The following is a 55,599-nucleotide window of genomic DNA, read 5'->3' on the forward strand; positions in this document are numbered from 1 at the left end:
GCGGCCACCTTCGCCGCCGAGTCCCCCGCGCTGGTCGCCGCCCGCCACCGGGCCGCCGCCGCGGTCGGCGCGCTGGGCACGGTGCCCCCCGTCGAGCCCGCCGTGGGCGCCACGCTGGCCGTGCTCGCCGCCACCGCGGGTGCCCGCTCGGTGGTCACCATCGGCGGCGGGGGCGGGGTCGCCGCGCTCTGGCTGCTGCAGGGCATGCGACCCGACGGCGTCCTCACCGCGTTGGACGCCGACCCCACCGAGCTGCGCGCGGCCCGCCGGACCTTCGCCGACGCGGGCATCGCCAACGGACGGACCCGGCTGATCTTCGGCACCGTCGGCGAGGTGCTCCCCCGGCTGTCGACCGAGGCCTACGACATCGTCACCTGCGCCGGCCCGCCGGCGGAGTACTCCAAGCAGCTGCCGGCGCTGCTGGGCCTGGTGCGCCCGGGCGGCTCGCTGGTGCTGCACGGGATCTCCGAGTCCCACGTCGGGGACCGCAAGCAGCGCGACCCGCAGACGGTCGCCTGGCGGGAGATGGTGCGCGGCGTGAAGGACGACGAGGCGCTGGTGTGTGCCGTCGTCCCGGTCGGCGCGGGCCTGCTCGTGGCCACCAAGCGCGCGGACTAGAAGGCGAAGCGCTCCACCGGCTCCCACGGGCCGCCCAGGTAGCGCCAGAGCCCCAACCCGACCGCGGGCACCCGCTCGGGGGCGAACGAGGCGGCCAGGTCGTCGTACAGGGCCTTCGCCTGCTCGGGTCGCACCTTGTTCTGCACCGTGACGTGCGCGTGCTTCCACGAGGCGTCCTGGCGGGTGAGCCACGGCGCCCAGGACCGGGCCAGGTCCGCCCGCAGCGCGGTCAGCTCGGGGGCGGCGAGGTCGTAGGCGACGCCGCGACCGAGCAGCCGCAACCCGGTGACCTCGACGTCGAACGGTGCCCGGTCGGCCGTCGTCCCGAGGTCGGCGGTGACCCGGTCCAGGTGCTCACCGGGCACCGCGTGGAACAGCGTGACGTGGGCGGCCAGGTGGTTCCGGTCGGCCGGGAAGTGCTGCTCGCGCAGCCGGTCGAAGCGGCCCTGCGCCTCCTCGGCGAGGAGCAGGGTGACCACCAGGGGCGCGCTCACACGATCGCGCGGGCGCCCTTGCCCAGGACGGTGACCCCGCCCGCGCTGACGTGGTACCGGGTGCGGTCCTCCTCGAGGTCCACCCCGATCCGGGCCCACGGCGGGACGACGACGTTCTTGTCCAGGATCGCCCGCCGGACGACCGCGCCCTCACCGATGTGCACGCCGTCCATCAGCACGCTGTCCTCGACGGTGCTGGCCCGGTCCACGCGCACGCCGGGGCTGAGCACCGAGCCACGCACGGACCCGCCGCCGACGATGACCCCGGCGCTGACCATGGAGTCCTCGGCGCGGCCGCCCAGGACGAACTTGGCCGGCGGGAGCTGCGGGGGCAGCGTGTAGATCGGCCACCGGTCGTTGTAGAGGTTGAAGACCGGGGTGACCGAACGCAGGTCCATGTGCGCGTCGTAGTAGGAGTCCATCGTCCCCACGTCGCGCCAGTAGCCGTGGTCGCGGTCGGTGGCGCCGGGGACGACGTTGGTGGAGAAGTCGTAGACCCAGGCCTCGCCCTTGTCGGCCAGCATCGGCATGATCGACCCGCCCATGTCGTGCACCGAGGACTCGTCCTCGGCGTCGGCCCGCAGGGCCTCGAGCAGCGCGTCGGTGGTGAAGACGTAGTTGCCCATCGAGGCGAAGCTCTCCTCGGGGCTGTCGGGCAGGCCGGGCGGGTCGGCCGGCTTCTCCAGGAAGCTCTTCACCTTGCCCTCGGCGGTGGCGTCGATGACGCCGAACTCGGTGGCCTCGTGGCGCGGCACGCGCAGCCCGGCGACGGTGACGCCGGCCCCGGTCTGCAGGTGCTGGTCGATCATCTGCGAGGGGTCCATGCGGTAGACGTGGTCGGCACCGAAGACGACGACGATCTCCGGGCGGGCGTCGTAGATGAGGTTCAGCGACTGGAAGATCGCGTCGGCACTGCCGGTGAACCAGCGCGGGCCCAGGCGCTGCTGGGCGGGCACCGGGGTGACGTAGTTGCCCAGCAGGCTGCTCATCCGCCACGTGGTGGTGATGTGCCGGTCCAGTGAGTGGCTCTTGTACTGGGTGAGCACGGCGATCTGCCGGATCTCGGCGTTCACCAGGTTGGACAGCACGAAGTCGATCAACCGGTAGTTGCCGCCGAACGGGACGGCGGGCTTGGCCCGGTCCTGGGTCAGCGGGGAGAGTCGTTTGCCCTCTCCACCGGCGAGGACGATGCCGAGGACCCGCGGGCTGCCACGCATGTGATCAACCTAATGCCCGGGACGCACCCGTGCGCACCCGGTCGTCGCACCGACCGCGCTGCGCGTCCGTCCACCCCCGCTCTAGGGTCTGCCGCATGCGCGTGGGAGTCGTCACCCGGGAATGGCCGCCGGACGTCTACGGGGGTGCCGGCGTCCACGTCGAGCACCTCGTGGCCGCGATGCGGGAGCTGCCCGACGGACCGGAACTGGACGTGCACTGCTTCGGCGGTCCCCGCTCCGACGCCACCGCGCACGCCGTCCCGGCCGGGCTGGCCGACGCCAACGGCGCGCTGCAGGCGGTCGGGGTGGACGTCGAGATCGCCGCGGCGCTGGCCGGGGCCGACCTCGTGCACTCCCACACCTGGTACGCCAACCACGCCGGGCAGCTGGCCTCGCTCGTGCACGGCATCCCGCACGTGGTCACCGCGCACTCCCTCGAGCCGCGCCGGCCGTGGAAGGCCGAGCAGCTGGGCGGGGGCTACCGGCTCTCCAGCTGGGTCGAGCGCACCGCCTACCTCGCCGCCGACGCCGTGGTCGCGGTCAGCAACGGGATGCGCACCGACGTGCTGGACGCCTACCCCGACCTCGACCCGGCGAAGGTCCTCGTGGTGGGCAACGGCGTCGACGCCCAGGCCTACCGGCCCACGCCGGACGACGACGTCGTCCGCTCGGTGGGCGTGGACCCGGCCCGGCCCTACGCGCTGTTCGTCGGCCGGATCACCCGCCAGAAGGGCCTGGTGCACCTGCTGGCCGCCGCCGAGCAGCTGCCCGAGGACGCCGGCCTGGTGCTGTGCGCCGGCGCCGCGGACACCCCGGCCGAGCGCCAGCAGGTCGCCGACGCGGTCGCCGAGCTGCAGGCCCGGCGCACCGGGGTGGTCTGGATCGAGGAGATGCTGCCGCGGGAGAAGCTCGTCCCGCTGATCACCGGGGCGACGGTGTTCGTCGTCCCCTCGGTGTACGAGCCGCTCGGGATCGTGAACCTGGAGGCTGCGGCCTGCGGCACCGCCGTGGTGGCGTCGGCCGTCGGGGGCATCCCCGAGGTCGTCGACGACGGCCGGACCGGGCTGCTGGTGCCCTACGACGAGGCCGACCCGGTCGCGTTCGCCGCCGGCCTGGCCGCCCGGATGGCCGAGCTGCTCGCCGACCCCGACCGGGCCGCCCGGATGGGTGCCGCCGGCCGCGAGCGCGTGCTGGCCGAGTTCGGCTGGCCGGCGATCGCCCGGCAGACCGTCGACGTCTACGCCCGGGTGCTGGCCGCGCGCGGTTAGACCAGTGCCGTGCCGATGAGGCCCTTGCGGGTGACCAGCCCGGCGAGGGCCTCCTCGGTGAGGTCCGCGGTGCCCTCGGGCCGGCGGGGCAGCACCAGGTAGCGCGACTCCGCGGAGGCGTCCCAGACCGAGATGCGGGTGTCGGCGGGCAGCTCGACGCCGAACTCCGCCAGCACCGACCGCGGGTCGCGGACGACCCGGGAGCGGTAGGCCTCGGACTTGTACCAGGACGGCGAGGGCCCCAGCAGGGCGATCGGGTAGCAGCTGCAGAGGGTGCAGACCAGCACGTGGTGCTCGTCGGCGCTGTTGGCGACCACCTTCAGCCGCTGCTCCTGCAGTCCCCCGGCCATCGACAGGCCGACCTCGAGCAACGCGGCGTTGGCGTCGGCGAGCAGCCGGGCGCGGAAGCCGTCGTCGGTCCAGGCACGGGCGACGACCCGGGCGCCGTTGGCCGGGGTGCCGCCGGCGGCGAACTCGTCGATCCGGGTGTCGATCTCCCCGGGGTCGAGCAGACCGCGGGCCTCCAGCAGCGCCTCGAGGTGCCGGACCTCCGCGGAGATCGTGGAGCTGGCGTGGTCGGCGCTCATCCGGGCCCCTCCAGGTGGTCGTGCCACAGCTCGACGACGACCGAGTGGTCGCCCTCGCCGAACAGCTCCCGGGCGGCGAACCGCACGTGGTAGACCGGCTGGGCCGGCACGTCCAGGCCGCGGGCCCGGTCGTCGGCCAGCGGGTGCGCCCCGGCGACCTCGACGACCACCCCGCGGGCGCCGCGGGCGTAGCCGGGCAGCCGGGTGTGCCAGGCGACGTCGACGGTCCGGGCCCGCACGGTGTCCCCGGGGGCGAAGGTCACGGCGCCAGCTCCCCGGGCGAGCAGACGCCCTTCTCGACCAGCAGCGTGTTGATCGCGGCGAACCAGCGCTCGTAGTAGCCCGAGCTGCGGAACTGCTCGACCGGCAGCCGCTCCTGGGCGTCCCGGAACTCGTCCAGGTTGTAGACGCCGCGGCGGATGAGCGCCCCGTTCAGCGCGACCACGTGGGCCTCCCAGTCGTGGTGGAAGCGCGGTTCGTCCGGTTCCTCCACGACCGCCGGGAACCCGATCGCACCGCCCACGTCGTTGACTCGGCTCACCCGTCCTTCCTACCGCGTCCGGGACTCCCCGGGGGGCCGACCGGCGTTGCACCCGCCATGGACGTCGCGCTCTCCCTGCTGGACCGCACCCGCACCCGGGTGGGCGCGAGCGACGCGACCGCCATCGGGCACACCCTGGAGCGGGCGGTGCGCGCCGAGCAGCTGGGCTACGACCGGTTCTGGGTGGCCGAGCACCACGGCGTCCCCGGGGTGGCCGGGTCGGCGCCGGCGGTGCTGCTGGCCGTGCTCGCCGGCCGGACGACGACGATCCGGCTGGGCTCGGCCGGCGTCATGCTGCCGCACCACCAGCCGCTGGTCGTCGCCGAGCAGTTCGCCACCCTGGCCGCGGTCGCCCCGGGCCGGGTCGACCTGGGGGTGGGCCGCTCCCCCGGGTTCACCGCCCCGGTCCGCCGCGCGCTGCGGCAGGCCGACACCGACTTCGCCACCGACCTGGCCGAGCTGCGCGCCCACCTGGAGGGCACGGCCGAGATCACCGCGCACCCCCGCCCGGCCGCCGCCGTCCCGCTCTTCGTGCTGGCCACCGGGCACGGTCTGGACGTCGCCGCCGCGCTCGGGCTGCCCGTCGTCGTCGGCGGGCCGCTGCTGCGCGCGCCGGAGGAGCCGCTGGACCGCTACCGGCAGGCGTTCCGGCCCTCCGCGCAGGCAGCGGAGCCCTGGGTGGCGGTGAGCCTGGACGTGCTGGTCGCCGACTCCGACGCGCAGGCCCGCGAGCTGCTGCTGCCCGAGGCCTGGGCGATGGCCCGGGCCCGCACCACCGGGGTCTTCCCGGCCCTGGAGCCGGTGGCCGCGATCGGGCCGATGACGCCCACGCAGCAGCGGTACGTGGAGCAGACCGTGGCCGGCGCGGTCGCCGGCACCCCGGCCGTCGTCGCCGAGCAGCTGGCCGAGCTGGTGGCCCGCACCGGGGCAGCCGAGCTGGTCGCCTCCTCCAGCACCCACGACCGGGGCGCCCTGGCCGAGTCCGACGCCGCCCTGGCCGAGCTGGTCAGCGCTGCAGCGTCGCCCGTCCGCGGCTGAGCCCGGCACCGTCCGCGGCCCGCACCACCGGCGTCGTCCCCACCCGGCCGACCACCGGCCCGCCGACGCCGACGTCGCGCAGCAGGATCTCGGTGACCCGGTCGGGGTGGGCCCGGGCGAACTCCTCGTAGAGCGCCGGGTCGTGCTCGCCGGTGTCCCCGACCAGGGTCCAGTCGACCCCGGGCATGTCCTCGGCCAGCCGGAGCAGCGAGCCGCGCTTGTGCGCCTGCCCGTCCCGGAACCACCGGTCGGGCTGCAGCCCCCAGTCGGTGAGCAGCAGCGGGCCGGGCGGGAAGCCGTTGCGCTCGAGGAACGCCGACAGCGGCCCGATCAGGTTCCACGGGCCGTTGGACAGGTACAGCACCGGCACGTGCTCGCGGCCCTGGGTCAGCTCCTGCAGCAGGTCGGCCATCCCGGGCACGGCCCGGCGGTTGCGGCTGCGCTGCACGAACGTGCGGTAGGCCGCCCGCAGCGGGTGCGCGATCTCGGTGATGATCACCGTGTCGTCGATGTCGCAGACCACCCCGCGGTGGGCGTCCCGGGAGGACAGGTGCGTCGGCGCGGTGGCCGACCGGGCGCCGGTGCGCATCCGGACGGGCACCGTGGGGCGGCCGTCCAGGGTGCGGGCGACGTCGAGCACGGTGTCGACCAGGCCGTCGGCGTCGCTGACCACGTGCGACCGGACGCCGGCGACCTCGACGTCCACCCCGGTGCGCGGGGCCTCCAGGGTGAGGAAGCGCTGCCAGCCCGGGATGCGCAGCCGGGACTCCGGGTGCGTGCCGGCCGGGGCCAGCAGCACCCGGCCCAGCACCCGCACCCGCCCGCCGCTGCCGTAGCCGGGGAAGGGGATGGCCACCGGCACCCACCCGCGACCCCGGGCGATCCGGGCGGCCAGGTCACGCAGTCCGGTCTCGACGCGGTAGGCCACGCCCAGCAGCGTGGTCACCGGCAGAAGTCCGTGACGGCGGCGGCGAACGCCTCGGGGCGGGAGAAGTTCAGCCCGTGCGCGGCGCCGGGGAGCACCTGCAGCCGGCCCTGCGGCAGCACCGCGGCCAGGTCCTCGCACCACTGCTGCCCGGCGACCGGGTCCCGGCTGCCGCGCAGCACCAGGGTGGGGACGTCGACGTCGCTCATCGCGCGCTCCTCGGGTCGGCGCAGCGCGTGCCGTAGCACCGCCACCATCGTCAGCGGGCCCGCCCGCAGGTAGTCCACGGTCGCCACGAGCAGCAGCCCGGGCCGCTCCCGCGGTGCGTCCAGGGCCAGTCGACCGGCCTGCTGCCACCACCGCGGGGCGCTGGGGTCGCGGGTGGGGCCGACCAGCACCAGGTGCCGCACCAGGTCCGGACGCCGGCGGGCCACGTCGGCCACCACCTGGGCGCCCAGGGAGTGCCCGACCAGGTCGATCCCGCCCTCGACGTCGTCCAGCCCGGTGGCGTCCAGCCAGCCGACCAGCGCGTCGGCCAGCCCGGCGATGCCCAGCGTGCGGCCACCGCCGCGGGTGCGGCCGTAGCCGGGCAGGTCCGGGGCCAGCGTCCGCCCACCGCGTGCCAGGACCTGCAGCGCCGGCTTCATCGACCGCCCGGACATCCCGAGCCCGTGGACGAGGACCAGGGGCCGACCGCCGTGGCCGGCCTCCCGGTGGTGCATGCGCGTCGTCGTGCCACGCCGCAGCCCGACGGGGGTCCACACGTCGCTGGGCATCCGTGCAGCCTAGTGAGCGCGCCCCTCCTACCGTGGGGGGCGTGGCTCGTGTGGTGGTGGTGGGAGCCGGGCTCGGTGGGCTGGCCGCGGCGGCGCGGCTGGCCGCCGGCGGGCACCGGGTGACGGTGCTGGAGCAGGCCCCCGAGGTGGGCGGGAAGCTGGGCTGGTTCGCCCGCGACGGGCACGGCTTCGACACCGGCCCCTCCCTGGTCACGCTCCCGCAGGTGTTCCGCGACCTGTTCGCGGCCACCGGGGCCCCGCTGGACGACGTCCTGGACCTGGTCCGGCTCGACCCCGCGGTGTCCTACCGGTTCGCCGACGGCACCCGGCTCGCCGTCCCCGGGGACCTCGAGCGGGTGCGCGCGGCGCTGGGTCCGGAGTGGGCGGCGTTCCTCGACCGGGCGGCGGAGATGTGGCGGGTCACCGAGCAGCCGTTCCTGCGCTCACCGCTGGAGGGCGCCCGCACCCTGGCCCGGCTGGCCCGCTCGACCGCCGACGTCGGCACCGTCGCGCCGTGGTCCTCGCTGCGCGGGCTGGGCACCCGCTACCTGACCGACCCCCGGCTGCGGGTGCTGCTGGACCGCTACGCCACCTACTCCGGCTCCGACCCCCGCCGCGCGCCGGCCGCGCTGGCCACCGTCCCGTACGTCGAGCAGGCCTTCGGCTCCTGGTACGTCCGCGGCGGGCTGCGCCGGCTGGCCCTCGCCGTGGCCGACCGCGCGGTCGAGCGGGGTGCGGAGGTCCGCACGTCCACCGCGGTCACCCGGGTGCTCGTCGAGGGCGGCCGGACGACGGGGGTGCAGCTGGCCGACGGGTCCCGGCTGCCCGCCGACGTGGTGGTGGCCAACGCCGACGCCACCGCGCTCTACGACCGCCTGCTCCCCCGCGACGCCCCCGTCCGCCGGGCCCGGGCAGCCCTGTCGCGGGCGACGCCGTCGTCCTCGGGGTTCGTGCTGCTGCTCGCGCTGCGCGGGCGGACACCGGACGCAGCCCACCACACGGTGCTCTTCCCGGCCGACTACGACGCCGAGTTCGACGGGCTGTTCACCCACCCCCGCCCCCTGGCCGACCCGACGGTCTACGTGAGCTCCCCCGACGACCCGGCCACCCGCCCCGACGCCGACAGCGAGTCCTGGTTCGTGCTGGTCAACGCCCCGCGGCACGAGCCCGGCCGCGGGGTGGACTGGGACGCCCCCGGGCTGGCCGACTCCTACGCCGACCGGGTGCTGCAGGTGCTCGCCGACCGCGGGCTGGACGTGCGCGACCGGGTGCGCTGGCGCGAGGTGCGCACCCCGGCCGACCTGGGCCGGGCCACCGGCAGCGTGGGCGGCTCGATCTACGGGACGTCGTCCAACGGCGCGCGGGCGGCGTTCCTGCGCCCGGCGAACGCCTCGCCGCTGCCGGGGCTGTTCCTGGTCGGCGGTTCGGCGCACCCCGGGGGCGGGCTGCCGCTGGTGGCGCTGTCCGCCGAGATCGTCGCCGGGCTGGTGGGCCCGGCCTGACCGGTCAGGGACCGGCGACCGCCATCTGGTCGCGGCCGGACCGCTTCGCCCGGTAGAGGGCCCCGTCGGCCGCGGCGTACAGCGGGCGCAGGTCCGCGGCGTCGCGCGGGGCGTGCGCGACCCCGACGCTGACCGTCAGGGGCAGCAGCGTCCCGTCGGGCAGCGGCAGGGGCGTTGCCCGGACGGCGGCGACCAGGTCGGCGGCCCGCCGTTCGGCCACGTCGGGGGTGCAGCCGGGCAGCAGCACGGCCAGCTCGTCGCCGCCCATCCGGCTGACCACGGCGTCCCCGTGACGGACCGCGTCGCGCAGCACGAGGGCCAGGTGGCGCAGGGCGTCGTCCCCCACCGGGTGGCCGTGCACGTCGTTGACCGACTTGAAGGAGTCCACGTCGACCAGCACGAGCGCGGTGCCGGTGCCCACGGAGGTCGCGGTCAGCGCGGCGGCCATCGCCTCGTCGAGCACGCGGCGCGTCACGAGCCCGGTGAGCGGGTCGATCGCCGCCTGGTCACGGAGTGCGGCCAGCAGCCGCTCGGTCCGGTCCCCGGCGTGCGAGAGCAGCAGGGTGCTGACCGTCAGGACGCACCCCACGAAGACGGCGTCGGTGACCGCCGGGCCGGGGTCCTCCAGGCGGAACACGACGCCGGCGTTGCAGCCGATCGCCACCGCGGCCACGGTCCAGGCACCGGCGGTGCGCAGCTGGACGGCGGCCCACAGCGTGGGGAGCACCAGGAAGGACTGCGCGGCGGCCGAGGTGTCCGCGGTGAGCAGGTTCAGCCCGGACACCGCCAGGACGCCGAGTGCCGGGACGACCAGCAGCACCCCGGCCCGGTCGAGCCGGTGCGGGTCGGTGGACCGGCACGCGGCCACCCCGACCGCGAGCAGGACGACGACCACCCACGACCCGACCTGCTGGGTCGGGGTCACGGTCAGCGGGTCGAAGAGCGCGAACCCGGCCACGACGAGGGCGGCAGCCGACATCACCCAGGACGCGGTGCGCGCAGCGGCGACGGCGTCCCGGGAGCGCAGCCGGGCGGGCACGGACGGGTTCACGTCCGGTCCATCGGCGGGTGCGGGCCCCGGGTGCAGCAGGCGAGCGGGCGCGTCACCCCCTGGGGTGGGCCGCCGGGTCAGCCCCGCGCACCGCCGAGCCCCAGCACCGCGGCCAGGCCCAGCGCGCTGCGCGGGGCCCAGGCGGTCCGCCACAGCCCGCCGTGTGCGGCGCCGGACGCCTCGTCCTGCCACGGCTCGTCGTGGGTGGGCCCGCCGGCGGTGTGCAGGTCGTGCACGAGCAGGGCGGCCATCAGCACGTTCGAGGTCGCCGGTTCGAACACCTCGACGCCGAACCGGTGCGCCCCGGCGTAGGCCGCGGCCAGCGCGCGGTTCTTCAGCACCGACCGGGTGCGGGTGGGCGGCGCGACGTTCATCGAGACGGTGGCCCCGGCGGCCCGGGCGGTGGTGGCCCGCCAGCGCTGCAGCCGCTTGGCCAGGGCGTAGTTCGGACCCTGCTGGGGCACCAGGCTGTCGGCGATGCCCGGGTCGGTGCCGGGCAGGTAGGCCCGCTGGAGCAGACGGCCCCCCGACAGGGTGCGCAGCGGCCGGCCCAGCAGCTTGGCCGCCCGGGAGCGGTCGGCGTAGGCGGCGACCGAGGCCGCCACCGCCTCCCCGGGGACGGCGAACACGTCGGTGGGGGTGGCCAGGAACCCCAGCGCCAGGTCCGGGCGCAGCGCCTGCAGCCGCAGGGTGAGCACGTCGACGGCGACCGAGACCCGCACGTTGGTCGCGCCGTCGGCGTAGACGTAGTTGCCCAGCACGGGGACGCCGTCCAGCCCGCCGAGCCAGTCGGCGACCGCGGGGACCTCGCCGATGAGGTCGGCACCCACCCCGCCGTCCCCGGTCGGGAGAAGGAGCGTCCCGGCGCTGCGGCCGGCGGTCTCCCGGACGCGGCTCCAGATCGCCGGGCGGGGCAGGTCGACCGCCGCCACGGTGGCCCCCCAGCGCAGCAGCGCGGTCAGCGGCCCCATCTCGGCACCGGCGCCGAGCACCGCCACGGTGCGGCCGGGCAGGGCCAGCCACTCCGGGTGGGCCTGCACCGTGCGCACGGCCTCGGCGCAGCTGGGCTCGACCACCCCGGCGGCGACCCAGTCGTCCATCCGCCGGGTCAGCTCCTCCCCGCGCAGCCGGCCACCCCGGAAGGGCAGGGAGAGCTCGCGTTCGGGCTCGGACGTCCCGGTGACCGTCTCGGTGTGCAGCTCGCGGCCGGCCGGGGCGGTGCCCAGCTCGCGGAGGTCGGCCTCGCCGCCGGTGGTGGCCACGCGCATCCGGGTGTGCACCGCGTCCAGGCCGGCGTCGGCGATCGCGAGCGCGGCGTCCCGGGAGCCCAGGGCCGCCTCGGTCGTCCGCCGCACGTGCCGCAGGTAGCCCGCGCGCCAGTTGGTCTCCTGCTCGGCGGCCCGCGCACCGGTGGGGTCGACCGGGCGCAGCGCGTCGGCCACCACCGCGCGCCCGACCGCAGCCGTGCTGCGCCGTCCGTCCGGTCCGGTGGGGAAGACGACGCCGTGCTGCTGGTCGGTCACCCGGGAACTGTCCCACCCCCGGGGGCTCCCGACTCCAACCAGCGCAGCAGCGTCCGGACGGCGAACCCGGTGCCGCCCTTGACCGTGTCGCCGTGGTCGGCGCCGGCCCGGGCGGGTCCGGCGACGTCGAGGTGCGCCCAGGGGAGCCCGCCGGTGAACGGCTGCAGGAACAGCGCCGCGGTCGTCGCGCCCGGGTTGCCCGGGGCGTTGTTCGCGTCGGCGACGGGTGAGTCCAGCTGGGCCCGCAGGTGGGCGACGTGCTCCTCGGCCAGCGGCATCCGCCACCACGGCTCCCCCGCCGCCCGCCCGGCTGCCAGCAGTCCGTCGGCCAGGGCGTCGTCGGTGGCGTACAGCGCGCCGGTGCGGGCGCCCAGTGCGGTCTTCGCCGCGCCGGTGAGGGTGGCGACGTCGACGAGCGCGGTCGCTGCGAGCTCGCGGTGGGCGTGGGCGAGCGCGTCGGCCAGCACCATCCGGCCCTCGGCGTCGGTGTTCCGGACCTCGGTGGTGCGCCCGCCGACGTGGGTGACGACGTCCCCGGGCCGGTAGGCCGACCCCGACAGGTGGTTCTCCGCGAACGGCACCACGGCCGTGACGCGCACCGGCAGCCCGAGCGCCGCGGCCGCGTCGAGCGCGGCGAGCACGGCGGCGCCGCCGGCCATGTCGGTCTTCATCTCGCGCATGCCGGCGGTGGTCTTGACCGAGATCCCGCCGGTGTCGAAGGTGATGCCCTTGCCGACCAGCACCACGTGGGCGGTCCCGGCACCGGGCGGGTCGTACGCCGCCACCACGAGCCGGGGCGCGGACGCCGAACCACCGCCGACGGCCAGCACGCCGCCGAAGCCGCCGGCCCGCAGCTGGCGGGGGCCCAGCACCGTCGTCCGCACGTGGTCGAGTTCGCCGAGTCGGCCGACGGCCCGGTCGGCCAGCCACGCGGGGTCGGCCGTGTTCGGCGGGGTGGCGACCAGGTCGCGGGCCCAGGCCACGGACCCACCGGCCACCCGGCCCCGCTCCACCGCGCCCTCGTCGGCGGTCGACGCGACCAGCAGCACCGACGCCAGCCGCGGCGGGTGTGGCGCGGAGGAGTCCCGGAAGCGGTACCCGGCGAGCACGGCCGCCTCGGCGGCCGCTCGGAGCTGCTCGGGTCCGGCCGGTCCGGCGGCGCTGTCCAGCGCGACGACGAGCCGGGTGGCGCCGTGCTCGGCCAGCGTCTGACCCCGCCGGACGGCGATCGAGACGCAGGTGCGCACCTCGGCGGGGGTGCCGTCACCGATGCCGACGGCCACCACCGAGCGGGGGCGGCGTCCGGGCACCGGCAGGTTGGTGATGCCCCCGGGCCGGCCGCCGTTGCCGGTGTCGGCCAGCGCGCCGGCCAGCCACCCGGGGTCCACGACGGGGTCGGCCGCGTCGACCAGCCAGGACGGCAGTGCTCCACGGGCGCCCACCGGGACGACGAGCACGTCGGTGTCGGTGAGCAGGGGCAGGGCCGCGACGACGTCGACCCCGGGACACGCAGCGGCCCCGGTCGCCGGCGCGGGGCCGGCGGCCGGGGCCGTCTGAGTCGTGCTGGTCAGCTGATCGCGCCCTGGAGTGCCTCGGAGAGCGCCGCTGCCTCGTCGGCGGAGAGCTCGACGACGAGCCGTCCGCCACCTTCGAGCGGAACGCGCATGACCAGGCCGCGACCCTCCTTGGTGACCTCGAGGGGACCTTCACCCGTACGCGGCTTCATGGCCGCCATGCGTGCCTCCTTCACCGGCCACCCGCAGCCCCGTGCTGGGTGCGGTGTGGCTGTCGTTCCGTCTGCGAACCAGAGCTGCCGACCATTCTCCCGCATGATCGGGATGAGACCAACATGAGCCCTCAACCGAGACGCGCGACACCCGCCCGGAAGCAGTCCGCGACGTGGTCGTCGACCATCCCGGTGGCCTGCATGAGGGCGTGGGCGGTCGTCGGGCCGACGAAGGCGAACCCGCGCTTCTTGAGCTCCTTGGCCAGGGCCGTGGACTCGGCGGTGACGGCCGGGACGTCGGCCAGGGTGGCCGGGTTGGGGCGCTCCCCGGTCGGCGCGAAGGACCACAGCAGCGCCGACAACCCCTCGGGCAGCTGCTGGGCGGCGCGGGCGTTGCGGCGGGCGGCCTCGATCTTGGCCCGGTTGCGGACGATCCCGGCGTCGGCCATCAGCCGCTCGACGTCCGCGTCGGTGAAGTCGGCCACCGCGTCGATGGAGAAGCCGGCGAACGCGGCCCGGAACGCCGGCCGCTTGCGCAGGATCGTGATCCAGGACAGCCCGGACTGGAACGCCTCCAGGCACACCCGCTCGAACAGGGCGTCGTCCCCGCGGACCGGGACGCCCCACTCCTCGTCGTGGTAGGCGACGTAGTCGGGCGCACTCGTGGCCCAGGCGCACCGCTGCAGCTCCACGGGGCCGAGGCTAGCGTCGGCGCCCATGCGCATCCTCGTCACCGGTGGGGCCGGGTTCATCGGCTCGCACGTCGTCGCCGCCCACCTCGAGGCCGGACACGAGGTGCGGGTCCTCGACGCCCTGCTGCCCGCCGTCCACCCCGCCTACCCCGACGGCCCACCCGGACTGGACGGCGTCGAACTGGTCGTGGGGGACGTCCGCGACCCCGGCACCGTCGACCGGGTGCTGGCCGGGGTGGACGCGGTCAACCACCAGGCCGCGATGGTCGGGCTGGGCATCGACGTGCAGGACATGCCGCTCTACGCCGGCATCAACGACCTGGGGACGGCGGTGCTGCTGGCCGGGATGGCCCGCGCCGACGTCGGTCAGCTGGTCATGGCCAGCTCGATGGTGGTCTACGGCGAGGGCCGCTACGAGTGCGCGGTGCACGGCGTCGTCCCCGCTGCGCCGCGCCGTAAGGCCGACCTGGACGCCGGACGGTTCGACCCGCCCTGCCCGGTCTGCGGGGAGCAGCTGGCCTGGGGCGAGGTGGGCGAGGAGACCCCCACCGACCCGCGCAACACCTACGCCGCGACCAAGCTCGCCCAGGAGCACCTCGCCTCGGCCTGGGCGCGCTCCACCGGTGGCACCGCGGTCGGGCTGAGGTACCACAACGTCTACGGCCCGCGGATGCCGCGCGACACCTTCTACGCCGGCGTCGCGTCGATCTTCCGGTCGTCGCTGGAGTCCGGGCGGGCGCCGCAGGTCTACGAGGACGGCGGCCAGATGCGCGACTTCGTGCACGTCACCGATGTCGCCCAGGCCAACCTGCGGTCCCTGGAGCACCCGCCGGAGGAGTCCACGTTGCGCACGTACAACGTGGCCAGCGGGGTGCCGCACACCGTCGGGGACATGGCCCGCGCGCTGGCCACCGCGTTCGGCGGGCCGGACGCCCAGGTCACCGGGCAGTACCGGATCGGGGACGTGCGGCACGTCGTCGCCAGCCCCGAACGGGCCCGCGTCGAGCTCGGCTACCAGGCCGCCGTCGCCTTCGAGGACGGCATGCGCGAGTTCGCCACCGCCACCCTCCGGGCCGCCCCGCAGCAGCCCTGACCCTCGGCGGGGTGTTTCCGCGGAAACACCCCGCGCCGGTTCTGTCGTACCCCGGTGCCACTCTTCGATCAGGTGTTCGACGAGCGAGAGGGGTCCCCGTGTCCACGACGACAGACCCGGCCACGGTCCGTGCGATGAACTGCGCCACCGACCGGCCGGACGACGACGCCCTCCCGCTGCCGGAGCTGGCGGTCCGACTCTGCGCCGGAGCGGTGGCGATCTCGGCCGCGACGGGGGCGTGGTTGCTGCTGGTCGCCGAGTTCGACCGCCGCGAGGGCTGGGCGGTACCGGGGGTGACCTCGTGTGCGCAGTGGCTGTCCTGGCAGTGCGGGATGGCCCCGGGCACGGCGCGCGACCACGTCCGCACGGCCCGCGCGCTCCCCGGCCTGCCCGGCACCGCCCGCGAGCTGAGCGCGGGACGCATCTCCTACGCCAAGGCCCGGGCCATCGCCCGGGTGGCCGACACCGACACCGAGGCCGGGCTTCTCGAGGTGGCCGCCACCTGCACCGCGGCCCAGCTGGAACGGGTGGTGGCCGGCTGGCGCCGCGCCGACGAGGCCACCACCGACGCCGCCCGGGCCCAGGCCGACCGGACCCGGTCCGCTGCCCGCGGTGCCGCGATCGCGGCCGGCGGGGACGACGACGAGGGCGACGAGGCAGGCCGGGCGGCTGCTGCCGCGGTGTGGGCGGCGTGGTGGCCCGAGGGCGCCGACCCGGACGCTCCCCCACGCCGGTGGGAGCAGCGCTTCGACTGGCACGACGAGGGCGACGGCAGCGTGAGCCTGCGGCTGCGCCTGTCGGCCGAGGACGCCGCCGAGGTGGTGGCCGTGGTGGAGAACCGCGCCGAGGTCCTGACCCGGCGCGACCGGGTCGCCGCCCGCGGCCAGGAGAGGTCGTCCGAGAACACCCGGGAGGCCGACCGGGTCCGCCGCGCCCGGGTGACCGTCGCCCGCACCGACGCCCTGCTCGACCTGCTGCGGGCCGGGGTCGCGACGGTCGACACCCGGCCCGGCGACCCGGCCCCGCGGGAGGTCCTGGTGCGGGTCGACGCCGCGGTGCTCGCCGCCGACCTCGCCGCGGGGCAGGCGGCCCTCGACGGGGTCGCCTCGCTCAGCGCAGCCCAGGCGCGGCGCCTGGCCTGCGACGCGGCGGTCACCACCGTCCTCGTCGAGGGCGAGCAGGTGCTGGCCTGTGGACGCCGCCGGAGGTACGCCAGCCGTGCACAACGGCGGGCCCTGCTGCTGCGCGACGGCGGCTGTGCCCGGCCGGGCTGCGCGGAGACCCGGCCCGAGCGGCTGCACGCCCACCACGTCGTGCCGTGGCTCCTCGGCGGCCGCACCGACGTGGAGAACCTCGTCCTGCTGTGCGACCGGTGCCACGGGCTGGTGCACGACCTCGACCTCACCGTGGAACGCGGCCCGGACGGTCTGCGGGCGCACCTGCAGGACGGCACGGGGGTCTGGCTGCCCACGGACGGCGACGCCTCCCCGGAGCGGGCGGGACCCGGACCGGTGCCCCTGCCGCCCTACTGGCGGGCGAACGGCGAGCGGATGGACCTGCGGCACGTGGTCGGCACGGTGCTGGGCAATCGCGCTGCCCTGCGCCGACGTCGGCGAGCCGAACGGGAGGACGCCGAACGGGAGGACGCCGCCGCGTCCCGGGCCGCCTGACGGCGGGTCAGGCCGCGGCCACCGGGTCGGTGACGCGGGTCCGCCGGGTCGCGAGCACGCAGCCCACCAGCACCAGCGGCAGCCCCACGGCGATCCCGAGGGTGAACGGCTCCCCCAGCAGGAGCACGCCCAGCAGCACCGCGACCGCCGGGTTGACGAAGGTGATCACCAACGCCCGCTGCGGGCCGACCTCCCGGATGAGGGCGAAGAACAGCGCCAGGGCCAGGGCCGTGCACACCACCCCGAGCGCGGCGACCGCGAGCAGCGCCCGCCCCGACGCCGCGCCGACCTGGTCGAGCCGGGGCAGCGCGAAGGGGGCGTAGACCACGGTGGTGATCGACAGCGCCACCGCGCTCGCGGCCACCCCGGACACCGCCGACAGCTGCCGGCTGATGATCAACGGCGCCGTCCCGTAGCCGATCACGGTGAGGACGACGGCACCCAGGGCGAGCCACTGGGCACCCGCGACGTCCAGGCCCAGCAGCGTGGCGATCCCGATGACGCCCAGCACCATCCCGCCGATCCGCACCGGGGACAGCCGCTCCTCCTCCCCCACCAGCCGCCCCGCCAGCGCGGCGACGAACGGGACGGTGGCCACGAGCAGCCCGGTCAGCGAGGAGGACAGCGTCTGCTCCGCGATCGACAGCAGCAGCCACGGGCCGGTCATCTCCAGCACGGTGAACGCCAGCAGCGGCTTCCAGTACCGGGTGATCCCGCGCAGCTGACCGCGGGCGAGCACCCAGGGCAGCAGGATCGCCGCGCCCAGCACGCACCGCCCGAAGACGACGAGCACCGGGTCCAGCTCGCCCACCGCGACCTTGATCAGCAGGTACGGCACGCCCCAGATGACGCTCATCACGACGAACAGGCCCCAGCCGCGACGACTCACGGCGCCATCCTGCTCCGCGGTCACCCGGGGACGGTCACCACTCGGTGCGGACGGTCACCTCGATCGCGATCGCCAGCACGACACCGGCCGCGAGCCACAGCCGGCGCTGACGGGGAGGGAGGAACGCGGTCGCGGTCAGCACCCAGACGTAGAACGGCAGCCAGATCCGCTCGGTCTCCCCGCGCACGAGCCCGGTGGCGTCGCTGGCCAGGATGCCGACGAGCGCGGCCAGGGCGAGCAGCGCCAGCCGGTGGCGGCGCAACGAGGCCAGGCCGGCGACGGCGGCCGGGCCGACGGCGAGCAGGCCGGCCGCCAGGTTGGAGAAGACGAAGAAGCCCAGTGGCCGGTTGGCGTAGGAGGGGCCCGAGCGCACCCGGTCGCCGGCGGCGTGGAAGCCGTCGAGCCACCAGTAGCCGCCCAGGGCGTACGCCCCGACCACGAGCAGCACGCCCACCGCACCAACCCCGAGCACCCGGACGACGCCGCCCCAGCCCAGCGCCCGCCGGTGCACCAGGACGACGACCAGCGCCACCAGCCCGAGGGCGGTCAGCCCGAAGGACAGGAAGAGCGCGGCACCCAGCAGCAGCCCGCCCAACAGCGCCCGCACGTCCCGCCGCCAGCCGGTCGACACCGCCGCCGTCGCGAGCCCGGCGACGCCCCACGCCGAGACACCGGCGAAGAGCGCGTCGGCGCTGGTGGCCACCCACAGCGCCAACGGCGCCAGCACGAGGAACGGCGCCACCACCCGGGCGCGGGCCTCGTCGGTCACCGCGCGCACGGTGACCAGCACCGCGGGCACCGCCAGCACGCCGCCGACGATGCACAGCGCAGCGTCCCACCCGAGCCCGGAGAGCCCGAGCCGGTCCAGCAGCACGAAGGACAGCAGCGCACCCGGCGGGTGGCCGGCCACGTGGGTGGTCCACGGGTCGGCGGAGTCGGCGGGCACGAAGTCGGTGAACGTGGACAGGAACTGGGGTATCGACCCGACCCGGGGGACGTCGAAGGGGTACTCGTAGCGCACCGCGAGGGGCTCGGGCAGCCGGTGCCAGCCGCTGGACAGGGCCAGGGTGACCGTCCACAGCGCTGCGGCCGCGGTCGAGCCGAGGAGCAGCACCCCCCAGCGCAGGCGGGCAGCGAACCCCGGTCCCCACAGCACGCCGGCGACCCCCACCAGCACCGGCAGCACGGTCTGCGGGGTCACCACCACGCCGAACGCGCCGCGGAGCACGTAGCCGCCCAGCAGGTGCAGCACCGTGCCGCCCTCGGCCAGCCGCCACCCCACGACGCCCACCACGACGACGAACACGGCAGCGGCGGCGACCGCGGCGCCGGGGAGCCTGCGCGTCCGGGTGGTCTCGTCCTCGACGGGCGCGGCGCTGCTCACGACCCCGGACTGTAGAGGCGACACCGCGGTGCCCCGGCTACCGTCCGTGCGTGCCCGACGTCGTCTTCCCCTGCCTGGACGAGGCCGGGGCACTGCCCTGGGTCCTCACCCGCCTGCCCGCCGGCTACCGCGCGATCGTCGCCGACAACGGCTCGACCGACGGTTCCGCGCAGATCGCCGCCGACCACGGCGCCACCGTGGTGCACGTGCCGCAACGCGGCTTCGGCGCCGCAGCGCACGCCGGTCTGGAGGCGGCCACGGACGACGTCGTCTGCTTCTGCGACGCCGACGCCTCGATGGACCCCGCCCAGCTGCCTCTGGTCGCCGACCCCGTGCTCGCCGGCGAGGCAGACCTGGTGCTCGGCCGGCGGCGTCCCAGCTCGCGGGACGCCTGGCCGGTGCACGCCCGGGTCGCGAACACCGCGCTCAGCGTGATGATGCGGCGCCGCACCGGCCTGCGGCTGCACGACCTGGGCCCGATGCGGGCTGCCCGGCGCACCGAGCTGCTCGGGCTGGGCATCACCGACCGGCGCTTCGGCTACCCGCTGGAGATGGTCACGAAGGCCTCGGATGCGCACTGGCGGGTCCGCGAGGTCGACGTCGACTACCACCCCCGCGCCGAGGGCACGAAGTCCAAGGTGACCGGCACGGTCCTGGGCACGGTCAAGACGATCAAGGACATGAGCGGGGTGCTGAACCGGTGACGCAGCTGCTGGTCATCACCAAGGCGCCCGTACCCGGGAAGAGCAAGACCCGGCTGACCCCGCCGTGCACCCCGCTGCAGGCCAGCACCATCGCCGCGGCCGCGGTCGGCGACACCCTGGACGTCATCCGCGCCACGCCGGTCACCCGTCGGGTCGTCGCCCTGGACGGCGCACCCGGCGACCTGGACCTGCACGACCTCGTCGTCGTCCCCCAGGTCGAGGGCGACCTGGGCACCCGGCTGGCCGCCGCGTTCGCCGACGCCATGGCCGGGGACGGCGACCTGCCCACCCTGCTGGTCGGCATGGACACCCCCCAGATCTCCCCCGGGCTGCTCACCGACTGCCTCGACCGCCTGGTCGCGGCCGGCCCGGGGCACGCAGCACTCGGGGTCGCCCCCGACGGTGGCTGGTGGGCCCTCGGTGTGCACTCCCCCGACGCCGCCGCGGTGCTGCCCGACGTGCCGATGTCCCGGGACGACACCGCGGTCAACACCCGCGCCGCGCTGGAGGCCGCCGGGCTGACCGTGCTGGACCTGCCGGTGCTCACCGACGTCGACCACTTCCCCGACGCCCTCGCCGTCGCGGAGCTCTGCCCGCCCACCAGCCGGATGCGCCGGGTGGTGGCCGAGGTCGCGGCGACCCTGCCGGACTGACCCGTCCGGCGACCAGGCTCGGGGCGAACCCCCTCCAGCACTGCTCCGGACGTGCCGATGGACACCACAGCACGACCTGACGTCCTCGAGAGGAACCCGTGACGAAGCCGCTGGACCGGGTCCTCGGGGCCCGGCTGCCCGACCCCCCGGCCGCACTGCGCCGCGGGCCGTTCGGTGAGGACGCCTTCCCCAGCCCGCTGCACACCGAGCGCCGGGCCTCCCGGGTCGGCGTCTGGCTGGGCGTCGGCTTCGTCGTCTGCTTCCTGACCGGGCTGGTCAGCCACCTCGTGCAGAACCCGCCCGGCTGGTTCTACTGGCCGGCGTCCCCGGTGTGGCTGTACCGCTGGACCCAGGGCACCCACGTCGCGGTCGGTCTCGCACTCATCCCGCTGCTGCTGGTCAAGCTGTGGACGGTCTACCCCAAGCTGTTCGCCTGGCCGCCGGCCCGCACCCCCGCTCAGCTGGTCGCCCGGCTCGCCGTGCTGGTGCTCGTCGGCGCAGCGGTGTTCCAGCTGCTCACCGGCCTGCTGAACCTGGCGAAGTGGTACCCGTTCGGCTTCTTCTTCACCACCACGCACTACTGGACCGGCTGGATCGCCGTCGGCGCGGTCCTGGTGCACGTCGGCGCGCTGGCCCCGCAGATCCGGCGCGGCCTCGCCCGGCGTGGCTCGCCCGCCGCGGTGGTCGGGCTCGACGAGGACGACGCCGCCCGTGTCGTCGCCGTCGACGAGGCGGCCGAGCACGCAGCGGTCAGCCGGCGGGCCTTCGTCCTCACCGCCGGACTGGCCACCGGCGCCGTCGCGCTCACCCAGTGGGGCCAGACGGTGAGCCCGCTGGGCCAGGTCTCGGTCCTCGCCCCCCGCATCCCCGGCGTCGGACCCCAGGGCCTGCCGGTCAACCAGACCGCGCAGCGCGCCGGGGTGACCGAGACCGCCGTCGACCCCGCCTGGCGGCTGACCGTCGACGGACCCACCCGGTTGTCGCTCACGCTGGCCGACCTGCAGGGGATGACCCAGCGCACCGAGCGGCTGCCGATCGCCTGCGTCGAGGGCTGGTCGTCCAACGCCGACTGGACCGGGGTGCGCCTCTCCGAGGTGCTCGAGGCGGCCGGCCTGGCGCCGGACACCGAGGTGACCGTGGAGTCCCTGCAGACCGGCGGCCTCTACCGGGTCGCCACCGTCTCCCCGCCGCACGTCCGCAGCCCGAAGACGCTGCTGGCACTGCGGCTCAACGGCGAGGAGCTCGCCCTCGACCACGGCTACCCGCTGCGGCTCATCGCCCCCAACCGGCCCGGGGTCATGCAGACCAAGTGGATCACCCGCATCGCCCCCGGCACCGGGGGGATCGGCTCGTGAGCGGCTACACCAGCGACGTCTCGCGCCCCGTGACGTCCGCGCTCAACCCCTGGTGGCGCTGGCTGCTCCTCGCCCCGGGCCTGCTGGCGGTGGCCTACGGCTTCTACGGCCTGCTCACCGCAGGCGGCCGGGTGCCGATCGGCTCCTGGCTCACCTGGTTCGTGGGCAGCGCCTTGGTGCACGACCTGGTCGTCGCCCCGCTGTGGATCGGCCTGGGCTGGGTCGCCGCGAAGGTGCTCCCCCGCCCGGCCCGCGGTCCGGCCGTGGTCGGCGCCGCGGTCAGCGGGGTGCTGGTGGTGGTCGCGCTGCCCTTCGTGCTGGGCTACGGCGCGCAGGAGGGCAACGACTCGTTGCTGCCGAGGGACTACGGGACGACGCTGCTCGTGGTGGTCGGCGTCGTCCTCGCCGTCACGGCCGCGTGGTGCCTGGTCGCGACTCTGCGTAGCGCGCGAACCGCTTCAACGACAGCCGCACCCCGGCCACGAACCCGGGCTTGACCAGCGGCCACCCCAGCCGGCCCAGCGCACCCAGCGGCAGATCGAGGTTCTCCACCCAGACGAAGGTCGAGCCGCCGGAGCGCTCGCGCACCTGGAAGCTGCCGGTGCCCTTGACGATCCGGCCGGTGTGCACCACGTCGACCGCGTGCGGGGGGTCCCAGCTGGTGATCGTCATGGTGTCCAGCACCCCGAGGCGTCGGCCGCCGGGCAGCGGGATGCCGGTCGTCGCCGCGATCTGCCCGCCGACCCCCTGGGCGTCCCCGGACACGGTGCGGACGTCGGTGAGCAGCATCCACTCGCCCTGCGTGGTCCAGTCGACCAACGCTGCGAACACCTGCTCCGGGGGTGCGTCGACGTCCACGGTGAGGACGAGTTCAGGCACGGGGGGTCTCCTCGACGTCGGCGGGGGCCGGTGACACCGGCTCCACGTCACCAGCCTCCGGGTTGTCGTCCTCGACCGCAGCGTGGGCGCCCCCACCGGCCCGCAGCCGGGCGATCTCGACGTCGCGTTCGTCGATGGTCTGGGCGAGCTGGTCCAGCAGCCAGTCCACCTCGGTCATCCGGTAGCCGCGGACGGCGACGGACACCTGCAGCGCCCGGACGTCGTCCCCGACCACCGGCCGGTCGTCGGGCAGCTCGACCGGGGAGCGGTCCAGCTCGGCCGGCGGCTGGGTCTCCCCCCGGCCCAGCAGCACCGCCGAGCCGAGGAACAGCAGGCCGCCGACCAGCAGCAGCCCGACCACGAAGACGACGACGGAGACCACCGGTCGCTCAGCCCTCGGTCGGGGCGGGCTCGCCACCGGGCTGGCCGGCGGCCTCCCGGGCGGCCTCGGCGGCGGCGATGACGGCGACGGCCTCGGCCACGTCGTCGGTGACCGTGATCAGGTCCAGGTCGTGCGGGGACACCGTGCCCTCGGTGACCAGCGTGGTCCGGATCCAGTCCAGCAGCCCGGCCCAGTAGCTGCTGCCGAACAGGATCACCGGGAAGCGGGTGACCTTGGTGGTCTGCACCAGCGTGAGCGCCTCGAACAGCTCGTCGAGCGTCCCGAAGCCCCCGGGCAGGATCACGAATGCCTGGGCGTACTTCACGAACATCGTCTTGCGCACGAAGAAGTAGCGGAACGCGATCCCGACGTCGACCCACTCGTTGAGCTCCTGCTCGAACGGCAGCTCGATGCCCAGCCCCACCGACATGCCGCCCGCCTCGCAGGCGCCCTTGTTGGCCGCCTCCATGGCACCGGGACCGCCGCCGGTGATCACCGCGTAGCCCGCCTGGGCCAACGCCGCGCCCAGCTCGACGCCGGCCTCGTAGTAGGGCGTCCCCGGCTTCGTGCGGGCGCTGCCGAAGACGCTGACCGCGCGGGGCAGCTCGGCCAGCAGCCCGAAGCCCTCGACGAACTCGGCCTGGATCCGCAGCACCCGCCACGGGTCAGCGTGCACCCAGTCCGAGGGGCCGCGGGCGTCGAGCAGCCGCTGGTCGGTCGTCGTCCCCTCCTGACGGGGGTCGGGCTCCCCGCCGCGGATCTGGACCGGCCCGCGGGTGCGCGCCCGCCGGGTGCCGTTGTCGCTCATGCCGTGCTCCCCGTGTCGGTGGTGGTCGAGAGGTAGGCCAGCAGCGCGTCCTCGGCGGGCTGCAGCCGGTCGACGCGGACGTGCTCCGCGCGCTGGTGGGCCAGGTTCGGGTCGCCCGGGCCGTAGTTCAGCGCCGGGATGCCGAAGGCGGCGAACCGGGCGACGTCGGTCCAGCCGAGCTTGGCCCGCGCGGGTCGGCCGACGGCGGCGACGAAGGCGGCGGCCGCGGGCTCGGCCAGCCCCGGCAGGGCACCCGGGCTCAGGTCGGTGACCTCCAGCGTCACCCCGGCGGCGAGCACGTCGGCGAACACCTCGCGCACGTGGGCCTCGGCGTCGTCCTCGTCGCGGTCGGGGGCGAACCGGAAGTTCACCGTCACCCGGCACTCGTCGGGGACCACGTTGCCGGCCACCCCGCCCTCCATCCGCACCGCGTTAAGGCCCTCGCGGAAGTGCAGGCCGTCGATGTCGACCTCGCGTGCCTCGTAGGCGGCCAGCGTCGCCAGGATCGGCGCGGCGCCGTGCACGGCGTTGACCCCCAACCAGGAACGGGCGCTGTGCGCGCGCTTGCCGGGCACGGTGAGGACGACGCGCAGCGTGCCCTGGCAGCCGCCCTCGACGTCGCCGTCGGTGGGCTCGAGCAGGATCGCGAGGTCGCCGTACAGCCAGCCGCGGCGCTCGCGGGCGACCCGGCCGAGGCCGTTCTTCACCGCCTCGACCTCCTCGTTGTCGTAGAAGACGAACGTCAGGTCGTGCGCGGGCTGCGCGCCGGGGACGCCGAAGCGCCCGGCCAGCCGCAGCATCACCGCGTCACCGGCCTTCATGTCGCTGGTGCCGCAGCCGTAGAGCCGCTCCTCGCCGTCCACGGTCTCCAGTCGGCTGGGCACGTTGTCCGCGATCGGCACGGTGTCCAGGTGGCCGGCGAGCACGACGCGGGTGTCGCGGCCCAGGTCGGTGCGGGCCAGCACGTTGTTCCCGATCCGCTCGACCTCCAGCCCGCCGAGGGCGCGCAGCGCCGCCTCGACGGCGTCGGCGAGCGGCTCCTCGGTGCCCGAGACCGAGGGGGCGTCGACCAGGGCCCGGGTCAGCATCAGCACGTCGGCGGTGAGGTCCAGCGGGGGCACGGTCACGCCCGCAGCCTACGGAGACGGGCTCGGTAACCTCGGCAGCCGTGACCACTCCCGGAGCCACCGCCGTCGGACTCGCCACCGTGACCACCGCGGGGGTCGTCCTGGACACCTGGTACCCCGCCCCCGAGCTCGGCACCGCCGACGCCACGGGCACCGAGCGGCTGGGCACCTTGGAGGTCGAGGCCGCGCTGGGCACGGAGTTCGGTGCCCTCGCCCGGTACGACGACGCCCGCGGTGTCGAGGTGGTCGGCGTCCGGACGACGATCGCCGACCTGGGCGCCGCCCCGGTCGACGCGCACGACGTCTACCTGCGGCTGCACCTGCTCTCCCACCGGCTGGTCCGTCCGCACGGGCTGAGCCTCGACGGGCAGTTCGGGCTGCTGGCCACCGTCGCCTGGACGTCGGCCGGCCCGGTCGAGGCCGCCGACTGGACCCCGGTCCGGGCCGCGGGGCTGCGGGCCGCGCACGGCCACGTGACCGTCACCCACGTCGACAAGTTCCCCCGGATGGTCGACTACGTGCTGCCCACCGGCGTGCGGATCGGCGACGCCGACCGGGTCCGGCTCGGTGCCCACCTGGCCGAGGGCACCACGGTCATGCACGAGGGCTTCGTCAACTTCAACGCCGGCACGCTGGGCCCCTCGATGGTCGAGGGCCGGATCTCCGCCGGCGTCGTCGTCGGCGCGGACTCCGACATCGGCGGCGGCGCCTCGATCATGGGCACGCTGTCCGGCGGCGGGAAGCAGGTCGTCTCGATCGGCGAGGGCTGTCTGCTGGGCGCCAACGCCGGCATCGGCATCTCCCTCGGTGACCGCTCGGTCGTCGAGGCCGGTTGCTACGTCACCGCCGGCTCCCGGATCACGCTGCCCGACGGCTCGGTGGTCAAGGCCGTCGAGCTCTCCGGCCGGCCCGGGCTGTTGTTCCGGCGCAACTCGGTGTCCGGGGCGCTCGAGGCCCTGCCCCGGGACGGCGACTGGGGCTCGCTGAACGCCGCCCTGCACGCCAACTGACTCAGGTCAGCCCGGCGGGCTCCGCGGGGGGCGTCGTGAGGTGCTCGACGAGGACGGCGACGAACTCCGCGGGGCGCTCGACGTGCGGGGAGTGCCCGACGCCGGGGAGCACCACCTCGCGGTAGGCGCCCCCGCTGGCGGCGTACCGGTCCAGCACCGCGCGGGTCTGCCCGACCATCGGCTGGGGCGGGAAGGCGTCGACGCCGGGCCACCCCGGCACCGCACCGAGGGAGCCCAGGAAGGCCAGGTCGAAGGCCGAGGTGTCGCTGACGACCTGGTCGGCGTCCCCGCGCACCCACAGCACCGGGGGCTTGACCGCGAGCTCGGTGATCCCGGAGACGTCGAGCACCGTCGGGGCCATGGTGTTCAGCACGCCCCGGGCACCGGGGGCCGCGCCGGGCCACCGGTCGCTGGGTGTCGCGTCGCCCGGGTAGTGGTCGACGCCGGTGCGGGTGGTGAGCATCGAGGCGACGAACGCGTCCTCGGTGGCCGGGTCCAGCGGCAGGGCGTCCGGGGCCAGGTAGAACGCCCGCAGGATCGACCGGGGGCTGGTCGGGGCGTCGGCGGTGGTGTCGCCGGCGGCCAGCGCGGCGACGAAGTCGGGGTTGGCCGCTCCCCCGCCGGAGCCTGTGCCGTCGGGGTGCACCCGGTCGCCGTCGGCGCCCGTGGTGCCACCGAAGCCGTAGGGCGAGACGGGCGCGACCAGGGTGACCGAGGCGACGCGCTCGGGGTGGTCGAGCAGCAGCTGCAGGACGACGCCACCGCCCATGCTCCACCCGACCAGGTGCACCCGCTCCAGCCCCAGCTCGGTCACCAGCTCGGCGACGTCGTCGGACCAGTCCCGCACCCCGCGGGAGGCGTCCACCGGCTCGGGGTCGGTGCCGCCGAACCCGCGCAGGTCCACCGCGAGCGGCCGCCGGTCGGCCGGCAGGTCCAGCAGCGCCCGCTGCCAGAACACCGACGAGCTGACGTTGCCGTGCACGAAGAGGACCGCCTCGCCGCCGCCCCGCGGGTCGACCGCGTCGGGGTGCAGCACCTGCTGGGTCAGTCGCGGGGTGCGCACCGAGGTGGCGGCGATGCCGGGCAGGAGCGGCGGGACGACGGTCACGCGGCACACCGTAGCCACTACCCTGGGTTCGGTGACCACAGCGCGGCCCGGGGCCCGACCGACCCCGGCCCGGCGCAGACGCCCTCGCAGCGGCCCTCGGACGGCCGGCCTGTGGGCCCCCCTCCTGGTCGTGACCGTCGCCGTCGTCGGGCTGGCCTGGGACACCGACAGCCAGGGCGTGCCCGCGGTGTCCGGCCGCTGCACCATCGCCGACGCCGCGCTGACCGTGACCACCGAGCAGGCCGCCAACGCCGCGACCATCGCCGCCGTCGCCCGCTCCCGCGGCCTGCCCGAGCGGGCCACCGTCATCGCGCTGGCGACCGCGCAGCAGGAGTCGCGGATCCGCAACCTGGCCTACGGCGACCGGGACTCCCTGGGGCTCTTCCAGCAGCGCCCCTCGCAGGGCTGGGGCACCGAGGAGCAGGTCCAGGACCCGGTGTACTCGGCCGGGAAGTTCCTCGACGGGCTGGTCGAGGTGCCCGGCTGGGAGACCGGCCGGCTCACCGAGGTCGCGCAGGCGGTCCAGCGCTCCGGGTTCCCCGAGGCCTACCAGCAGCACGAGGGCATGGCGCAGACGCTCGCCTCGGCCCTGCTCGCCGACTCCCCCGCCCGGCTCTCCTGCACGTTCAGCCCGGCGGACGCGTCCGGCCCGCTCGACCAGCGCGCGGCCGCCGTCGCCGACGTGGTGCGCGCCGAGGCCGGCCCGCCCACGGTGCTCGAGGGCGGCGTGGTCTCCGTGGCCGGCACCGGGTGGCCCGAGGCCACCTGGGCCGTGGCCCACGCCGAGCGGCTGCAGCTGACCCAGGTGCGCTTCGCGGACTGGACCTGGACGCCCGGGGACGGCTGGGCGCAGACCGGCGAGGACGCCGGCGCCCTGCTCCTGCAGCTCGCCGTCTAGGAGGTCAGCCGGGCGACGGCTGCGTCGATGCGCTCGTCGGTCGCGGTGAGCGCCATCCGCACGTGCCGCTCGCCGGCCGGGCCGTAGAAGGCGCCTGGGGCGACGACGATGCCGAGCCCCGCGAAGCGGTCGACCGTCCGCCAGCAGTCCTCGTCCCGGGTGACCCACAGGTACAGCCCGGCCTCGGAGTGCTCGACCCGGTGCCCCGACGCGGTGACCGCGGCGCGCAGCCGGTCCCGGCGGGCGCCGTACAACGCACGGGCGTGCTCGACGTGCGCGTCGTCGGACAGCGCCGCGGCCATCGCGGCCTGCACCGGGGTCGGCACGAGCAGACCCAGGTGCCGGCGGGTCTCCCAGACCCGCGCGACCAGCGCGGGGTCGCCGGACAGCAACCCGGCCCGGTAGCCGGCCGCGGTGGACTGCTTGGACAGCGAGTGCACGGCGAGCAGGCCCGCGTGGGTGTCCCCGGCGACGGCCGGGTGCAGCACCGAGCGGGGGACGACGTCCCAGCCCAGCTCGACGTAGCACTCGTCGGCGACCACGGGCACCCCGTGCTGCCGCCCCCAGGCGACCCAGGCGCGCAGCTGGTCGTCGGTGAGCACCCGACCGTGCGGGTTGCCCGGGCTGTTCAGCCAGACCAGCACCACGCCGTCCGAGCTCGGCGGCGGGGTGTCGCTGCGCAGCACGTCGAGCCCGGCGACGACGGCACCCACCTCGTAGGTCGGGTAGGCGACCTCGGGGATGACCACGGTGCCGCGGCCGGAGAAGCCCAGCAGCGTCGGCAGCAGCGCCACCAGTTCCTTGGACCCGACCGTCGGCAGCACCGAGGGCACCGTGCCCAGCGGGTCGGCCAGGGTCACCCCGAGCCGACGGGAGAGCCACCCGGCAGCCGCCGTGCGCACGTCGGCCGTGCCCAGCGCGGTGGGGTAGCCCGGGGCGTCGGACGCCGCGGCCAGCGCCGCACCCAGCAGGGCCGGCGTGGGGTCGACCGGGGTGCCGATGGACAGGTCGACGACCCCGTCGGGGTGCCCTGCGGCCCGCTCACGAGCGGGGCGCAGGGAGTCCCACGGGAAGTCGGGCAGCTGGGTGGAGCTCACTCCCCCTGCGGCGGCAGGGCCGCCACCAGCGGGTGGTCCTTGGCGATCTTGCCGGTCTTCGCGGCACCGCCGGGGCTGCCCAGGTCGGAGAAGAACTCCACGTTGGCGTTGTAGAAGTCCTTCCACTTGTCCGGGACGTCGTCCTCGTAGTAGATGGCCTCGACCGGGCAGACCGGCTCGCAGGCGCCACAGTCCACGCACTCGTCGGGGTGGATGTACAGCATCCGGTCGCCCTCGTAGATGCAGTCCACCGGACACTCGTCGATGCACGCCTTGTCGAGCACGTCGACGCAGGCTTGGGTGATGACGTAGGTCACGGGGGTCCCTCCGGGGTACGACCAGGGCGTTCTGGGCTCCGCGTCAGTATGGACCGTGGTGACCGGCCCCGCCCCGACGGGTGGGCCCGCGACACCCCGAACCGAGGAGGACCCCCGTGGGCCAGCGCCGCAGTCCGCTCGACGTGGTCGAGCTGGAGCACCTGGCCGCCCGGGGCTGGCGCGGTGCCGAGGTCCAGCCGCTGGGCCACTGGCTGCTGCGGGCCGGGGGCGGCGGCTTCACCAAGCGGGCGCACTCCGTCCTCGTCGTGGGCGACCCCGGCCGTCCGCTCACCGACGCCGTCCCCGCCGTCGTCGACTGGTACGCCGACCGGGGCCTGACCCCCTGCGCCCAGCTCCCCGGTCGGCAGTCCCGGGCCGCGGACGCGGCCCTCGCCGCCGCCGGCTGGGAGCGCGACGCCGACACCCTCGTGCTCACCGCCCCGCTGGAGGGCGACGGCACCGACGACCGGGTGCTGCTCGACGCCGCCCCGGACGTCGCCTGGCTGGCCACCGCCCGGCTGAACGGGGCGCCGCTGCCCGCCGCGGCCCTCGACGTGCTGACCGGGGCCGACCGGGTGCGCTTCGCCTCGGTCCGCTCCCCCGACGGCGACGTGCTCGCCGTCGCCCGCGGCGTCCTCGTCGAGGACTGGCTGGGGGTCACCGCGGTCGAGGTCGCGGCGTCGGCACGACGGCGCGGGCTGGGCAGCGCGGTCACCCGCACCCTGCAGGGCTGGGCGTTCGGCGAGGGCGCCCGCTGGTGCTACCTGCAGGTCACCGAGGCCAACGCCCCGGCACGGGCGCTCTACCGGCGACTGGGCCTCATCGAGCACCACCGCTACCACTACCGCTGGGCACCGGCCGGCTGAGCGCCCGGCCGACGGCGAAGGACGCCGCCAGCACCCCGACCAGCAGGAACCCCAGCCCGACCAGCTGGGTCGCCGTCGTCGCGCCGGTGATCAGCAGGTCGCCCTCGGGACGGCGCACCGACGCACCGATCGCGACGACCAGCCAGACGACGGCCGGCAGGACGGCGACCACCCGCGACCCGGACAGCCGGTGCGCCCACGAGACCAGCACCAGGTTGCCCACCACCGCCGCGACCAGCGACACCGGCACGAGCACCGGGCCCACCCGCAGCGGCAGCCAGAACACCTCGACCACCGCGAGCCAGGCCGCCACGGCGACGGCGAGCAGCCCCCAGCCGAGCAGCCGCAGCGCCCTCACAGCCCGGCGAACAGGTCGGACTCCCAGCCGTGCGGGCCGCTGCCGGGGCCCCGCTCGCCCCGCACCAGGCGGTAGTACTCGGTGACCAGCACCTCCTGGCCCAGGTTGTTGGAGAGGGCGTAGAAGTCGCCCTCCATCGTCAGCTGGGTGGCGTGCGCGGCCATCCCGGCGGTCTTCTGCGCCCGGAACGCCGTCCCGTCCAGCTCGCAGGTGACGTCGGCGTCCTCGGCGGCGAAGGGGATCTCCCGGGCGTCGGTCGCGCCGTCGTAGTCGGCGTCGGCGGCGGCCAGGGCGTCCATCCCCCGCTGCAGCACCGAGACCGGCACGCAGGTCCAGTAGACCTTCGCGACGTCGTGCGGGGCGCCCAGGTCGGGCCGGTAGCCGGGGTCGGCGGCGGCCTCGACGGCGCGCATGGACACCCGGTGCACCTGGACGTGGTCGGGGTGGCCGTAGCCACCGTGCTCGTCGTAGGTGACCACCACCTGGGGCCGCACCTCGCGCAGCACGGCCACCACCGCGGCGGTGGCCTCGTCGAGGTCGGCGTTCCAGAACGCGCGGGGGTGGTCGTTGGCCGTCGTCCCGACCATGCCGGAGTCGCGCCAGTGGCCGGCCCCGCCGAGGAACCGGTGGTCGGTGACCCCCAGGGCCGCCATCGCGTCGGCCAGCTCCAGGATCCGGTAGCCACCGAGCTGGTCGGCCTGGTCGGCGGCCAGCTGGGCCAGCTCCGGGACGATCACCTCGCCCTCCTCGCCCAGCGTGCAGGTGAGCAGCGTGACCCCGGCCCCCTCGGCGACGTAGCGGGCCATGGTCGCCCCGTTGTTGATCGTCTCGTCGTCGGGGTGGGCGTGCACCAGGAGCAGGCGGCGGTCGGGGATCACGCGGCCATGATCCCCGACCGGCCTCAGAGGACCTTGGTGGCCTCGGCGTAGTGGCAGGCGCTGAGGTGGCTCGCCGTCGCGCGGGACTCCAGCGGGGGCTCCAGCGTCATGCACTTCTCCCGCTGGGTCTCCGACAGCTCGTTGGCGAACTTCTGGCAGCGGGTGCGGAACCGGCAGCCCGAGGGCGGGTTCGCCGGGCTGGGCACGTCGCCGGTGATGATGATCCGCTGCCGGCTGCGCTCCAGGCGGGGGTCGGGCAGCGGGATCGCCGACAGCAGCGCCTGGGTGTACGGGTGGGTCGGCCGCTCGAACAGGTCGTCCCGGTCGGCCACCTCGATGATCTTGCCCAGGTACATCACGGCGACCCGGTCGGAGATGTGCCGCACCACCGAGAGGTCGTGGGCGATGAACAGGTAGGACAGGCCCAGCCGGTTCTTCAGGTCCTCGAGGAGGTTGATGACACCGGCCTGGATGGACACGTCCAGCGCCGACACCGGCTCGTCGAGCACCAGCACCTTCGGCTCCAGCGCGAGCGCCCGGGCGATGCCGATGCGCTGGCGCTGGCCGCCGGAGAACTCCGCCGGGTACCGGTTGGTGTGCTCGGGGTTGAGTCCGACGGTCTCCACCAGGGTGCGGACCCGCTCGCGCAGCTCCGCCTCGTCCTTGGTCAGGCCGTGGATGATCAGCGGCTCGGCGACGATGTCGAAGACCGGCAGCCGCGGGTTCAGCGAGGCGTACGGGTCCTGGAAGACGATCTGGATGTCCCGGCGCAGCGGGCGCATCTCCTTGCGCCCGAGCCCGACGATCTCCCGGCCCTGGAAGACCACCGAGCCGCCGGTGGCCGGCTGCAGGTTGAGGATCGCCCGCCCGGTCGTGGACTTGCCGCAGCCGGACTCGCCGACCAGGCCGAGCACCTCGCCGGGGTAGAGGTCCAGGTCCAGGCCGTCCACCGCGCGGACGGCGCCGACGGTGCGCTTGATGAGGCCACCGCCCTTGATCGGGAAGTGCTTCTCCAGACCGCGGACGCTCAGGATCGGCTCACGGGTGGCGGTCATCGTCGGTCTCCGTCCTGGGGCACGGCCGGGGTGTCCAGCAGCGAGCCGGTGCGCCCGTCCGCGGTCGGGGTCTGGTTCTGGTCGGCCAGCGGCACACCGGGGGCACCGGAGTCGGTGACACCGACCTCACCGGCGTGGTCCACCGGCGCCGCGGAGCCCAGCACGTCGTCCGTGGCGGTCTCGTCGAAGATCCGGGCCGCCTCGCCGTGGGCGCGGGCCACCTCGTCGGTGCGGATGCAGGCCGCCGTGTGGCCGTGGCCGACGTCGACCCGGTCGGGCTCGGCGACGTCGCACTCGGGCTGGTGCAGCGGGCACCGCGGGGCGAACGGGCACCCGGGGGGCATGTTGACCACCGAGGGGGGCGAGCCCTTGATCGGGGTGAGCCGCTGCTTGGTGGAGGAGTCCAGCCGGGGCAGCGAGCCGAGCAGCCCGAGGGTGTAGGGCATCCGCGGCTCGTAGTAGATGTCCTCGACCGAGCCGATCTCGACCGGGCGGCCGGCGTACATCACCAGCACCCGGTCGGCGATCCCGGCCACGACGCCGAGGTCGTGGGTGATGAGCACCATCGCCGCACCGGTCTCGGTGAGCGCGGTCTGCAGCACCTCGAGGATCTGGGCCTGCACGGTGACGTCCAGGGCCGTCGTCGGCTCGTCGGCGATGATCACGTCGGGCTGGTTGGCCATGGCGATCGCGATGACCACGCGCTGGCGCATGCCGCCGGAGAACTCGTGCGGGTAGGACCGCACCCGCTCCCGGGCGTTCGGGATGCCGACCATCTCCAGCAGCTCACCGGCGCGGCCGGCAGCCGCCTTCGACGACAGCGACTTGTCGTGCGAGCGCAGGGTCTCCTCGATCTGGAAGCCCACCCGGTAGACGGGGTCCAGCGAGGTCATCGGGTCCTGGAAGATCATCGAGACGCCCTTGCCGCGGACCCGCGACATCGAGCGGTCGCTCTGGCCGAGCAGCTCCTGGCCGCGGTAGCGGATCGAGCCGCTCACGCGGGCGGAGCCGGGCAGCAGGCCCATGACGGCCAGCGAGGTCACCGACTTGCCCGAACCGGACTCCCCGACGATGCCGAGGACCTCCCCGGAACGCAGCGTGTAGTCCACCCCGCGGACGGCGTGCACGACGCCGTCCTCGGTCGGGAAGCGGACGTTGAGGTCCTCCACGGTGAGCAGCGGCGCCGAGGCGTCGAAGCCGGGGAGGCTGGTGGCGCGGGTGCCGCCCTGGGACAGGGCACCCGAGGACTGGGACGAGACGGCTGTGGACACGGTGATCCCCCTAGGCCCGCACGCGGCGGTTGCTCGGGTCGAAGGCGTCCCGGATCCCGTCGCCGATCAGGTTGATCGACAGCACGATGATCAGCAGGGTGACGCCGGGGAAGTAGAAGAGCCAGGGTCGCGTCGTCGTGGCCTGGACCCCGTCGGAGACCAGGCGGCCCAGCGACGTCTGGTTGGCGCCGTTGACGCCGAAGCCCAGGTAGGTCAGCGAGGCCTCGAGGATGATCGCGGTGGCCGCGGCCAGCGTCGTCCAGACGATCAGCGACCCCAGGGCGTTCGGGATCAGGTGCTTGAAGATGATCCGGCTGTTGGAGGCGCCCAGGGCGTGCGCGGCCTCCACGTACTCCTTCTCCCGCAGGGAGAGGAACTGGCTGCGCACGATCCGCGCGAGGTCCAGCCAGCCGAACAGCCCCAGGATGATGCCGACGCCCAGCGGGGTGCGGGAGCTGGGGAAGTTGCTGGCCACGACGATCAGCACGACCAGCAGCGGCACGGTGAGGATCAGGTCGACGAAGCGCATGAGCACGCTGTCGATCCAGCGGCCGAAGTAGCCGGCCAGCGCCCCGACGAGCAGACCCAGCGGCAGCGCGATGGCCACGAACAGCAGGACGATGAACAGCGAGCGCTGCACCCCCTGCATGAGGCCGGCGAGCAGGTCGCGGCCGATGGCGTCGCTGCCCAGCGGGTAGCCCTGCGACCCCGGGGGGACCGACTGGGCGCCGGAGTTCTGGGTCGCGTAGTCGGTCGTGTAGACCAGCGGGCCGAGGAAGCCGAAGACCAGCAGCAGCACGAAGACGACCAGGCCGGTCATGCCGACCTTGTTGCGGGTGAAGCGGCGGACGATCTGCTGGCGCTGGCTGCGCGCCTTGACGGTGAACTCGCGCTCGACGCCGCCGCCGTTCGGGGCGCCGGGCTCGGCGGGAAGGGCCGCCGACGCGGCGGCCTGGGTGGTGGCCATGGTGGCTTCTCCTCTGCCGATCAGGCGAGACGGATGCGCGGGTCGAGGACCGCGTAGAGGACGTCGGCGACGAGGTTGAACACCACGACGAAGACGGCGCTGATGAGCAGCCAGCCCAGGACGACGTTGATGTCGTTCGCCCCGATGCCGTTCTTGATCAGGTACTCGCCCATGCCGTGCCAGACGAAGACCTGCTCGGTGATGACCGCACCGCCGAACAGCGTGCCGATGCCCAGCGCGACGACGGTGGTCAGCGGGATCAGCGCGTTGCGCAGACCGTGCTTGACCACGACCCGGCGGTAGGTGAGGCCCTTGGCCCGGGCCAGGCGCATGTAGTCCGAGCCGAGCACGTCGAGCATCGCCGAGCGCTGGAAGCGGCTCCAGGCGGCGAAGGACAGCAGCGCCAGGCTCACGGTCGGCAGCACGAGGTGGCCCAGCCGGTCGGCCCAGATCTCGGAGTCCGTGGCGTACAGCGCGATGCCCGGTGTCTCCTCACCGATCGTGTAGAGCACCTGCCTGCCGAACAGGTCGTTCACCCCGCCGGCGACGAACTCCTTCAGCAGCGCGGCGAACCAGAACGTCGGCAGCGCGATGAGCAGGTAGACCAGGAAGGTGAAGGCGTAGTCCGAGGGCTTGTACTGCCGGACGGCGCCGACCACGCCCACGATGATCGCCAGGACGACGGCGATCACGATGGCCAGGATGATCATGCGACCGGTCACCAGCAGGCGGCCGGGGAGCTGGTCCATGACCGGCGTGCCGTTGATGGTGTCGCCGAAGTCGCCGGTGAAGACGCCGGACAACCAGCGCCAGTACCGGACGAAGAAGTTGTCGTTGAGGCCCAGCTGCTCGGACACACCGTCCAGGTAGGCCTGGGTCGGCGGGGGCTGCCGCTGCCGGAAGCGCTGCAACGGGTCGAAGCTCGCGGCGCAGAGCGCGAAGACCAGGAGCGAGCTGGCGAGCAACACGAAGACGGACGCGATGATGCGTCGGATCGTGAAGAAGAACATGCGGGGACCTTACGCCGAGAGCGGAAGTCGTCCGGTCGGAACGACCAGTTCAGCAGCTCGTCCTGCCCGGTCGGGGCTGGACGCAGCGCGGCCCCCGGGGGTGTGCCCCCGGGGGCCGCGGTGTGCGAGCGGTCGTGCTGGTGGTGCGGGTGGATCAGTGCCTCAGATCGAGGTCACTGCACCGTCCACGTCTCGGAGTTCCACAACGGGCCGGCCTGCGTCGAGTTGTCCTCGACGTTGCCGATCGAGCTCTGGAACGCGATGAAGGTGGGCTTCTGGTACAGCGGCACCGTGGCGACCTGGCCCCAGAGCAGGGCGTCGATCTGGTTGCCCAGCTCGGCCTGTGCGTCGGGGTCGGGCTCGACCTGGAACTGCGCGAACAGGTCGTCGATCTCCTGGGTGCCCTGGCGGGAGTAGTTCTGCCCGATGGCGTCACCCTGCGGCTGCTCGTAGATCGACTGCGTGGCACCACGGAACGGCGAGCCGACCCAGGCGAAGACGGCGGCCTGGAAGCCACCGGCCTCCAGCGACGTCGGCGCCTCGGCACCGGCGAAGATGTCGGGGTTGGCGTTGAACGTCGCCTCGATGCCGGCCTCGGCCAGCTGCGGGATCATGACCTCGATCGTGGTCTGACGCAGCGGGTTGTTGGCCGTGGTGTCGATCTGGACCGTCAGCCGCTGGCCGTCCTTGGCGTAGACGCCGTCGGAGCCCAGCACCCAGCCGTCGGACTCCAGGAGCTCCTTGGCCTGAGCGGTGTTCTGCTCCTTGTACTCGTCGGGAGCGGTGTCCTGGTACTGCGGCTGGTTGTTGAAGTAGATCCGGTTCTGCAGCACCTCGGCGTCGGAGGAGAACTGCCCGACCGTCTGGTCGACGATCTCCTGCCGGTCCAGGGCCATCGTGAAGGCCTGGCGGACGGCGAGCGAGCTCAGCACCGGGGTCGTGGTGTTGAAGTCCAGGTGCTCGAAGGACAGACCGAACGTCACGTCGGAGTCGACGTTGGGGGCCAGGCCCTCGATCTGGTCGACGAGGTCGAGCTGCGGCTGCGGGTAGATCACGCCGAGCTCACCGGACTGGATGCCCTGGACCGCGGTGGTCGGGTCGTTGCCGATGTTCTGCACGACCAGCTGGGCCAGCCCGGTCGGCTCGCCCCACCACTCGGGGTTGGGGGTCAGGACGACGATCTGGCCGCCGACGTCGATGTTCTCGGCCTTGATCTGCCACGGGCCGGCGGAGATGTCGTCGACGATGCCGTCGGAGATCGACCAGCCGGCGGTGATCGTGTCGCAGAGCGCGACCGGGTCCTCGTTGTCCATGAGGTGGGCCGGCAGCAGGTTGCCGAACAGCGACTGCCAGTCCGAGAACGGCGTGTCGTAGGTGACGGTGACGGTCTTGTCGTCGTCGCCGGAGGCCTCGACCGAGCCGATCTGCTCGTAGCCGGTGGTCCCCAGCAGCGAGGCGCAGCCGCCGTCGGCCGGGTCGCTGGAGCGGTTGGCCCGCCAGGTGAACTCGAAGTCGGCCGCCGTGATCGGGGTGCCGTCGCTCCACACCGCGTCGGGGTTGATCTCGTAGGTGTTGACCTGGCCGCCGTCGGCGGTGTCCAGCTCGGGCTCGGAGGCCAGGAGGTCCTGGTCCCAGTTCACGCTGAAGTCCGGCTCGACCACGTAGGGGCCGGGCAGGACGCGGATGAGCAGGTTGGCCACGGAGGTGGCGTTGCCGGCCGCGATGTAGGGGAACAGGTTCTCCGGGAAGTCCGTGGACTCACCGAAGACGACCCGACCGGAACCGGAGGCCGCGTCGCCGCCCCCACCGCCGCCGTCGCTGCTGCCGCCACCGCACGCCGACAGCGCCATCGCGCCGGCCATGCCGGATGCGATGAGCACTGCACTGCGCTTGCTCAACTTCACGTTCAACTGCCTCCCTCGACCCGCGATGCGGGGGGACTGACCTGGTCTGCCCGGTCGGACACGATCGGCGCCCGGACCGGACTGGGATGGACACGCACCTGGGAGACAGCTGCCGACCAGGGACGACCTGCAGGACACTAGGCACCCCCGGAGAAGGCAGTCCACGACCGTCACCGATTTGTGACCTGGGCTCACGACCTGGGAAGACGGCTCCCAGCTGGCCGCAACATCAGCGCAACACGGGCGTTCCGACCGGATGGTTTCCGGTGTTCGCAGGTCGATCGCGCGTTTCGTCCGGCGAGGGTCCCTCCGGACCGCCACACCCGCCCCACGCGACCCTTCCCGGGCGCTCCCAGGCAACTGCCAGGCGTGCGATGTGTGTGCCCGGGTCCCCCGGGTAGGAGGCGTTCGACTGATCCACCGACCGGAGGAGAACGCCATGAGCGGCATCGACAAGATCAAGAACAAGGCCGAGGAGCTGCTCGGCCAGGGCAAGGAGAAGGCCGGCGAGCACACCGGCAACGAGGACCTCCGCGCCGAGGGCCAGAAGGACCAGGCCAGCGGCAACGCCAAGCAGGCCGGCGAGAAGATCAAGGACGTCTTCAAGTAGGACGCCCCGCGCAGAGCCCCGATCCGCACCGCGGGTCGGGGCTCTCGCGTGTCTACAGGCGGGCGATCAGCGCGCGGACGGCCGGCAGCAGCGGGCGGTCGGCCGGGATCCAGTCGAGGTCCTCGAGCTCCCCGGGCGCGGCCCAGCGGAGCTCGCTGTGCTCGTGGGCCACCGGCTCCCCCGTGAGGACCCGCCCCCAGAACACCCGCAGCGTCGAGGCACCGGGGGCTCCCCCGGCGACCACACCGGGCAGCGGCACCTCCCCCAGGAACGCCGCCGGCGCGATCTCGACGTCCAGCTCCTCGCGGCACTCCCGCACCAGCGCGGCGATCTCGGACTCCCCCGGCTCGACCTTGCCGCCGGGGAACTCCCACAGCCCGGCCAGCGACCCCGACCCCCGGCGGGCCACCAGCACCCGGCCGTCGGCCACCAGCGCGGCACCCACCACCTGGACGACGTCCTCGGCGCGGCGCTGGGCGGCGGCGGCCACCAGGTCCAGGTGCGCCTGCATGGCGCGCAGCAGCCTCCCCCGGACGACGGTCTGGTCCAGCAACCGACCCAGCACCCCGGGCACCCGGGAGGTCCAGTCCACCTGCTCCTCGACCAGGGTGCCCGCTCCGGTCGGGTGGAAGCGCCGGGTGTGGGTGACGGTGCCGATCAGCCCGCCCCCGCCGGTGAAGACGTCGACGTCGGGCCGCCGGGAGGACACCTCGCGCAGCGGCCACGGCCAGGGCCGACCCAGACCTCGGGCGACGTCGTGGGTGACGGTGAGCGGCGCGTCCACCAGCGTGGTGAATCGCAGCTGGGACACGGCAGCAGCTTCCCAGACCGGGCAGGATGGCCCTCGTGCGCATCTCTGCTCGGGTCGACTACGCGGTACGGGCGGCCATCGAGCTGGCCGCGGCGAGTCCCGACGCCCTCACCTGTGACCGCATCGCCGAGCGCCAGGGCATCCCCGCCCGGTTCCTGCAGGCGATCCTCGGCGACCTCCAGCACGCCCGCCTGGTCACCAGCCAGCGCGGCCGGGACGGCGGCTACCGGCTCGCCCTCCCCCCGGCCGAGGTGTCCATCGCCCGGGTCATGCGGGTCGAGCAGGGCTTCCTCGCCGAGGTGCACGGCCAGCGGCCCGAGGACGCCACCTACCCCGGCGTCGCCGCCGAGCTGACCAGCGTCTGGGTCGCCGCGCGCGACTCCTACCGCCGGGTGCTGGAGCAGGTCACCCTCGCCGACGTCGTGGCCGGGAAGCTGCCGACCGCGGTCGCCGAGCTCGCCGAGGTGGAGAGCGCCTGGCGCTCCTTCGGGGCCGTGCCGGTCGACTGAGAAGATCGAGGGCATGAGTGGTGTCGCCGTCCTCCTCACCGGCTTCTCCGGCGCCGGCAAGTCCACGATCACCGATGCCCTGGTCGCCGAGCTGGAGGCCGGGGGAACCCCGGTGACCGTGCTGGACGGCGACGTCGTCCGCACGCACCTGTCCTCCGAGCTCGGCTTCAGCCGGGCCGACCGGGACCTCAACATCCGGCGGATCGGCTGGGTGGCCGGCGAGGTGGTCAGGCACGGCGGCACCGTCGTCATCGCCGCGATCGCCCCGTTCGAGGAGGCCCGTGAGCAGGCCCGGGCGCTGGTCGAGGCACACGGCCGGTTCGTGCTGGTGCACCTGTCCACGCCGCTGGAGGTGTGCGAGGCCCGCGACGTCAAGGGCCTGTACGCCCGGGCACGCAGCGGCGAGATCCCGGAGTTCACCGGGGTCAGCGACCCCTACGAGGTCCCGGTGCGCGCCGAGCTGCGGGTCGACACCTCGCTCGTGCCGCTGGCCGAGGCGGTCGCACAGGTCAGGACGGCGATGGGCGCTGTGGGAGACTCGGCGCCGTGACCGGACCCCTCGCCGTGCTCGACGCGCGCCTCGTCGCCCGTCTGCACGTCGACCTGGGCCGCATCACCAGCGCCGCCTGTCGACCCGTCTGAGCAGCCGCGCCCCCTCTCCCCCGCAGCACCAGATGGAGTACCCCCATGCCCCCCACCCAGAAGGCGCAGGGCCAGTGGGCCCTCGGCTACCGCGAGCCGCTGAACCCCAACGAGCGGATGAAGAAGGACTCCGACGGCCTGGAGGTCCGGCAGCGGATCATCGACGTCTACGCCAAAGGCGGGTTCGACTCGATCGACCCCGGTGACCTGCGTGGCCGGATGCGCTGGATGGGGCTCTACACCCAGCGTGCTGCGGGCATCCCCGGCGGGAAGACCGCCGTGCTGGAGCCCGAGGACCTCGAGGCGCCGTACTTCATGCTCCGGGTGCGGATCGACGGCGGGCAGCTCTCCTCCGAGCAGCTGCGCGTGGTCGCCGGCATCAGCACCGAGTTCGGCCGCGGCGTCGCCGACGTGACCGACCGGCAGAACGTGCAGCTGCACTGGATCCGGATCGAGGACGTGCCCACGATCTGGGAGCGCCTGGAGGCGGTGGGCCTGTCCACCACCGAGGCCTGCGGCGACACCCCCCGCGTCGTGCTGGGCTGCCCGCTGGCCGGGGTGCTCGACGACGAGCTGCTCGACGCCACCGACGTGATCGCCGACGTCGTGGAGCAGTACGTCGGCGACCCGCGGTTCTCCAACCTCCCGCGCAAGTTCAAGTCCTCGATCTCAGGGTGCACGCACCACTGCACCAACCACGAGATCAACGACGTCGCGTTCGTCGGCGTGCGCAACGCAGCCGGCGAGGCCGGGTACGACCTGTGGGTCGGCGGCGGGCTGTCGACGAACCCGATGTTCGCGCAGCGGATCGGGGTCTTCGTCCGCCCCGACCAGGTCGCCGACGTCTGGGCCGGGGTCTGCTCGGTGTTCCGCGACTACGGCTACCGCCGCTCGCGCACCCACGCCCGGATCAAGTTCCTCATCGCGGACTGGGGCACCGAGAAGTTCCGCCAGGTGCTGCAGGACGAGTACCTGCACGAGGCCCTGCCGGACGGCGTGGCCCCCGCACAGCCCGCGACCGACCAGCGCGACCACGTCGGGGTCGCCCGCCAGCGCGACGGCCGCAACGCCGTGGGCTTCGCGCTGAACACCGGCCGGATCGGTGGCGAGCTGCTGAGCACCGTCGCCGACCTGGCCGACCGGTTCGGCGAGGGCCGCATCCGGACGACGGCCGACCAGAAGCTCGTCGTCCTCGACGTCCCGGACGAGTCGGTGGAGGAGCTGGTCGCCGCACTCGCCGAGCACGACCTGCAGGTGCGCCCCAGCGCGTTCCGCCGGGCGACGATGGCCTGCACCGGCATCGAGTTCTGCAAGCTCGCGATCGTCGAGACCAAGGGCCACGCCAAGGAGCTCACCGCCGAGCTCGAGCGCCGGCTGCCCGACTTCGACCAGCCGATCACGATCAACGTGAACGGCTGCCCGAACTCCTGCGCCCGCTTCCAGACCGCCGACATCGGCTTCAAGGGGATGATGGTCGGCGGCGAGGAGGGCTTCCAGGTCCACCTCGGCGGGCACCTGGGCTTCACCTCCTCCATCGGTCGCAAGCTGCGCGGGCACAAGGTCGCCGCCACCGACACCGCCGACTACGTCGAGCGGGTGCTGACCGGCTACCTGGAGCACCGCACCGACGGGGAGGCGTTCGCCGCCTACGCCGCCCGGGCCGACGAGGACTGGTTGCGCTGACCGACTCCCCCGCGGGTGCCGGAAGAACACGGCGGCTCCCGCCGTTCTACTGCCCGTACTGCGGCGAGGAGACCCTCCGGCCGCGCGAGACCGAGGACGAGTGGCACTGCGGGTCCTGCCTGCGGACCTTCGTCCTCCGAGGGACCGGGACAGGGGTGGCGCGACCGTGACGGTGACCGACCCGGGGCACACGACCCAGCCGACACCGGAGCTCGCGGCCGAGGCCGACGCGCGCTTCGAGGGCATCGCCGACCCCGTCGAGCAGGCCCTCGCCGTGCTGCGCTGGGCCGGGGAGACCTTCGGCGACTCCTTCGCGATCACCTCCTCGATGGCCGACGGGCTGCTGGCCCACCTCGCCGCGCGGGCGCACCCGGGTGTGCAGGTGGTCTTCCTGCAGACCGGCTACCACTTCGCCGAGACCATCGGCACCCGTGACTGGATCGCCTCCGTGCTCGACATCCGGGTGCTGTCGGTGGAGGCGGAGAAGACCGTCGCCGAGCAGGACGCCGAGTTCGGGCCCGCGCTGCACGACCGCGACCCCGACCTGTGCTGCGACATGCGCAAGGTGCAGCCGCTGGCCCGCACCCTGGCCGGGTTCGACGCCTGGGGTTCCGGCGTGCGCCGTGACGAGTCCGAGACCCGACGCGGCACCCGGGTCGTCGACTGGGACGCCAAGCGCGGCATGGTCAAGGTCAACCCGCTGGCGGCCTGGACCCAGGACGACGTGGACACCTACGTCGCCCTGCACCAGGTGCCGGTCAACCCGCTGGTGGAGATCGGCTACGCCTCGATCGGCTGCGCACCGTGCACCCGCCCGGTCGCCCCCGGCGAGGACCCCCGCGCCGGCCGCTGGGCCGGGCGGGCCAAGGTGGAGTGCGGGCTCCACACCTGACTGCGACACTGCGCGCATGTCCCGACCCCAGGCGCTGTCCCCGGACGAGGTGGCGGCTGCGGTCGCCGAGCTGACCCACTGGGACGGTGACCCGCAGGGGATCTACCGCCGGGTCGACCTGCCCACCTTCCGGGCCGCGATCGACGCGGTGGTGGCGATCGCCGACATCGCCGAGGAGATGGACCACCACCCCGACATCGACATCCGCTACAGCTCGCTGCGGGTGTCGGTGGCCACCCACGACGCCGGTGGGGTGACCGTGCTCGACGTCGAACTGGCCCGCCGGGTCGACGCGCTGTTCCCCGCCGACCCCGCCGCCTGACTCAGCCCGGCGGCAGCACCAGCAGGTCCAGCAACCGGTCGGCCTCGGCGGCGGGGTCGACGGTGAGCCCGGTGTGCACCGGGCCCGGCTGGACGACGGTCGACCGCGGCGCGGTCAGCCAGCGGAAGCGCGACCCCAGCACCTCGCGGCCGGCGGCACCGGACGCCGGGTCGGCGGCACACACGTCGGCTGCGGCCTGCAGGGCCCAGGCGATGGCGACGGCGTCGGCGGTGGGGTCCAGCGCCGCGAGGCGGTGCGGGTCCAGGTGCACGCGGGAGCCCAGGAAGTCGCGCTGCCGGCAGTAGACGAGCACCCCGGCGTTGATCGACTCACCCCGCTCCACCCGCGGCACCACCCGCAGCACCGCGTACTCGTAGGTGTCGCTCACCGCTGCTGCACCCCGGGTGGGGGCGGCGGGCCCAGCCACCCCGGCCGGTTCTGCCCGCGGGGTGCCGGCGGTCGGTTCGCCGAGCCCTCGGCCGCGGCCCGGACCAGCGCCGGCAGCCAGGCGTCCCGGGCCTCGAGCCGGCCCAGCAGCTGGGCCACGTACCGCTCCCGGACGGCATCGGCCGGCTCGTCGGGGTCCGGGCCCCGCAGCCAGGCCTCGGGCACCAGGGCCAGCACGCGCTCCAGCACCGGCCGGGTCACCCGCCCGCCCAGCGCCGCGTCGGCGCCGGCCACGTCGGGGTGGGACTCGATGAGCGCGTGCTGGGCGGCGTCGTAGGGCCGGGCCACCGCGGCCGGGGCCCCGGGCCAGTGGTGGTGGAACGTCAGCGCGGCACCGTGGTCGATCAGCTGCAGCCGACCGTGCCAGAAGAGCATGTTGGGGTTGCGCCAGGACCGGTCCACGTTGCCCACCAGGGCGTCGAACCACAGCACCCGGCCGGCGAGCTCGGCGTCGACCTCGGTGCTGCCGGCGGAGAAGTCCAGCGCGCCGGGCAGGTAGTCCATCCCCAGGTTGACCCCGGCGGAGTGCCGGAGCAGCTCCTGCACCTCCTGGTCGGGCTCCCCCACGGCCAGCTCGGGGGCGACGTCCACGGTGACCAGCGCGGGAACCGGCAGGGACAGCGCGCGGGCCAGCTCGCCGCAGACCACCTCGGCGGCCAGCACGGGGACGCCCTGCCCGGCGGCCCGCCACTTGACCACGTAGGTGCCCAGGTCGTCGGCCTCGACCAGGCCGGGCAGGGACCCGCCCTCGCGCAGCGGGAGGACGTAACGGGTGGCGGTGACGGAGGGCAGCACAGTGCGGGCGACGGTACCGGCGCCGACACTCGGCCGTGTGTCCCCCGACCTCGCCGCGCTGACCGCCGTCCCCTTCACCTACCCCGAGGTCGGCGCGACCCGGGACGGCGACCTGCCCGCCGGGGTGCACGTCGTGCGGCGCCGGGCGGTCGTGGGGCAGGGTGACGACGCCTTCGACCGGGCCGTCGCGGCGGTCTTCGACTGGGCACCGCAGCGGCACGCGGGCCTGCGGGTGCGCGCGTCGGGCCCGGCCAGCGAGGAGGGCGCGGTGGTGCTCATGACCGCGGGCTTCCCGCCGGTGGGCCTGCGCATCCCGTGCCGGGTGGTCTGGTCGCTGACCACGGGGCCGCGGCGCGGGTACGCCTACGGCACGCTGCCCGGGCACCCGGAGAGCGGCGAGGAGTCCTTCCTCGTCTCCCGGGACGGCGCGGACGTCGTGTTCGAGATGGTGGCGTTCTCCCGGCTGGCCACCCGGGCGGCCCGGCTCGGCGGACCGGTCAGCCGGGTGCTGCAGTCGATCGCGCTGACCCGGTACACCGGCGCCGTCCGGCGGGCCGCGCGCGGCTGACCTGGGGACCGTTTCGGACCCCCCGGGGCCCGGGGAGGCAGTGCCTGCTCGCGTCGAGACACCGGCGCCCGTGAGCACCCCCGCGCACCACTCCCTCAGGGAGAGCCATGCCTCCGGTCCAGCAGCCCGACCAGTCCGCGCCCGCCCAGGTCAGCGCCACCGGCGCCCCGTTCGTGGCGGCCGACGGTGACCGCGACCCCCGCGCCCAGAGCGGCGACGTCCTCACCTCGCCCCAGGGCGTCCGCATCCCCGACACCGACCACTCGCTGAAGGCCGGCCGTCGCGGCCCGATCCTGCTGGAGGACTTCCACCTCCGCGAGAAGATCAGCCACTTCGACCACGAGCGCATCCCCGAGCGCGCCGTGCACGCCCGGGGCGCCGGCGCCCACGGGGTCTTCACCTCCTACGGCACGGCCGGTGACCTCACCCGGGCCGGCGTGCTGGCCGAGAAGGACCTGGAGACCCCGGTCTTCGTCCGGTTCTCCACCGTGCTCGGCTCCCGCGGCGCGGCCGACAGCGTGCGGGACACCCGCGGTTTCGCCGTGAAGTTCTACACGCAGGAGGGCAACTGGGACCTGGTCGGCAACAACATGCCGGTCTTCTTCATCCAGGAGGCCATCAAGTTCCCCGACCTGATCCACGCGGCCAAGCCCAGCCCGGACCGGGAGATCCCGTCCGCGCAGTCGGCCCACGACTCCTTCTGGGACTTCGTCTCGCTGCACACCGAGGCCACCCACCACACCCTCTGGAACATGAGCGACCGCGGCATCCCGCGCAGCTACCGGATGATGGAGGGCTTCGGCGTCCACTCGTTCCGCCTGGTCAACGCCGCGGGCGAGACCGTGCTGGTGCAGTTCAAGTGGACCCCCAAGCTCGGCGTGCACTCCCTGACCTGGGAGGAGGCGCAGATCGCCGCGGGCGTCGACCCCGACTTCCACCGTCGCGACCTCGCCGACGCCATCGAGGCCGGCGCGTTCCCCGAGTGGGAGCTCGGCGTGCAGGTGTTCGAGGACAACGAGGAGCAGACCTTCCAGGGGATCGACCTGCTCGACTCCACGAAGATCGTCCCGGAGGAGCTCGTCCCGGTGCAGCCCATCGGCCGGCTGGTGCTCAACGCCAACCCGACGAACTACTTCGCCGAGACCGAGCAGGTCGCCTTCAACACCGCCCACGTCGTCCCGGGCATCGAGTTCTCCAACGACCCGCTGCTGCAGGGGCGCAACTTCTCCTACCAGGACACCCAGCTGACCCGCCTCGGCGGACCCAACTGGACCCAGCTGCCGATCAACCGCCCGCAGGTGTCGGTCAACGACAACCACCGCGACGGGTTCATGCAGCAGGGCATCCCCACCGGCCGGACCGGCTACCACCCGAACTCGATCGACGGCGGCAGCCCGGCGCCGGCCGAGCAGGGCGGCTACACGAACGTGCCGCGCCCGGTCAGCGGTGAGGTCGTGCGCGGCGTCGACGCGTCCTTCGACGACCACTTCAGCCAGCCGGCGATGTTCTACGCCTCGTTGTCCGACGTGGAGAAGACGCACACGATCGAGGCCTACACCTTCGAGCTCGGCAAGGTGTACGAGCAGTCGATCAAGGAGCGCGTGCTCGGCGTGCTGGTGAACATCGACGCCGACCTCGCGGCCCAGGTCGCCGAGGGCCTCGGCCTCCCGGTGCCCGAGGGCGCCACGGCCGAGCACCTGGCCCCCTCCCCCGCGCTCGCCCAGGTCACGGGCGAGTCGTTCCCGGCCGACGGCCGCCAGGTCGGCGTCGTCGCCGGACCCGACGCCGACATCGCCGGGATCGCCACCCTGCGGGCGGCCCTGGAGGCTGCCGGCGCCCAGGTGAAGGTGATCGCGCCCCGCGGTGGCCTGATCGGCACCGGTGCCTCGACCGAGGTCGTCGAGCGAACGAACGTCACCGCCCGCTCGATCGAGTTCGACGCGATCGTCGTCGCCGGCGGCGCCCCGAAGGACGGCGACATCAAGGCCGTCGTCCTGCTGCAGGAGGCGTTCCGCCAGCTCAAGCCGTTCGCGGCCTGGGGTGACGGCGTCGACGTCCTGACCGCGGCCGGCATCGACACCGGTTCCCCGGGCGTGCTGACCGGTGCCGACGCGTCGGACGTCGCAGCCGACCTGCTCACCACGATGGGCCTGCACCGGGTCTGGGAGCGGGCCGACCTGGTCACCGCCTCCGCGGTCCCGCCGGCGGCCTGACCGAGCGCGGGTGGGGCGGTCTCAGGTCCCGCTGGGGCCGAACCGCTCCACCCGCACCGCGCCCGGCGCGAACCCGAGCCCGACCAGCAGCTGGCTGGCCGACTCGGCGAAACCGGTCGAGCCGCAGACGAACGCGGTCTGGCCGGGCTCCCACAACGGGAAGAGGTCCATCGCGGTCAACCGCGCCGCCGGCCGGATGCCGTGCTGTTCCCGGGTGAGGACGACGACCGCCCCGGCCGCGACCAGCTCGTCGGCGTAGGGCAGCTCGGCCAGCGTCCGGGCCGACACCGCGACCCGGAGCAGGTCGAGCCGGTCGGTCGCCACCGCGTGCCGGACCATAGCGACCAGCGGGACGACGCCGGTGCCCCCGCCGACCAGCAGCGCCGGGGTCTCGCCGTCCCACGCGAACCAGCCGCCGATGGGGCCGCGCACCTCGAGCTGGTCCCCCGGTTCGGCGACGTCGGCCAGGTAGGTGGACACCTCCCCGTCGTCCAGTCGCTCGACGAACAGCTCGAGCAGCGGGTCACCCGGCGCCGAGGCGACCGAGTACGACCGCTGCGCGACGTAGCCGTCGGGCGCGGTCAGCCGGAGCACGTAGTGCTGACCAGGCAGGTGGTCGACCCGGTCGGTGACGTCCAGCCGGAGCTGCACCGACCGGGGCAGCGGGCGCTTGAGCCCGGAGATCGTCGCCGTCGTCCAGCGGGTGACGGGAGCAGTCACCTGCTCAGTCCCCCTGGTACCGCTGCTGACGCCACGGGTCGCCCCGGTCGTGGTAGCCGTTGCGCTCCCAGAAGCCCTGCTGGTCGCGCCTGAGCACGTCGAGCTTGGTGACCCACTTGGCGCTCTTCCAGAAGTAGAGGTGCGGCACCAGCAGCCGCACCGGCCCGCCGTGCTCGACCGTCAACGGCTTGCCGTCGAACTCCCAGACCAGCCAGGCCTTCCCGCCGGTGAGGTCCTCGATCGGCAGGTTGGTGGTGTAGCCCGACTTGGAGGTGGCCATGACGAACTGGCCCTCCGCGGTGGGCTTCGCGACGTCCCACAACGCGTCCAGGGAGACCCCGGCGAACCGGGTGTCGAACTTCGACCAGGTGGTCACGCAGTGGATGTCCCCGCGGTACTCGCTGCCGGGCAGGGCGTGCACGCCGTCCCAGTCCCAGGTGGTCGGGTTCTCCACCTGGCCGGAGACGGTGACGTCCCAGGTCTCGGCGCTGATCCGGGGTGTGGGCTCGGCGGTGAGCACCGGCCAGTCGGCCCCGACGTCGTACTGACCGGGGGGCAGCCGTGGGTCGCGCGGTTCACGGCTGCGACCGAAGAAGCCTCGGGTGGTGGTGGGCATGGTCGGGGAACCTCCTCATCGGGCGGATCGTTCCATCAGGGTCCCCTAACATGAGCCGTGTCATACCGCGTTCATCTGGGTGTGATCTGTGCACCGTCGTACCGTGGGCCCGTGGCGACAGTGACGACGCAGCAGCAGGCCGGACACAAGTCCGCTCCGAACCGGACCCCGAAGACGGGGCGGTGGAGCTCCTCGGTGTTCAAGAAGTCGGTGATGGCGGTCACCGGGATCATCTTCCTGCTCTACCTGATCGCCCACATGGTCGGGAACCTGAAGGCGTTCGCCGGCGCGGAGACCTTCAACTCCTACTCGGAGTTCCTCCGCGACCTCGGTGAGCCGATCGTCCCCCGCCTCACGGTGCTGACGATCATCCGCGTCGTCCTGCTGGTCGCCGTCGCCGCGCACATCTGGGCCGCGTTCTCGCTGTGGCGCCAGGCCAAGCGGGCCCGCCCGGTCGGCTACGTCACCAAGAAGCGGGTCCAGCAGAGCTACGCCTCGCGGACCATGCGCTGGGGCGGCGTCATCCTCATCCTCTTCATCGTCTGGCACATCCTCGACCTGACCCTGGGTGCGGTGAACCCGGCCGGCCGGGACTCGCTGCCCTACGGCCGCCTCGTCGAGGGCTTCTCGAACCCGTTCGTCACCGCCTGGTACCTGCTGGCGCTGTTGGCGCTCGGCTTCCACATCCGGCACGGGGTCTGGAGCGCCACCCAGACCCTCGGGCACAGCAACAAGCGTCGTGAGCGTGCACTGAACGTCTTCGCGATCGTCTTCGCGGTGGTGCTCATCGGCGGGTACATGACCATCCCGCTCGCCGTTTCCTTCGGCATCATCGCCTGAGACAGGAGTCCGCAGACATGGCACTCGAGCTGTTCATCGAAGGCGACCCGATCGCCGACACCAAGGCCCCCCGCGACGTCCCCATCGGGGAGCGCTGGAGCGAGCGCAAGTTCCGCGGCAAGCTGGTCAACCCGGCCAACCGCCGCAAGATGACGATCATCGTCGTCGGCACCGGTCTGGCCGGTGGCGCCGCCGCCGCGACGCTGGCCGAGGCCGGCTACAACGTGAAGTCCTTCTGGTTCCAGGACAGCCCGCGGCGCGCGCACTCCATCGCCGCGCAGGGCGGGATCAACGCCGCCAAGAACTACCGCAACGACGGCGACAGCGTGCACCGGCTGTTCTACGACACGGTCAAGGGCGGGGACTTCCGCTCCCGCGAGGACAACGTCCACCGCCTGGCCGAGATCAGCACCCAGATCATCGACCAGTGCGTGGCCCAGGGCGTGCCCTTCGCCCGCGAGTACGGCGGCCTGCTCGACAACCGCTCCTTCGGTGGCGCCCAGGTCTCGCGCACCTTCTACGCCCGGGGCCAGACGGGTCAGCAGCTGCTGATCGGCGCCTACCAGGCCTTCGAGCGCCAGGCCGCGGCCGGCAACATCGAGCAGCACTCGCGCACCGAGATGCTCGACCTGGTGGTCGTGGACGGCAAGGCGCGCGGCATCGTCGTCCGCGACCTGGTCAACGGCGAGGTCACCACCCACCTGGCCGACGCGGTCGTGCTGGGCACCGGTGGCTACTCCAACGTCTACTACCTCTCCACCAACGCCAAGGGCTCCAACACCACGGCGATCTGGCGGGCGCACAAGCGGGGCGCGTACTTCGCCAACCCCTGCTACACCCAGATCCACCCGACCTGCATCCCGGTCTCCGGCGACTACCAGTCGAAGCTGACCCTGATGAGCGAGTCGCTGCGCAACGACGGCCGCGTCTGGGTCCCCAAGGAGCGCGGCGACAGCCGTCCCCCGGCGGAGATCCCCGAGGACGAGCGGGACTACTACCTCGAGCGCAAGTACCCCGCGTTCGGCAACCTGGTCCCCCGCGACATCGCCTCCCGCCAGTCCAAGAACGTCTGCGACGAGGGCCGCGGCGTCGGCCCGAACGGGCTGGGCGTGTACCTGGACTTCGCCGAGGCCATCGAGCGGCTGGGCCGCAAGGCCGTGGAGAGCAAGTACGGCAACCTCTTCGACATGTACGCCCGGATCACCGGGGAGGACCCGTACGCCTCGCCGATGCGGATCTACCCGGCCGTGCACTACACGATGGGCGGCCTGTGGGTCGACTACGACCTCCAGTCGACGATCCCCGGCCTGTTCGTGATCGGTGAGGCCAACTTCTCCGACCACGGCGCCAACCGCCTCGGGGCCAGCGCCCTGATGCAGGGCCTGTCCGACGGCTACTTCGTGCTGCCGAACACGATCACCGACTACCTGTCCGCAGGGCCCTTCGAGAAGGTCCCCGCCGACCACCCGGCCATCGTCGAGGCCGAGGCCGGCGTGCAGGCCCAGGTCGAGAAGTTCCTCTCGATCAACGGCACCCGCACGGTGGCCTCCTTCCACCGCGAGCTCGGCCGGCTGGTCTGGGACTACTGCGGCATGGAGCGCACCGCGGAGAGCCTGCGCAAGGCCCTGGACCGCATCCCGGAGATCCGCAAGGAGTTCTGGACCAACGTCAAGGTCGCCGGCGACGCGCACACGTTCAACCAGAACCTCGAGCACGCGGCCCGGGTCGCCGACTTCATCGAGCTCGCCGAGCTGATGTGCATCGACGCCCTGCACCGCGAGGAGAGCTGCGGCGGCCACTTCCGCGCCGAGAGCCAGACCCCCGAGGGCGAGGCCCTGCGCAACGACGAGGAGTTCGCCTACGTCGCCGCCTGGGGCTGGACCCCCGAGGGTGAGCCCCCGATCCTGCACCGGGAAGCCCTCGAGTACGAGTACGTCCACCTCGCTCAGCGCAGCTACAAGTAGTCGGGAGCCACTCGTGAAGATGACCCTCAGGGTCTGGCGTCAGCCCTCCCCGCACGTCAAGGGGAAGATGGCGAACTACCACCTCACCGACGTCTCCGAGGACATGTCGTTCCTCGAGATGCTCGACGTGCTCAACGAGCAGCTCATCCTGGACGGCGAGGACCCGGTCGCCTTCGACCACGACTGTCGCGAGGGCATCTGCGGCAGCTGCGGTCTGATGATCAACGGCATCGCGCACGGGCCGGAGCAGACGACCACCTGCCAGCTGCACATGCGGTCCTTCTCCGACGGCGACACCATCGACATCGAGCCCTGGCGCTCCGGGGGCTTCCCCGTGGTCAAGGACCTCGTCGTCGACCGGTCGGCCTTCGACCGCATCATCGCCGTCGGCGGGTTCATCTCCGCCCCCACCGGCACCGCCCCGGACGCACACGCCACCCCGGTGCCCAAGGTCGACGCCGACGCCGCCTTCGACGCGGCGACCTGCATCGGCTGCGGTGCCTGTGTGGCCGCCTGCCCGAACGGCTCGGCGATGCTCTTCACCGCCGCCAAGGTCACCCACCTCGGCCTGCTGCCCCAGGGCCAGCCCGAGCGGGACAGCCGGGTGCTCAAGATGGTCGCCCAGCAGGACGCCGAGGACTTCGGTGGCTGCACCAACATCGGCGAGTGCTCCGCGGTCTGCCCGAAGGGCATCTCGATGGAGACCATCTCGCGGCTCAACCACGACCTGCTCGGCGCCCTGCGCGCCAACGCGGTGCCGACGAGCTGACCCACCTGCACGGACGAGAAGGGCGGTGGACCTGCGGGTCCACCGCCCTTTTCCGTCGTCCGGGAGGTTCACTGCGACGGATTCCCCACGGACGCTCGATCAGTGCCACCATGTCGGCATGACCGATGTGCTGGACCAGACCGCGCTGCAGCAGCGCCGGCAGCTGGTCACCGAGATCCCCGGCCCGCGCTCGCGTGAGCTGATGACCCGCCGCAACGCGACCGTCTCCGCCGGGGTGGGCACCACCCTGCCGGTCTTCGTCACCCGGGCCGGTGGCGGCGTGATCGAGGACGTCGACGGCAACACCCTCATCGACCTCGGCTCCGGCATCGCCGTGGTCAGCGTGGGCAACAGCGCCCCGCGGGTGGTCGAGGCCGTCCAGGCCCAGGTCGCGGACTTCACCCACACCTGCTTCATGGTCACCCCCTACGAGGGCTACGTCGCCGTCTGCGAGGCGCTGGCCGAGCTGACCCCCGGCGACCACGCCAAGAAGAGCGCGCTGTTCAACTCCGGCTCCGAGGCCGTGGAGAACGCGGTCAAGATCGCCCGGCACGCCACCGGTCGCCCGGGCGTCGTGGTGTTCGACCACGCCTACCACGGCCGCACCAACCTCACGATGGCGCTGACGGCGAAGAACATGCCCTACAAGCACCGCTTCGGGCCCTTCGCCGGTGAGGTCTACCGGGTGCCGATGAGCTACCCCTACCGCGACGGCCTCGCAGGCCCCGACGCCGCTGCTCGCGCGATCTCCCAGATCGAGGTGCAGGTCGGCGCCGGCAACACCGCGGCCGTGCTGATCGAGCCGGTGCAGGGCGAGGGCGGGTTCATCGAGCCCGCCCCGGGCTTCCTCACCGCGATCAGCCGGTGGTGCACCGCCAACGGCGTGGTGTTCATCGCCGACGAGATCCAGTCCGGCTTCTGCCGCACCGGCGACTGGTTCGGCGTCGACGCCGAGGGCGTCGTCCCCGACCTGGTGACGACGGCCAAGGGCATGGCCGGCGGGCTGCCGCTGGCCGCGGTCACCGGCCGTGCCGAGCTGATGGACGCCGTGCACCCGGGCGGGCTGGGCGGCACCTACGGCGGCAACCCGGTCGCCTGCGCCGCGGCGCTGGGGGCCATCGCCACCATGCGCGAGGAGGACCTGGCCGGGGCTGCCCGGGCCATCGGCGAGCGGATGCTGCCCCGCCTGCGCACGCTGGCGGAGCGGCACCCGGAGATCGGTGACGTCCGCGGGCGCGGGGCGATGATCGCCCTGGAGCTGGTGCGCCCGGGCACGACCGAGCCGGACGCCGCACTCGCCGGGGCGGTCGCGAAGGCCTGCCACGCGCAGGGCGTCGTCGTCCTCACCGCCGGGTCCTACGGCAACGTGCTGCGCTTCCTGCCGCCGCTGGTCATCGGGCACGACCTGCTCGACGAGGCCCTCGACGTCCTCGAGGCCGCGTTCGCCGAGGTGACCGGCTCCTGATCCAGCGCCTGGACGCCGACGACGCCGCGCTGCTGCGCGACGTCCGGCTGCGGGCACTGCGGGCCGACCCGGACGCGTTCGGTTCCACGCTGGACCGCGAGCTCCCGCTGGACGCCGCGGCCTGGCGGGAGCGGGTGACCGGGTCGGCCTGGTTCCTGTCGCACCCGCTGGGGCTGGTGTGCGGTGCGGTCGAGGAGCCGGGCCGGGTGGCCCTGTCCGGGCTCTGGGTCTCCCCCACCGCGCGGGGCACGGGCCAGGCCCGCCGGTTGGTCTCCGCGGTCGAGGACTGGGCGGTGGCGCAGGGCGCCACCACGGTCGTGGCCCGGGTGTTCGACGACAACGCCGCCGCCACGGCGCTGTGGACCTCCCTCGGCTTCGTCGCCGACGACGTGACCGTGGTCAGCCGCCGTGACCCGACCCGCACGTGGCGGACCTGGTCACGGCGGCTGCCCCGGGTCAGCGCTTGACGAGCCCGTGCGGGTCGATCACGAACTTCTGGGCCGCGCCCTCGTCGAAGTCCGCGTAGCCCTGCGGCGCCTCGTCCAGGCTGATCACGGTGGCGTTGACCGCCTTCGCGATGTGCACCCGGTCGTGCAGGATCGCCATCATCAGGCCGTGGTTGTACTGCATCACCGGGCACTGGCCGGTCGTGAAGGACAGCGACTTGGCCCATCCGGTGCCCAGGCTGAGGCTGAGCGCGCCGACCTTGGCCGCGTCGTCGACGCCGCCGGGGTCGCCGGTGACGTAGAGCCCGGGGATGCCGATCTTCCCGCCGGCCGCCGTGACGTCCATCAGCGAGTTCAGCACGGTCGCCGGCGCCTCCCCGGCGTCGGCACCGTGGCCACGGGCCTCGAAGCCGACCGCGTCCACGCTCGCGTCGACCTCGGGCACCCCGAGCAGCTGCTCGATCTGGTCGGCCGGTGAACCCTGGGAGACGTCGACGGTCTCGCACCCGAAGCTGCGGGCCTGGGCCAGCCGGGCCTCGTTGAGGTCGGCGACGATGACGACGGCGGCACCCAGCAGCTGGGCGCTGGCGGCCGCGGCGAGGCCGACCGGGCCGGCCCCGGCGACGTAGACCGTCGACCCCGGGCGCACCCCGGCGGTGTAGGCGCCGTGGAACCCCGTCGGGAAGATGTCGGACAGCATGGTGAGGTCCAGGACCTTCTCCATGGCCTGGTCGGCGTCGGGGAACTTCAGCAGGTTCCAGTCGGCGTACGGGATGGTCACGTACTCGGCCTGCCCACCCACCCAGCCGCCCATGTCGACGTAGCCGTAGGCCGCGCCGGGGCGTGCCGGGTTGACGTTCAGGCAGATGCCGGTCTTGCCCTCCTTGCAGTTGCGGCACCGGCCGCAGGCGATGTTGAACGGCACCGAGCAGAGGTCGCCGACCTGGATGAACTCGACCCCGGGGCCGGCCTCGACGACCTCGCCGAGGATCTCGTGGCCCAGGATCAGGTCCGGTGGCGCCGTCGTCCGGCCGCGGACCATGTGCTGGTCCGAGCCGCAGATGTTCGTCGTCACCACCTTCAGGACGACGCCGTGGTCGAGCTTGCGGCCCACGTTGGCCGGGTTCACCCCGGGGCCGTCCTTGAGCACGAGCTCCGGGTAGTCGATGGTCTGGACCTCGACCTTGCCGGGCTCGATGTACGCGACGCCTCTGTTGCCTGCCACGGGTGGCTCCTCGTTCGGTGGTACCTGGTGTGCCGCGCCGTCACCCCCGGCTCCGAGCGACACCTGGTACGTGCAGTGTGGCGCACGCCACCCCGTTGTGCGGGTCCTCGGGGGCCCCTAGCGTCGGGGCATGAAGAAGCTGATCAACGACCCGGCCGACGTCGTCGCCGACGCGCTGCGCGGGATGGCGGCTGCGCACCCGCAGCTGCGGGTCGACCACGAGAACCGGGTGGTGTTCCGCCGGGACGCGCCGCGGGCGGGCAAGGTCGGGCTGGTCTCCGGCGGTGGCACCGGCCACGAGCCGATGCACGGCGGCTTCGTCGGCGTCGGGATGCTGGACGCCGCGTGTGCCGGTGAGGTCTTCACCTCCCCGGTGCCCGACCAGATGGTCGCCGCGACCCAGGGCGTGGACGGCGGTGCC

Annotated in this window: 61 protein-coding genes (2 of these 61 cut by a window edge); 27 read left to right on the forward strand and 34 right to left on the reverse strand. The window is 74.0% G+C overall.

The window, feature by feature from the left end:
• Nucleotides 1-618 carry the 3' portion of an O-methyltransferase gene (locus tag ASG36_RS04240; protein ID WP_055759841.1) on the forward strand. 60 nt of this gene lie to the left of the window's left edge, so the window shows 618 of its 678 coding nt (coding positions 61-678); its start codon lies off the left edge, out of view; its stop codon occupies nucleotides 616-618.
• Here the strand turns inward: ASG36_RS04240 and ASG36_RS04245 are convergent.
• Nucleotides 615-1,112: a 2'-5' RNA ligase family protein gene (locus tag ASG36_RS04245; RefSeq protein WP_055759844.1), complete on the reverse strand. Its 498-nt coding sequence runs from the start codon at nucleotides 1,110-1,112 to the stop codon at nucleotides 615-617. The two genes, ASG36_RS04240 and ASG36_RS04245, sit on opposite strands and share 4 nt — an antisense overlap.
• Nucleotides 1,109-2,329: a glucose-1-phosphate adenylyltransferase gene (gene glgC / locus ASG36_RS04250; protein WP_055759847.1), complete on the reverse strand. Its 1,221-nt coding sequence runs from the start codon at nucleotides 2,327-2,329 to the stop codon at nucleotides 1,109-1,111. The genes ASG36_RS04245 and glgC overlap by 4 nt, the downstream gene beginning before the upstream one ends.
• Before the next feature lie 95 nt (nucleotides 2,330-2,424).
• Between glgC and glgA the strand changes: the two genes are divergently transcribed.
• A complete protein-coding gene (glgA, locus tag ASG36_RS04255) occupies nucleotides 2,425-3,597 on the forward strand; it encodes a glycogen synthase (protein WP_055759849.1) in 1,173 nt (390 codons plus the stop codon).
• Here glgA and ASG36_RS04260 read toward each other — a convergent pair.
• From ASG36_RS04260 to ASG36_RS23050, 3 genes are read right to left on the reverse strand one after another with little or no spacing between them, the layout of a single operon-like run.
• Nucleotides 3,594-4,184, reverse strand: coding sequence for a nitrile hydratase subunit alpha (locus ASG36_RS04260; protein ID WP_055759852.1), 591 nt, complete (start codon nucleotides 4,182-4,184; stop codon nucleotides 3,594-3,596). The genes glgA and ASG36_RS04260 overlap by 4 nt on opposite strands.
• On the reverse strand, nucleotides 4,181-4,447 hold the full coding sequence (locus tag ASG36_RS23045; protein WP_055759855.1) for an SH3-like domain-containing protein: 267 nt from the start codon (nucleotides 4,445-4,447) through the stop codon (nucleotides 4,181-4,183). Before ASG36_RS23045 ends, ASG36_RS04260 begins: the two co-directional genes overlap by 4 nt.
• The gene (locus ASG36_RS23050; RefSeq protein WP_055759858.1) at nucleotides 4,444-4,725 is read right to left on the reverse strand and encodes an SH3-like domain-containing protein; all 282 of its coding nucleotides are present in this window, start codon (nucleotides 4,723-4,725) and stop codon (nucleotides 4,444-4,446) included. The genes ASG36_RS23045 and ASG36_RS23050 overlap by 4 nt, the downstream gene beginning before the upstream one ends.
• Nucleotides 4,726-4,782: 57 nt before the next feature.
• On the opposite strand from ASG36_RS23050, the gene ASG36_RS04275 reads away from it, so the two are divergent.
• Entirely contained in the window at nucleotides 4,783-5,763 is a 981-nt protein-coding gene (locus ASG36_RS04275; RefSeq protein WP_055759860.1) for an MsnO8 family LLM class oxidoreductase, read from the forward strand.
• Here the strand turns inward: ASG36_RS04275 and ASG36_RS04280 are convergent.
• A complete protein-coding gene (locus ASG36_RS04280) occupies nucleotides 5,732-6,709 on the reverse strand; it encodes an App1 family protein (RefSeq protein WP_055759864.1) in 978 nt (325 codons plus the stop codon). The genes ASG36_RS04275 and ASG36_RS04280 overlap by 32 nt on opposite strands.
• On the reverse strand, nucleotides 6,706-7,464 hold the full coding sequence (locus ASG36_RS04285) for an alpha/beta fold hydrolase (protein ID WP_082522771.1): 759 nt from the start codon (nucleotides 7,462-7,464) through the stop codon (nucleotides 6,706-6,708). The genes ASG36_RS04280 and ASG36_RS04285 overlap by 4 nt, the downstream gene beginning before the upstream one ends.
• 41 nt (nucleotides 7,465-7,505) lie before the next feature.
• Between ASG36_RS04285 and ASG36_RS04290 the strand changes: the two genes are divergently transcribed.
• On the forward strand, nucleotides 7,506-8,966 hold the full coding sequence (locus ASG36_RS04290) for an NAD(P)/FAD-dependent oxidoreductase (protein ID WP_055759870.1): 1,461 nt from the start codon (nucleotides 7,506-7,508) through the stop codon (nucleotides 8,964-8,966).
• A 4-nt stretch (nucleotides 8,967-8,970) separates the two neighbouring features.
• Here the strand turns inward: ASG36_RS04290 and ASG36_RS04295 are convergent, their stop codons facing one another.
• The 5 genes from ASG36_RS04295 to ASG36_RS04310 all read right to left on the reverse strand — a co-directional run bounded on the left by ASG36_RS04295 (nucleotide 8,971) and on the right by ASG36_RS04310 (nucleotide 13,958).
• Entirely contained in the window at nucleotides 8,971-10,017 is a 1,047-nt protein-coding gene (locus tag ASG36_RS04295; protein ID WP_235494558.1) for a GGDEF domain-containing protein, read from the reverse strand.
• Nucleotides 10,018-10,094: 77 nt separating this feature from the next.
• Nucleotides 10,095-11,540: a hypothetical protein gene (locus ASG36_RS04300; RefSeq protein ID WP_055759873.1), complete on the reverse strand. Its 1,446-nt coding sequence runs from the start codon at nucleotides 11,538-11,540 to the stop codon at nucleotides 10,095-10,097.
• On the reverse strand, nucleotides 11,537-12,997 hold the full coding sequence (locus ASG36_RS04305) for a M17 family metallopeptidase (RefSeq protein WP_055759876.1): 1,461 nt from the start codon (nucleotides 12,995-12,997) through the stop codon (nucleotides 11,537-11,539). Before ASG36_RS04305 ends, ASG36_RS04300 begins: the two co-directional genes overlap by 4 nt.
• A 110-nt stretch (nucleotides 12,998-13,107) precedes the next feature.
• Complete coding sequence (locus ASG36_RS21370) at nucleotides 13,108-13,275, reverse strand: DUF3117 domain-containing protein (protein ID WP_082522773.1); 168 nt, start codon at nucleotides 13,273-13,275, stop codon at nucleotides 13,108-13,110.
• Nucleotides 13,276-13,397: 122 nt separating this feature from the next.
• Complete coding sequence (locus ASG36_RS04310) at nucleotides 13,398-13,958, reverse strand: DNA-3-methyladenine glycosylase I (RefSeq protein WP_304437783.1); 561 nt, start codon at nucleotides 13,956-13,958, stop codon at nucleotides 13,398-13,400.
• Between the two features lie 25 nt (nucleotides 13,959-13,983).
• On the opposite strand from ASG36_RS04310, the gene ASG36_RS04315 reads away from it, so the two are divergent.
• Nucleotides 13,984-15,051: an NAD(P)-dependent oxidoreductase gene (locus ASG36_RS04315; protein WP_055759880.1), complete on the forward strand. Its 1,068-nt coding sequence runs from the start codon at nucleotides 13,984-13,986 to the stop codon at nucleotides 15,049-15,051.
• Between the two features lie 134 nt (nucleotides 15,052-15,185).
• A complete protein-coding gene (locus ASG36_RS04320; protein WP_055759883.1) occupies nucleotides 15,186-16,721 on the forward strand; it encodes an HNH endonuclease signature motif containing protein in 1,536 nt (511 codons plus the stop codon).
• 7 nt (nucleotides 16,722-16,728) lie between these two features.
• On the opposite strand, the gene ASG36_RS04325 is transcribed toward ASG36_RS04320, so the two are convergent.
• Both ASG36_RS04325 and ASG36_RS04330 read right to left on the reverse strand, forming a co-directional pair.
• Complete coding sequence (locus ASG36_RS04325; RefSeq protein ID WP_055762409.1) at nucleotides 16,729-17,610, reverse strand: DMT family transporter; 882 nt, start codon at nucleotides 17,608-17,610, stop codon at nucleotides 16,729-16,731.
• A gap of 34 nt (nucleotides 17,611-17,644) precedes the next feature.
• Nucleotides 17,645-18,994: a hypothetical protein gene (locus ASG36_RS04330; protein ID WP_055759885.1), complete on the reverse strand. Its 1,350-nt coding sequence runs from the start codon at nucleotides 18,992-18,994 to the stop codon at nucleotides 17,645-17,647.
• A 50-nt stretch (nucleotides 18,995-19,044) separates the two neighbouring features.
• Between ASG36_RS04330 and ASG36_RS04335 the strand changes: the two genes are divergently transcribed.
• The 4 genes from ASG36_RS04335 (at nucleotide 19,045) to ASG36_RS04350 (ending at nucleotide 22,203) form a co-directional block, all read left to right on the forward strand.
• A complete protein-coding gene (locus ASG36_RS04335) occupies nucleotides 19,045-19,698 on the forward strand; it encodes a glycosyltransferase family 2 protein (protein ID WP_055759888.1) in 654 nt (217 codons plus the stop codon).
• Nucleotides 19,695-20,351 (forward strand): DUF2064 domain-containing protein, encoded by a 657-nt coding sequence (locus ASG36_RS04340; RefSeq protein WP_055759891.1) that lies wholly within the window; start codon nucleotides 19,695-19,697, stop codon nucleotides 20,349-20,351. Before ASG36_RS04335 ends, ASG36_RS04340 begins: the two co-directional genes overlap by 4 nt.
• Nucleotides 20,352-20,449: 98 nt before the next feature.
• Nucleotides 20,450-21,706, forward strand: a complete 1,257-nt coding sequence (locus tag ASG36_RS04345) for a molybdopterin-dependent oxidoreductase (protein ID WP_082522774.1) — start codon at nucleotides 20,450-20,452, stop codon at nucleotides 21,704-21,706.
• Nucleotides 21,703-22,203 (forward strand): hypothetical protein, encoded by a 501-nt coding sequence (locus ASG36_RS04350; RefSeq protein WP_055759894.1) that lies wholly within the window; start codon nucleotides 21,703-21,705, stop codon nucleotides 22,201-22,203. The genes ASG36_RS04345 and ASG36_RS04350 overlap by 4 nt, the downstream gene beginning before the upstream one ends.
• On the opposite strand, the gene ASG36_RS04355 is transcribed toward ASG36_RS04350, so the two are convergent.
• The 4 genes from ASG36_RS04355 to dapE are packed head-to-tail and all read right to left on the reverse strand — an operon-like array spanning nucleotide 22,115 to nucleotide 24,902.
• On the reverse strand, nucleotides 22,115-22,585 hold the full coding sequence (locus ASG36_RS04355) for an SRPBCC family protein (RefSeq protein ID WP_055759897.1): 471 nt from the start codon (nucleotides 22,583-22,585) through the stop codon (nucleotides 22,115-22,117). The two genes, ASG36_RS04350 and ASG36_RS04355, sit on opposite strands and share 89 nt — an antisense overlap.
• A complete protein-coding gene (locus ASG36_RS04360; RefSeq protein WP_055759900.1) occupies nucleotides 22,578-22,967 on the reverse strand; it encodes a DivIVA domain-containing protein in 390 nt (129 codons plus the stop codon). The genes ASG36_RS04355 and ASG36_RS04360 overlap by 8 nt, the downstream gene beginning before the upstream one ends.
• 7 nt (nucleotides 22,968-22,974) lie before the next feature.
• Entirely contained in the window at nucleotides 22,975-23,775 is an 801-nt protein-coding gene (locus ASG36_RS04365) for a TIGR00730 family Rossman fold protein (protein WP_055759903.1), read from the reverse strand.
• Nucleotides 23,772-24,902, reverse strand: a complete 1,131-nt coding sequence (gene dapE / locus ASG36_RS04370) for a succinyl-diaminopimelate desuccinylase (RefSeq protein WP_235494560.1) — start codon at nucleotides 24,900-24,902, stop codon at nucleotides 23,772-23,774. Before dapE ends, ASG36_RS04365 begins: the two co-directional genes overlap by 4 nt.
• 41 nt (nucleotides 24,903-24,943) lie before the next feature.
• Here dapE and dapD point away from each other — a divergent pair, with 41 nt between their 5' ends.
• A complete protein-coding gene (gene dapD / locus ASG36_RS04375) occupies nucleotides 24,944-25,912 on the forward strand; it encodes a 2,3,4,5-tetrahydropyridine-2,6-dicarboxylate N-succinyltransferase (protein WP_055759907.1) in 969 nt (322 codons plus the stop codon).
• Nucleotide 25,913: 1 nt separating this feature from the next.
• On the opposite strand, the gene ASG36_RS04380 is transcribed toward dapD, so the two are convergent.
• Nucleotides 25,914-27,020: an alpha/beta fold hydrolase gene (locus ASG36_RS04380; protein ID WP_055759910.1), complete on the reverse strand. Its 1,107-nt coding sequence runs from the start codon at nucleotides 27,018-27,020 to the stop codon at nucleotides 25,914-25,916.
• Between the two features lie 130 nt (nucleotides 27,021-27,150).
• Between ASG36_RS04380 and ASG36_RS04385 the strand changes: the two genes are divergently transcribed.
• A complete protein-coding gene (locus ASG36_RS04385) occupies nucleotides 27,151-27,918 on the forward strand; it encodes a hypothetical protein (protein WP_157498554.1) in 768 nt (255 codons plus the stop codon).
• Here ASG36_RS04385 and dapC read toward each other — a convergent pair.
• Nucleotides 27,915-29,015 carry a succinyldiaminopimelate transaminase gene (gene dapC, locus ASG36_RS04390; protein ID WP_055759913.1) on the reverse strand — a complete coding sequence of 367 codons (1,101 nt, stop codon included), beginning with the start codon at nucleotides 29,013-29,015 and terminating at the stop codon, nucleotides 27,915-27,917. The genes ASG36_RS04385 and dapC overlap by 4 nt on opposite strands.
• Entirely contained in the window at nucleotides 29,012-29,332 is a 321-nt protein-coding gene (fdxA, locus tag ASG36_RS04395) for a ferredoxin (protein WP_055759918.1), read from the reverse strand. The genes dapC and fdxA overlap by 4 nt, the downstream gene beginning before the upstream one ends.
• 116 nt (nucleotides 29,333-29,448) lie before the next feature.
• Between fdxA and ASG36_RS04400 the strand changes: the two genes are divergently transcribed.
• Nucleotides 29,449-30,198, forward strand: a complete 750-nt coding sequence (locus tag ASG36_RS04400) for a GNAT family N-acetyltransferase (RefSeq protein WP_055759919.1) — start codon at nucleotides 29,449-29,451, stop codon at nucleotides 30,196-30,198.
• Here ASG36_RS04400 and ASG36_RS04405 read toward each other — a convergent pair.
• The 7 genes from ASG36_RS04405 to ASG36_RS04435 all read right to left on the reverse strand — a co-directional run bounded on the left by ASG36_RS04405 (nucleotide 30,152) and on the right by ASG36_RS04435 (nucleotide 37,641).
• Nucleotides 30,152-30,556, reverse strand: coding sequence for a hypothetical protein (locus ASG36_RS04405; RefSeq protein ID WP_055759922.1), 405 nt, complete (start codon nucleotides 30,554-30,556; stop codon nucleotides 30,152-30,154). The two genes, ASG36_RS04400 and ASG36_RS04405, sit on opposite strands and share 47 nt — an antisense overlap.
• Entirely contained in the window at nucleotides 30,553-31,434 is an 882-nt protein-coding gene (gene mshB, locus ASG36_RS04410) for an N-acetyl-1-D-myo-inositol-2-amino-2-deoxy-alpha-D-glucopyranoside deacetylase (protein ID WP_055759925.1), read from the reverse strand. Before mshB ends, ASG36_RS04405 begins: the two co-directional genes overlap by 4 nt.
• 23 nt (nucleotides 31,435-31,457) lie before the next feature.
• Nucleotides 31,458-32,489, reverse strand: a complete 1,032-nt coding sequence (locus ASG36_RS04415; protein ID WP_055759928.1) for an ABC transporter ATP-binding protein — start codon at nucleotides 32,487-32,489, stop codon at nucleotides 31,458-31,460.
• A complete protein-coding gene (locus ASG36_RS04420; protein ID WP_235494562.1) occupies nucleotides 32,486-33,760 on the reverse strand; it encodes an ABC transporter ATP-binding protein in 1,275 nt (424 codons plus the stop codon). Before ASG36_RS04420 ends, ASG36_RS04415 begins: the two co-directional genes overlap by 4 nt.
• A 10-nt stretch (nucleotides 33,761-33,770) precedes the next feature.
• Nucleotides 33,771-34,727, reverse strand: coding sequence for an ABC transporter permease (locus ASG36_RS04425; protein WP_055759931.1), 957 nt, complete (start codon nucleotides 34,725-34,727; stop codon nucleotides 33,771-33,773).
• Between the two features lie 20 nt (nucleotides 34,728-34,747).
• Complete coding sequence (locus tag ASG36_RS04430; protein WP_055759934.1) at nucleotides 34,748-35,737, reverse strand: ABC transporter permease; 990 nt, start codon at nucleotides 35,735-35,737, stop codon at nucleotides 34,748-34,750.
• Nucleotides 35,738-35,910: 173 nt separating this feature from the next.
• Nucleotides 35,911-37,641: an ABC transporter family substrate-binding protein gene (locus tag ASG36_RS04435; RefSeq protein WP_157498556.1), complete on the reverse strand. Its 1,731-nt coding sequence runs from the start codon at nucleotides 37,639-37,641 to the stop codon at nucleotides 35,911-35,913.
• 439 nt (nucleotides 37,642-38,080) lie between these two features.
• Here ASG36_RS04435 and ASG36_RS04440 point away from each other — a divergent pair, with 439 nt between their 5' ends.
• Nucleotides 38,081-38,251, forward strand: a complete 171-nt coding sequence (locus ASG36_RS04440; protein WP_055759941.1) for a CsbD family protein — start codon at nucleotides 38,081-38,083, stop codon at nucleotides 38,249-38,251.
• A 52-nt stretch (nucleotides 38,252-38,303) separates the two neighbouring features.
• Here ASG36_RS04440 and ASG36_RS22515 read toward each other — a convergent pair whose 3' ends face one another.
• Complete coding sequence (locus ASG36_RS22515) at nucleotides 38,304-39,062, reverse strand: NUDIX domain-containing protein (protein ID WP_055759944.1); 759 nt, start codon at nucleotides 39,060-39,062, stop codon at nucleotides 38,304-38,306.
• 26 nt (nucleotides 39,063-39,088) lie between these two features.
• On the opposite strand from ASG36_RS22515, the gene ASG36_RS04450 reads away from it, so the two are divergent.
• The 5 genes from ASG36_RS04450 to ASG36_RS04470 all read left to right on the forward strand — a co-directional run bounded on the left by ASG36_RS04450 (nucleotide 39,089) and on the right by ASG36_RS04470 (nucleotide 43,110).
• Nucleotides 39,089-39,571, forward strand: coding sequence for an Rrf2 family transcriptional regulator (locus tag ASG36_RS04450; protein ID WP_055759946.1), 483 nt, complete (start codon nucleotides 39,089-39,091; stop codon nucleotides 39,569-39,571).
• A 4-nt stretch (nucleotides 39,572-39,575) separates the two neighbouring features.
• On the forward strand, nucleotides 39,576-40,121 hold the full coding sequence (cysC, locus tag ASG36_RS04455) for an adenylyl-sulfate kinase (RefSeq protein ID WP_255354616.1): 546 nt from the start codon (nucleotides 39,576-39,578) through the stop codon (nucleotides 40,119-40,121).
• Between the two features lie 137 nt (nucleotides 40,122-40,258).
• Nucleotides 40,259-41,896, forward strand: a complete 1,638-nt coding sequence (locus ASG36_RS04460; protein WP_055759952.1) for a nitrite/sulfite reductase — start codon at nucleotides 40,259-40,261, stop codon at nucleotides 41,894-41,896.
• Nucleotides 41,897-42,062: 166 nt separating this feature from the next.
• The gene (locus ASG36_RS04465; protein WP_055759955.1) at nucleotides 42,063-42,788 is read left to right on the forward strand and encodes a phosphoadenylyl-sulfate reductase; all 726 of its coding nucleotides are present in this window, start codon (nucleotides 42,063-42,065) and stop codon (nucleotides 42,786-42,788) included.
• Between the two features lie 16 nt (nucleotides 42,789-42,804).
• Nucleotides 42,805-43,110, forward strand: coding sequence for a 4a-hydroxytetrahydrobiopterin dehydratase (locus ASG36_RS04470; RefSeq protein WP_055759957.1), 306 nt, complete (start codon nucleotides 42,805-42,807; stop codon nucleotides 43,108-43,110).
• A gap of 1 nt (nucleotide 43,111) precedes the next feature.
• Here the strand turns inward: ASG36_RS04470 and ASG36_RS04475 are convergent, their stop codons facing one another.
• Nucleotides 43,112-43,498: a DUF3037 domain-containing protein gene (locus ASG36_RS04475; RefSeq protein ID WP_200944326.1), complete on the reverse strand. Its 387-nt coding sequence runs from the start codon at nucleotides 43,496-43,498 to the stop codon at nucleotides 43,112-43,114.
• A complete protein-coding gene (locus ASG36_RS04480; RefSeq protein WP_055759963.1) occupies nucleotides 43,495-44,352 on the reverse strand; it encodes a HipA family kinase in 858 nt (285 codons plus the stop codon). Before ASG36_RS04480 ends, ASG36_RS04475 begins: the two co-directional genes overlap by 4 nt.
• 37 nt (nucleotides 44,353-44,389) lie before the next feature.
• On the opposite strand from ASG36_RS04480, the gene ASG36_RS04485 reads away from it, so the two are divergent.
• Nucleotides 44,390-44,920, forward strand: coding sequence for a DUF1990 family protein (locus ASG36_RS04485; protein WP_055759965.1), 531 nt, complete (start codon nucleotides 44,390-44,392; stop codon nucleotides 44,918-44,920).
• A gap of 107 nt (nucleotides 44,921-45,027) precedes the next feature.
• Nucleotides 45,028-47,133, forward strand: coding sequence for a catalase (locus ASG36_RS04490; protein WP_055759969.1), 2,106 nt, complete (start codon nucleotides 45,028-45,030; stop codon nucleotides 47,131-47,133).
• Between the two features lie 21 nt (nucleotides 47,134-47,154).
• Here the strand turns inward: ASG36_RS04490 and ASG36_RS04495 are convergent, their stop codons facing one another.
• Nucleotides 47,155-47,853, reverse strand: a complete 699-nt coding sequence (locus ASG36_RS04495) for an FAD-binding oxidoreductase (RefSeq protein ID WP_235494564.1) — start codon at nucleotides 47,851-47,853, stop codon at nucleotides 47,155-47,157.
• 4 nt (nucleotides 47,854-47,857) lie between these two features.
• Nucleotides 47,858-48,469 carry a sulfite oxidase-like oxidoreductase gene (locus tag ASG36_RS04500; protein WP_055759976.1) on the reverse strand — a complete coding sequence of 204 codons (612 nt, stop codon included), beginning with the start codon at nucleotides 48,467-48,469 and terminating at the stop codon, nucleotides 47,858-47,860.
• Nucleotides 48,470-48,580: 111 nt separating this feature from the next.
• Between ASG36_RS04500 and ASG36_RS04505 the strand changes: the two genes are divergently transcribed.
• The 5 genes from ASG36_RS04505 (at nucleotide 48,581) to ASG36_RS04525 (ending at nucleotide 53,974) form a co-directional block, all read left to right on the forward strand.
• A complete protein-coding gene (locus ASG36_RS04505) occupies nucleotides 48,581-49,309 on the forward strand; it encodes a succinate dehydrogenase cytochrome b subunit (protein WP_082522777.1) in 729 nt (242 codons plus the stop codon).
• A gap of 17 nt (nucleotides 49,310-49,326) precedes the next feature.
• Nucleotides 49,327-51,273 carry a fumarate reductase/succinate dehydrogenase flavoprotein subunit gene (locus tag ASG36_RS04510; protein WP_055759982.1) on the forward strand — a complete coding sequence of 649 codons (1,947 nt, stop codon included), beginning with the start codon at nucleotides 49,327-49,329 and terminating at the stop codon, nucleotides 51,271-51,273.
• Nucleotides 51,274-51,286: 13 nt separating this feature from the next.
• The gene (locus tag ASG36_RS04515; protein ID WP_055759985.1) at nucleotides 51,287-52,042 is read left to right on the forward strand and encodes a succinate dehydrogenase/fumarate reductase iron-sulfur subunit; all 756 of its coding nucleotides are present in this window, start codon (nucleotides 51,287-51,289) and stop codon (nucleotides 52,040-52,042) included.
• Between the two features lie 118 nt (nucleotides 52,043-52,160).
• On the forward strand, nucleotides 52,161-53,507 hold the full coding sequence (gabT, locus tag ASG36_RS04520) for a 4-aminobutyrate--2-oxoglutarate transaminase (protein ID WP_055759988.1): 1,347 nt from the start codon (nucleotides 52,161-52,163) through the stop codon (nucleotides 53,505-53,507).
• Between the two features lie 134 nt (nucleotides 53,508-53,641).
• Nucleotides 53,642-53,974, forward strand: a complete 333-nt coding sequence (locus ASG36_RS04525; protein WP_055759991.1) for a GNAT family N-acetyltransferase — start codon at nucleotides 53,642-53,644, stop codon at nucleotides 53,972-53,974.
• Here ASG36_RS04525 and fdhA read toward each other — a convergent pair.
• Complete coding sequence (gene fdhA / locus ASG36_RS04530) at nucleotides 53,964-55,178, reverse strand: formaldehyde dehydrogenase, glutathione-independent (RefSeq protein ID WP_055759994.1); 1,215 nt, start codon at nucleotides 55,176-55,178, stop codon at nucleotides 53,964-53,966. The genes ASG36_RS04525 and fdhA overlap by 11 nt on opposite strands.
• A 130-nt stretch (nucleotides 55,179-55,308) precedes the next feature.
• Here fdhA and dhaK point away from each other — a divergent pair, with 130 nt between their 5' ends.
• Nucleotides 55,309-55,599 carry the 5' portion of a dihydroxyacetone kinase subunit DhaK gene (gene dhaK, locus ASG36_RS04535; protein ID WP_055759997.1) on the forward strand. The gene runs 705 nt beyond the window's last position, so only the first 291 of its 996 coding nucleotides appear in the window; the start codon lies at nucleotides 55,309-55,311; its stop codon lies off the right edge, out of view.

The organism is Geodermatophilus sp. Leaf369 (assembly GCF_001424455.1).
In the GTDB taxonomy this organism is placed as follows: Bacteria; Actinomycetota; Actinomycetes; order Mycobacteriales; family Geodermatophilaceae; genus Klenkia.

Bases quoted from the DNA above. Each gene is read 5' to 3' on its own strand.
- glgC (WP_055759847.1), bottom strand. From the start codon at position 2,329: ATGCGTGGCAGCCCGCGGGTCCTCGGCATCGTCCTCGCCGGTGGAGAG.
- glgA (WP_055759849.1), top strand. From the start codon at position 2,425: ATGCGCGTGGGAGTCGTCACCCGGGAATGGCCGCCGGACGTCTACGGG.
- ASG36_RS04260 (WP_055759852.1), bottom strand. From the start codon at position 4,184: ATGAGCGCCGACCACGCCAGCTCCACGATCTCCGCGGAGGTCCGGCAC.
- ASG36_RS04275 (WP_055759860.1), top strand. From the start codon at position 4,783: ATGGACGTCGCGCTCTCCCTGCTGGACCGCACCCGCACCCGGGTGGGC.
- ASG36_RS04285 (WP_082522771.1), bottom strand. From the start codon at position 7,464: ATGCCCAGCGACGTGTGGACCCCCGTCGGGCTGCGGCGTGGCACGACG.
- ASG36_RS21370 (WP_082522773.1), bottom strand. From the start codon at position 13,275: ATGGCGGCCATGAAGCCGCGTACGGGTGAAGGTCCCCTCGAGGTCACC.
- ASG36_RS04315 (WP_055759880.1), top strand. From the start codon at position 13,984: ATGCGCATCCTCGTCACCGGTGGGGCCGGGTTCATCGGCTCGCACGTC.
- ASG36_RS04320 (WP_055759883.1), top strand. From the start codon at position 15,186: ATGAACTGCGCCACCGACCGGCCGGACGACGACGCCCTCCCGCTGCCG.
- ASG36_RS04365 (WP_055759903.1), bottom strand. From the start codon at position 23,775: ATGAGCGACAACGGCACCCGGCGGGCGCGCACCCGCGGGCCGGTCCAG.
- ASG36_RS04415 (WP_055759928.1), bottom strand. From the start codon at position 32,489: ATGACCGCCACCCGTGAGCCGATCCTGAGCGTCCGCGGTCTGGAGAAG.
- ASG36_RS04425 (WP_055759931.1), bottom strand. From the start codon at position 34,727: ATGGCCACCACCCAGGCCGCCGCGTCGGCGGCCCTTCCCGCCGAGCCC.
- ASG36_RS04430 (WP_055759934.1), bottom strand. From the start codon at position 35,737: ATGTTCTTCTTCACGATCCGACGCATCATCGCGTCCGTCTTCGTGTTG.
- ASG36_RS04440 (WP_055759941.1), top strand. From the start codon at position 38,081: ATGAGCGGCATCGACAAGATCAAGAACAAGGCCGAGGAGCTGCTCGGC.
- ASG36_RS04450 (WP_055759946.1), top strand. From the start codon at position 39,089: ATGGCCCTCGTGCGCATCTCTGCTCGGGTCGACTACGCGGTACGGGCG.
- ASG36_RS04460 (WP_055759952.1), top strand. From the start codon at position 40,259: ATGCCCCCCACCCAGAAGGCGCAGGGCCAGTGGGCCCTCGGCTACCGC.
- ASG36_RS04470 (WP_055759957.1), top strand. From the start codon at position 42,805: ATGTCCCGACCCCAGGCGCTGTCCCCGGACGAGGTGGCGGCTGCGGTC.
- ASG36_RS04490 (WP_055759969.1), top strand. From the start codon at position 45,028: ATGCCTCCGGTCCAGCAGCCCGACCAGTCCGCGCCCGCCCAGGTCAGC.
- ASG36_RS04500 (WP_055759976.1), bottom strand. From the start codon at position 48,469: ATGCCCACCACCACCCGAGGCTTCTTCGGTCGCAGCCGTGAACCGCGC.
- ASG36_RS04510 (WP_055759982.1), top strand. From the start codon at position 49,327: ATGGCACTCGAGCTGTTCATCGAAGGCGACCCGATCGCCGACACCAAG.
- gabT (WP_055759988.1), top strand. From the start codon at position 52,161: ATGACCGATGTGCTGGACCAGACCGCGCTGCAGCAGCGCCGGCAGCTG.